The organism is Bradyrhizobium sp. JR4.1 (assembly GCF_040548605.1).
GTDB classification, from domain to species: Bacteria; Pseudomonadota; Alphaproteobacteria; order Rhizobiales; family Xanthobacteraceae; genus Bradyrhizobium; species Bradyrhizobium canariense.
In genome coordinates this window covers 1-42,280 of sequence record NZ_JBEPRY010000041.1, presented here as the reverse complement: position 1 = coordinate 42,280, position 42,280 = coordinate 1, and the positions used below count along the sequence as shown (strand labels likewise).

Below are 42,280 nucleotides of genomic sequence, written 5' to 3'. Positions count from 1 at the left end.
GCGACGAAGATTATGCCGAATGGGATTGGCGGGATCATGCCGCCAACCGGGCCCAGCCGAGCAGATGCGGCATAATCTGGATCGCGGCATTATGCACGTTATGCCGATATCGGCATAAGGCGCATGCCACTGGCCATCCATCGCGTCTCAACCGTGACCTGTCAGGCAGCTACGGTTCCAGGAAGTATGCCTTTGAGGAGCTGGTTGCGGAAATCTCGTCTGCCTTCAGTTGCGCCTCGCTCGGCATCGTGCCGACGGTGCGGCATGCCGATTATATCGGCTCATGGCTTGAAGTCTTGCGCGAGGACAATCGTGCGATTATCCGGGCCGCGTCCCAGGCCAGCAAGGTCGCGGACTATATCCTTGGATTCCTGCCGGAAGTCACTGCCGACACGACGACCGAGAGAGCGGAGCAGGAGGTGGCGTGAGTTTCTCCCCTGTTGCCCCGAACAAGAGAGTGAGAGCGGCGGTTTTTCGCGACGGGTTTGAGGCCGAGAGAGAGAGAGAGAGAGAGAGAGAGAGAGAGAGAGAGAGAGTCTCCCGGCTGCCCGTCGTGGAGAATCGACATGACGAAGGCTGTTCAGAAGATCACGCTCTCCCCCTCGCGTGACATTCCGTTCAACAAGCTAGTGCTGAGCCAATCCAACGTTCGACATGTGAAAGCGGGCATTTTCGTCAGCATCGATTCCGAAGGGCGCCTCTCGGTCGATCGAGGTTACGTCCAGCCGGAGGATGATGTCTCGGCAGACGATCCTGAAGTCGGACAGTCCGCCGACACACAATCGGTCGAGGGGAAGGCGGCTGGTCCTTCCGTCCAACGCACGGTCATCGCCGCGGCTAGCGGCGCGACTGACGCGGAAGAAGATGATGAGGACGCGACAAAACCTCTGCCGGATCGGCTGATCACCGAGCTGACGGCGCATCGCACGCTGGCATTGCGGGATGCGCTGGCAGAAAATCCTGCGATTGCGTTCCAGGCGGTGCTGCACAACTTCGTGCTGACGGCCTTTTACCGGTTCGCATCGTGCGGGAGCTGCCTCGAGATCGGGCTCCGCACGCCGACCTTTCCGGCTCAAGCGCCTGGCTTGAGGGAAAGCGCGTCGGCGAAGGCCGTCGAGGCGCGGCATGAGTCCTGGAGAGCACGGTTGCCGAAGGGCGAGAACGATCTTTGGGACGCGCTGACGGCTCTCGATGGTGGTGCACAGGCATCGCTGTTCGCTCACTGTGCGTCGTTTGCGGTCAACGCTCTCTACGAGCCGGCCAACCGCTACAATCAGGGCCGCGTCTCCGCCCACGGCGTCCGCACCCGGCTCGACCAAGCCGATGTGCTGGCACGTGCCGTCGGCCTCGACATGGTTCAAGCGGGGTGGAAGCCCTCCGTCAACAACTATCTCGGGCGGGTCACTAAGCCTCGCATTCTGGAGGCAGTGCGGGAAGCCAGAGGCGAGTCTTCCGCGCAATTGATCGACCACCTCAAGAAAGGCCGACATGGCCAAGGAGGCCGAGCGTCTTCTCGACGGCTCGGGCTGGTCGCCGGAACCACTGCGTCTCGTCGATCCCGATGCGGCGTCAGGGCATTCCTCGGCGAGGACGAGGATCGGGACAACGCCGGCGAGGATGATCCGCAAGAGCTCGACGCAGCTGAGTGACATCTAGAACGGGATGGCTTCCGCCGTCACACAGTTGCTTGGGGACCGGTGTGTCGCGCCGGTCCCCATTCTTATGGGCGACGCTTGAGAGGGAGAGCCGGGCCGGGAAGGGTTTGAGCCGTCGGGGTCAAAGGAGAGCGCCTGATGGTTCGACCCATTCCCGCTCTCCGAAAGAACCCTGTCATGACCGAATCTCTCGCCGGCGGCGCTGCCGCCGCGCCGCTCTCGATGCGTGCCGCTGCAACTATCACCTCCGCCGCCGCCAGGGCCGCGCGACAGCTCGCGATTGATCTCGAGCGCGGCCGTCGCGTCGATGCCGCTGTCCTGCGCGGCGCCATGGAAGCTGCCTTCGGCACTTCCGACGCCACTGGCGACTGGAACTGGAAGACCGCCTATGATGTCTGCGAGGCGGCGACCGTTCTGTTCCTGCGCAAGTTTGGCCCGGCCATCCGGACCAAGGCTGGCTCGACGGCGGCGATGCTGCCGATACTCGCGAAAATCGCCGCTCTCCTGCCGACCCACACGCGGCGCTCCGAGGACAGCCAGGCCCTTCAACAATTCTCAACGCCGATCCCGCTTGGGCTTGCCGCGTGCACCGCAGCCGGCATCACGCCGTCCGACAGGGTTTTGGAGCCATCCGCGGGGACCGGCTTGCTCGCCATCTTTGCCCAGCTCGTTGAAGGCACTTTGATATTGAACGAGCTGGCCGAGACCCGCGCGGCCTTGCTCGTGAAGGTCACCCGGTTCGACGCTGCCCAGATCGACGATCATCTCGATACGGGTGTCGTGCCGAGCGTCGTCCTGATGAACCCGCCGTTTTCGGCATTGGCGAACATCGATCGGCGGATGGCGAATGCGGCGCTCCGGCACATCGCTTCTGCCTTGGCGCGTCTTTGCGACGGCGGGCGTCTCGTCGCCATCACCGGCGCGAGTTTTGCGCCGGACAATCCGGCATGGCGAGATAGCTTTGTTCGCCTCCAGCAGCGCGGCAGGGTGGTTTTTTCTGCCGCCATCGATGGCGCGGTCTATGCGAGACACGGAACGCAAACTGACACACGACTGCTCGTGATCGATAAGCTGCCTGCCGTAGATCCGAAAGTCTTTCCGGCCTCGCAGGGCATGGCGAGCGATGTTGCCACGTTGCTCGACTGGGTGATCCAGCATGTGCCCCCGAGGCTGCCTGTTGTCGCGCCGGGCATGGTCGACGTCGTCAGGCGCCCTGCGATACCACGATCCGTCGGCGCTTCTGCGCCACGTCGATCGTCTACTTCGAGCGGTGCAGCGCCGGAAAGCGCCGAACTGACGTATGAGACGCTCGAGTGGACACCTCCGGAAGGCGCTCGACTGACCGACGCGCTTTATGAGGAATACGCGCTGCAGGCGATCCGTATTCCAGGCGCGCATGCGCATCCGACCAAACTCGTGCAGTCCGCCGCCATGGCCTCGATCGCGCCCCCGAGGCCCTCTTACCGGCCGCATCTGCCGGCCAAAATCGTGGCGGACGGCATCCTGTCCGACGCCCAGCTTGAGAGCGTCATTTATGCCGGCGAGGCGCATTCCGAGTTTCTTGCGGGCTCCTGGAGGGTGGATGCGACCTTTGATCTTGTGGCGGCCGCTCGCGACGATGCAGAAAATGCCGTGCGGTTTCGCCGCGGCTCGTTCTTGGGCGACGGCACCGGCGCGGGCAAGGGTCGGCAGGTCGCGGGCATCCTGCTCGACAATTGGCTCAAGGGCCGCCGCCGTGCGGTCTGGATCAGCAAGTCCGACAAGTTGATCGAACATGCGCAGCGCGACTGGTCGGCGCTCGGCATGGAGCGGCTGCTCGTGACGCCGCTGTCACGTTTCCGGCAGGGCACACCGATCCGGCTTTCGGAAGGCGTCCTTTTCACCACCTACGCTACGCTGCGCACCGATGAGCGTGGCGAGAAACTTTCTCGCGTGCGGCAGATCGTCGATTGGTTGGGCTCCGACTTCGACGGAGTGATCGTCTTCGACGAGAGCCACGCGATGCAGAACGCGGCAGGCCAGAAGGGCGAGCGCGGCGACCTCAAGGCGATTGCTTGCAATCGTCCGGGGGCGGCCTCTCAGCAGGGGCGCGCGGGGCTGAGGCTCCAGCACGCCTTGCCGGATGCCCGCGTCGTCTACGTCTCGGCGACCGGTGCCACCACGGTCCACAATCTCGCCTACGCCCAGCGGCTGAGATTGTGGGGTGGCGTCGATTTCCCATTCGCTACCCGGGCCGAGTTCGTCGAGGCGATCGATGAGGGCGGCGTCGCGGCCATGGAGGTGCTCGCGCGCGACCTCAAGGCGCTCGGTCTCTACGCCGCCCGCTCGCTCTCTTACGAGGGCGTCGCGTACGAGCTCGTCGAGCACCAGCTCACGCCGGAGCAGGTTCGCATCTACGACGCCTACGCCGGCGCATTCAGCGTCATCCATAACAATCTCGATGCGGCGATGCGGGCTGCCAACATAACGGGCGAGACCGGCACGCTGAGCGGCCAGGCTAAATCGGCGGCGCGATCTGCCTTCGAGAGTGCCAAGCAGCGCTTTTTTGGCCAGCTCCTGACCTCAATGAAAACGCCGTCGCTGATCCGCTCGATCGAGCGTGATCTCGGCGCCGGCCATGCCGCCGTCATCCAGATCGTCTCGACGGGCGAAGCCCTGATGGAGCGCCGGCTCGCCGAGATTCCGACCGAGGAGTGGGGCGACGTCCGGGTCGATATCACCCCACGCGAGTATGTGCTCGACTATCTCACCCATTCCTTTCCGGTACAGCTTTACGAGCCGTTCACCGACCAGGAAGGCAATCTCTGCTCCCGGCCTGTCTATCGCGGCGGCCAACCAGTCGAGAGCCGGGACGCCGTCGCTCGCCGCGACCGCCTCATCGAGAAGCTCGCCTCGCTGCCGCCGGTGCCTGGGGCGCTGGACCAGGTCGTCCAGCGTTTCGGCACCGACATGGTCGCCGAGGTGACCGGCCGCTCGCGCCGCATCGTTCGCAAGGACGACCGGCTGGTGGTCGAAAACCGGGCCGCTTCGGCCAACCTCGCCGAGACCTCGGCCTTTATGGATGACGTCAAGCGGATCCTCGTGTTCTCCGACGCGGGCGGCACGGGGAGGAGCTACCACGCTGAGCTGTGGGCGCGGAATCGCCGCCTGCGGGTCCACTATTTGCTCGAGCCCGGCTGGAAGGCGGATGCCGCGATCCAGGGGCTCGGCCGCACCAACCGGACCAACCAGGCGCAGCCGCCGCTGTTTCGTCCCATCGCGACTGACGTGAAGGCCGAAAAGCGCTTCCTCAGCACCATTGCCCGCCGGCTCGACACATTGGGAGCCATTACGCGCGGTCAGCGCCAGACCGGGGGGCAGGGCTTGTTCCGCCCCGGGGACAATCTGGAAAGCCAGTACGGGCGTGATGCGTTGCGTCAGCTCTATACGCTACTCGCGCGCGGCAAGGTCGACGGCTGCTCGCTCGAGAGGTTCGAGGATGCGACCGGCCTGAAGCTCACAGATGCCAACGGGCTTAGGGATGACCTGCCGCCGATCACGACATTCCTGAACAGGTTGCTGGCGCTCACGATCGAGCTTCAGAATATCCTGTTCACCGTCTTCGAGCAGCTCTTGAGTGCTCGGATCGACGGCGCGGTCGCATCGGGCACCTATGACGTCGGGCTGGAAACGCTCCGCGCCGAGAGCTTTGTCGTCACTGACCGGCGCACGATTTACGTTCACCCCGGCACTGTTGCCGAAACCCGGCTTCTCACGATCACCCAGCGCCAGCGCAATCATCCTGTGAGCCTGGATGATGCTCTTGGTCGTCTTTCCGATCCTGGCGCCGTGCTGCTGTTCAATGAGCGCTCGGCACGAACCGCCGTGCAGGTCCCAGCTCCGAGCTTCATGCTTGATGACGGCGAGATCGAGCGGCGTGTTCGCCTGATCCGCCCCATGGAGCAGCACAGCGTCTCCTTAAGAATGATGGCGGAAAGCCACTGGGTCGAAGCTGACCGCGAACGCTTCGCCGTAAGCTGGCTGGCGGAGCTAGCCGAGATCCCAGAGTTCACGGAAAGCACAATGCACGTTGTGACCGGCTTGCTGCTGCCCATTTGGAAGCGGCTGCCGAATGAGTCGACCCGCGTCTATCGGCTGCAGACCGACGCGGGCGAGCGGATCATTGGTCGCAAGGTTTCGGCGACCTGGGTCGCGAACGTCCTTGCGGCGGACGCACCGGTGTTGACGCCGGACGTTGCCTTTGCCGCGCTCGTCGAGGGGCGAACCGTTCTTGAGCTTGCGGAGGGGCTCCAGCTTCGCCGAGTCCGGGTGATGGGCGCACACCGTATCGAGCTGTCGGGCTTCAACGACACGATGCGTGATCGCTTGCGAGCCTACGGCCTCTTTGGGGAGATCATCTCCTGGAAGCTGCGCATGTTCGTGCCGACGGACGCAAGCGGCGTCGAGATTCTGGCGAAAGTGCTCGACAGCTATCCGGTCGCGCGTATCAGTGAGCGGGAGGCCGCGTGATGTTCCGCGATGCTTCCGAGCTAGCACGCCGCCTCGCGCGCGAGGCCGAGGCGGTGTGCCGACACTATCTCTCCAATGGCAAGCGGGCGGGGCGGTACTGGGTGGTCGGCGACGTCCACAACACCGCGGGCCGCTCACTATTTGTGCGGCTACAGGACTCGCCGAAGGGGCCGGCGGGCAAGTGGACCGATGCCGCAACCGGCGAACATGGTGATCTCCTCGACATCATCCGCGAAAGTCTGGCCCTGCGCGACTTTCGTGAGGCCGCCGAGGAGGCGAGGCGCTTTCTTAAGCTTTCTCGTTCTGAGCAGCAACCCACTCTGATACCTGTTCGTTCCATAGCGCCGGTCGGATCGCAGCAAGCCGCCGGTCGGCTCTTTGCGATATCGAGTTCGATCGACGGGACGGTGGTTGAAACGTACTTGCAGCGCCGTGGAATAACCCGCATCCATCACGGTGGCAGCCTGCGCTTCCACCCACGTTGCTACTATCGGCCGGACGACCATTTGCCGACCGAGACTTGGCCGGCGATGGTCGCCCGCGTCACGGATCTCGATGGTCGGATCACCGGCGTGCACAGGACCTGGCTCGATCCGGATGGCTTTGATCGTGTTCGGCTGGGCAAAGCTCCGATCGACACGCCCCGACGGGCGATGGGTGACCTGCTCGGCAGCGCCGTTCGGTTCGGCGTGGTGGACGACGTGCTCGCTGCCGGCGAGGGTATTGAGACGATGCTTTCGCTGCGGTACGTGCTGCCGACTATGCCGATGGCGGCGGCCCTATCGGCCAATCACCTTTCGGCAATGTTGCTGCCCTCGAGCCTGCGCCGGCTCTACATCGCCCAGGACGCCGACGCCGCCGGCGATGCGGTGCAGGCTATTCTCAGCCAGCGCGCAGCAGACGCCGGCATTGAAGCGATCGCGCTGTCACCCCGGCTGGGCGACTTCAACGAAGATCTGCATGTCTTCGGTCCCGATGCCCTCCAAGCAGCCTTGCGGTTTCAACTCGTGCCAGAGGATGTGGTTCGCTTCCTGCATTCGTCAACGGTGGCCGCGGAATAGCTCCTGGTCTTCGATAGATACGCGAGGTCGGTCATAGGCGAGGCCAATCCCGGAAGAGGACGCGACCCCGGCCTTCTAGAGGGCGATCGGACGGCAAGCGGCCCGGGCCGGCAATGGCTGCGTCCGGCTATTTTCCGCCGCGCGCGAGCGATGTGAAGAGCATCATTTAGTTGGCCGCGCGCTTTGCATCGCGAAGCAAAATAGCCGGGCTCCGCCATCCTTCGCTGTCGCTACGGCCCTTTCGGGTGCTGGCCCGTTCCGCCCGCCGTCAGAGGATCGCCCACGAGGCCGCGATGGTCGCGGCCGACCGGCAAAGGACCTCTTCTCATGACCGACCATGACGACATCGAACCGGCGCATGCCTCTTCTCCGACTAGCCATGCCCTAACCGAATTACAGCTCTTCGGCTATCGCCCTTTGGACGACCAGCCCGATCCAAGACCGCTCCCGGAGGGCAAGATGATCCTCGGCGCCGTGGTCGATATCTTCGACGCCTTGGTTGCAACCCTGAACGATACGCGGCTCGAGCCGGACCTTGACGATCTGCTCTGGTCGACCGTCAACCTGTTTCATCGCGCCGTCGATCGCATCGAACGCCAGCTCGACGATAACGAGCAAGCGCAGCACAAGAGTCAGCGCGAGCAGAACGGCTCTGAAGTGCGATCGGTCGAACTCGAGCGCCTGACGGCCGAAGGCATTACGCTAATCGAGCGCCGCAATTGCCTGGAGCTCTTCCGGGACCAGGCCATCGAGCAATTTGAGATCCACACCGGCTCGGCCTGGCGTCCTCGGTCGGGATCATTGGTCAATCACGGAACCCTGACCGCAGCAATGATCGACTCCCGCGACTTCATCGCCGCCAAGCGTCGTTCAGAGACTGAGGTCTTGTTCCCCCCAGGACCGAAAATCGCACTCACTGGTGGGCTCGACTTCAACGACCATCAGCTGATCTGGGATCGTCTCGACAAGGTTCATGTCAAGCATCCCGACATGGTCCTGCTCCATGGCGGGTCGCCGAAAGGCGCCGAACTGATCGCCTCGAAATGGGCGGCCAATCGCAAGGTGCCTCAGATCGCCTTCAAGCCCGATTGGGCGAAGCATGCCAGGGCAGCGCCCTTCAAGCGCAACGATGCACTGCTCGAGCTTCTGCCGATCGGCGTCATGCATTTCCCGGGCACGGGAATTCAGGACAATCTCGCCGACAAGGCGAAACGGCTCGGCATTCCGGTCTGCAAGTTCGGCGGCGCATGAGCGCCGTCGCCTCGAAGACGCCAAGGTGGAGTTGCACGCCGCAACTCCGCCTCGTTTCGTTTTTACATCCAAAACTGCGCTGTGGTGGTGGTGGAAGGCGCGATTGATAAATCCATGCACATGGAGCCACCACCATGCTCGCTATTGGGCTTGCTCTCAACACACTCGGTATCGGTTTGTTTTGCTGGGCGATCTTTGCGCTCGCGATGTACGCTTTGCCGTTTTTCGTCGCACTCAGTGTCGGGATACTGGCATTTCGTCATGGCGCGGGCGTCTTCGGCGCACTGCTTATCGGAATTGCTTCTGGCACCCTGACGCTTGCCGCGGGTCAAGTCGCCGTTGCCGCTAGTCGGTCCTTGATCTTCCGCATCGTGATCGGAGCCGCATTCGCCGTCCCTGCGGCAATCGTTGGCTATCATGTGGTGTTTGCGCTGTCGCAAATCGGGGTGCCTTCGCTGGCTTGGCGTGAGGCCTTCGCCTGCGGAGGTGCGGTTTGCATCGGCGGCACAGCGTGGACGCGCTTGACCGTGTTTGCGGAGCTCCGCCCGTTGAAGCCGGTTGGGGTGGTGGAGGACATGGCTCGACCGGTTCTCACAGCCGCCACGCACGAGCGGTGACGCTTCGTCGCCATCATCGGTCGAGCAGAGCCGCAGAGGGCGCCACGTTGAACGAGGGGTCATCGAGCTTGAGCCAAAAGTAACAGCGCTTCTCCTCGGAGCGCTTAAGCGAGCGTTACCATCTCTGCTTGGCCCACATAGCTGCGGTGGAGCGGCGCCCTGCGTTCGACCGTTCGTTCCGGGACGATACCGCCCTTTGCGGCAGATTGTTTCTCCTTCTACGCCGAACCGTACCAACCTCTTGTGCAGCTCAACCGATATTCGCCAAGTCTTCTCCTTAGGATTGCGGTTCAGCACGCGGACGCACGTGGCCTCTTTGATGGCTTGATCTGGCCGAAGATCGGCTGCGCCTCGATCGTCTGAGCCGCAACGCCGTTGCTGCGACTTTCTTCCCCTGGGCTTACGCCCATTCCTCGCGGGACAAGAAAGTCGCCACAACGACGTCCTCCGCTGCGCTTCGGCCCGCGAGCGGGTGCGTCGTCGATCGTCTTCGGCCCTAGATCGCCATCGAGGCCGCGGTGGTCGCGGGCTCGAAACACAACAGGAGAAATGACATGGCTAACATCGGTTCTTTCAAGAAGATCGGCAACGATTTCCAGGGCGAGATCGTCACGCTGAGCCTGCAAGCCAAGGGCGTCCGAATCGTCGCAGAGACCAACCGCTCCAACGACAACGCGCCGAGCCACCGCATCTATGTGGGCCGGGCCGAGATCGGGGCCGCCTGGTCGAAGCGCTCCGAGGAGGGCCGCGACTACCTCTCGCTCAAGCTCGACGACCCCTCCTTCAACGCACCGATCTACGCGAACCTGTTCGACGATGAAGGTGGCGAAGGGTACACCCTCCTCTGGTCGCGGCCGCGCAAGAACGGAGATTGAGGCTCATCATCGCCCCGCCCGACAGCCTCGGGCGGGGTTCACTCTTAGAAAAGCCGATTGACCAAGGTTGCAGCTGCATCGGCTTGGTCGAGTTGATTTTCACTTGTTTAAGACGCGCCCTTCCGTGGCGCTTGTCCGCATGGGCTGAACTCGCCCAATGCTATTGTTTATTGGAACGTAGACGCGCTGACCTGCGGCCTTTAGGCAAGGTCTTGGGTATCGCCGCTCCCATGGCGGGCTGAATAAAAAATTCAGATAAATGAACACCCAGCGTCTCGGCGAGCCGGTCGAGAAGATCAATTGTCGGATTCTCAGATTGCCGCTCAAGGCCGCTCATGTATGAGCGGTCAATCCCGGCGTCGTAGGCCAGTTGCTCTTGCGGAATGCCGCGATCCACGCGGATCCGGCGCACATTCCATGCCACGAGCGCACGAGCTTTCATGCGCCCAAACAGCCATTAGGCAGACCATCAAACCACTGGCTATAACCGAACGATTCCGCTAAGTTTCGCCTACAATGCAGATCAGCGAAGTGCGCGCGTAGGCCTACATGACGAAGCCACCGTTAGATCCGATGTCGCGGATGTCGCGCCGGATCAGCCGGTGCTGACGACCTATGACGAGCAGCATCTGGTGACGTATTGGCGACTTCTTGACGCCGAAGCCGATGGCGCTGAATGGAAAGAGGTGACCCGGATCGCGTCGCATATCGACCCGGATCGCGAGCCGGCTCGCGCCCGCAATGCGTTTGATAGTCATCTGGCGGGCGCAAAATGGATGGCAGACCGTGGCTACCGTGACTTGCTTCGCGGCAGGCGCCGCTAAACAGGAAAATCTGTCATAATGAGTTCCGCCTTGAGAACAGATTTCTCCGCTGACGCGTGATCCCTGCGTGCATCAGGCGATGCACAATTGGTGACTTCCCCAACAATCCTAAGCTTCATAGACATTGCGCCGCAATCGATCTACGGCAGGGAATCATAGCAATGTCTGAGTTCGACTGGCGCTCACCGGAGGCGTATCAACTCGGGCGAGATGGCGGATTTCGCTTGGGAATCACTGCGGCGCAGCCCCAACTATCGAACTTTCTATCGCGAAAATCGATCGCAGATGACTTCCGAATTCCGGAGGAGATGGGGCGTCTGCTTTCGCACATGACCCGCAGGGGTCCTTTTACCAACAGACAATCTTCTGGGCACCTGAGGCGTTGCCGACGGTGGTGCCGGTCGTTCAGAGCGCGTCCGGCTCAAAAGCGGTCGGCGCAGGGCTGCCGCTTGCCGACCTTTCATCGGGCGCCATCAGACAGGCATCCGACGGCTGGCATGCCGTATTGCGCATTCAAGGGGCACAACATCATCTCTGGCTAAAAGAGGCGCCGCAGTTTGGTGTCTGTTATGCGGCTGAACTGCCGCTCGATGCGGACTTTGAGATCCGCACCCACGCCTCACATCGGCTGTGGCGCGCAATCAACGGCCGCCCGCCAGGACCTCCGCTTCATCAGCTTTCGGCGCAGCGGCGCGAACGACTCGTGTTGGTGCTGCGAGCGCTTGATGGGCGCGTGGATGGTGCGTCATATCGCGTCATCGCGGAGGTGCTGTTCGGCCGAAAACGCATCCCTGAGCGCGCTTGGAAAACCCACGAATTGCGCAGCCGGACCATCCGCCTGGTGCAGGCTGGCTTGGCTCTAATGCACGGCGGCTATCGCGCATTGCTACGTCCCTCATCTCGCAAGGAGTAGAGCAGGGGTGCCGAAAATCATCGTTCGATCTTCGGCATCCCCCAAAGCACTCCTACTGCGCCATCGTGACCGTCGACGCGCGGCCCGACCCGGCCGCGCTCGAGACGACCACGGAGCCTTGCAAATGCCCGATCCGAACGCCGGCCTGCCGCCGCGATACCTGCGCACGCCCGAAGCGGCGCGCTTTCTCGGACTCTCCGGCCGAACCCTGGAAAAGCACCGCACCTATGGGACAGGCCCGATCTACCGCAAGCTCGGCGGTCGCGTTGTGTATGCGCTTGAGGACCTGAAGGCGTGGGTTGATCGCGGCGCCAAAACGTCCACCAGCGATCCCGGCACAGGCACGGTCCTGCCCGCGAAACGGCACACACCCGTTCCGTATGCGGGCAAGGAGCGGCGCTGACCCATGCCGGACAGCAACTCCACTGCAAGCCGGAGGCGGCGATCAGAGCGCGATCAACTCGATCTGTTTCGTGCGCTCCCGGGCGATCTGGCGCCACGGGACGCGCAAGACCTGATGGCGTATCCGTTCTTTTCGCTGGCAAAATCGAAGCGCAATGTTCCCATCGATTTCCGCGCAGGCACCATCACCATTCGTGTTGAAGCCGCGCCGGAACATGGCATGGCGACGATCTGGGACGCGGACGTTCTGATCTGGGCTGCCTCGCAGATTGTCGAAGACCGTAATGCCGGCCTGAAAACGTCCCGGCTGATGGCCACGACCCTTTACGAGATCCTGACCTTCGTCGGGCGCGGCACCAGCGTGCGCGACTATGACCGCCTGAAGGCTGCGCTCGACCGGCTGCAATCGACGACTGTGATGACATCGATGCGGCAGCCGAGCGAACGCCGGCGGCATCGCTTCTCCTGGATCAACGAATGGAAAGAGACAGCCGATCTGCACGGGCATCCCCGTGGAATCGAGCTGATCCTGCCCGATTGGTTCTACACGGGCGTTCTCGATGAAGCGCTCGTGCTGACGATTGACCGCGCCTATTTCGATCTGACCGGTGGATTGGAGCGCTGGCTCTATCGCCTCGTCCGCAAGCACGGCGGCCGTCAGAATGGCGGTTGGAGCTTTGATCTCGTGCACTTGCATGCGAAGTCCGGGAGCCTGTCGCCGCTTAAACACTTTGCCTACGACCTGCGTCAGATCGTCCGTCGTCAGACATTGCCGAGCTATCGGCTCATCATCACGCATGATCCGAATGGCGAAGAGCGATTGAATTTCGCAGCAGTCCCAATCGGCCCGTTGAGCAAGCGACTGCGCAAGCGTGGCCTCGTCCTTCCTGCTGGGGATAAGCTGTGAATTCGCTCGTGCTATCAGGGACTGGAAGCCTCGTGCCTTCGGGGACGGCATCCACGTGTTATCGAGGACCGAAATCACACCTAAAGCACTGCGACGCCAATCTTTCCAGCTCTCTTAACTTTACTAACGTACTGACACTAACTTGTTGTTGTAAATCGGTGCGTTGTGAACAAGTCGGTCGCGCGTGCAACAAGGATGCCTCATGCGCCTACTCTGTCACGCGCAAAACCTTCCTGCAATGCGAATCTGTTCTCCAATATGCGCATGCAAGCGCGATCGCGCGCAAAAATACGCGATCACCAGTATCGGCATCATCGCATCACGCTCGTCGCTTTTCTTTGCGGCAGCTCGCTCGTCGAGGAGAACTCGCTAACGTTCATGGTTGGCACGACCGCCACCACATGCCGGAACCTGGAGAATGGGCGGTCAGGCTAACCCGCGTCGTGCATGATGGCCTCACAGCTCAGCATGAGGCCGCCGACAACAAAAGTTGCGATCTCACCCAAATCCCCGTCCCCTCGAGAGACGCCGCTCCGCCGTGGCGGAACGAGAAGGCGCGCGTGGAAGCGGTCGGATCGCGGCGGCCCTCAAGCTGCCGCAGCGACCCGGCCGCGCTTGCCGCCGGCGCCAAACCGGAACGTGGTGCCATCGATCCAGATCTTGTGCAGCAGCACGGCAAGCGCGCGCGCCACCGCGGTCGCCGCGCGCTTCAGGCCCTTCTTCCTGGCCAGCCGCAGGCCCCAGAGCCGCAGCTTGAAGTGCTTCGGAATGCGCGTCAGGATCGCGATCGCCGCCTCGTACAGCATCGCCCGCGTCAGCTCGTCGCCGCATTTGGAGATGCTGCCGATCCGATCGGTCTGGCCGGATTGATCGCGCCGCGGCGTCAAGCCGAAATGGGCGCCGACATTGGTCGACTTCCTGAATTGCGCCGGATCATCGACCGTGGCGCGGAATGTCAACGCCACCAGCGCGCCGACACCGGGCACGGTCATCATCCGTCGCACCGCGCTGTCGCTGCGCGCCGCCGCCAGCGCCAGGCGGTGCAGTTTTGTGAGCTGCAGCCGCATGGCGTTGCGGGCGTCCAGCAGCGGCGCGACAATCGATTCCAATTCCTTCTTCGCGGCCAAGAGACCGCGCACCGCTGCGTCAAAACGGCCGACCGAGATCTCGCCGGCCTTGAGGCCGAACGGGCGCAACAGGCCGTGGATCATATTCTCCATGTCCGGCACCTCGCCGAGCGTCGCCTTGCGCCCGACCTGCAACGCCCGCTGCGTTTGCGCGCTTTCCTATTCGACCGCACGGGAACAACCGGTCCGCACCATCTGCGCAATGCCCTTGGCGTCATTGCGGTCGGTCTTGTTCAGCATCGCGTTTGGCGCCGGCTTGGCGCGCCCAGTCTCGATGCAGGTCACGGGCAGGCCTTTTTCGCTCAAAGCCGTGAACAGCCACGCAGACTAGGGGAACCCGTCCAGCTCGAGATGCTTCCGCCGGACTCTCCACTCCGCGAGACTCAGCCCGGTCGCGTCGGGATCGGTCTCGAGTGTCGCTTCCTGGACGAGGTTGCCGTCGCCGTCCACCACGTAAAACATTCATCGTCTGCAGCGACACCTCGATCCCCGCATAAAATGCCGTCGTTCGTCTCTACCATTCTCCGCCGGAACGCGCCGGCCGTTCCGTTCCCCGACTGTCGCGAAGCATCATCTCCACAATCCGGCCGGCGAGGGGACACAAGTCTCGGCAACCTGCAACGCTTTCGCCTCTTCCAACGAAATTGGAGCCTCGCCGATATGGTCCTTTGCAGCAGGATTGCTGCAAGCGTTCGGCGACCACGATTCCATCGAAGCGTCATTACAGCAGTTCTGCCGACGCCAAGGCTCTTCGTGCGATGCGCCAGCGAAGCGCATCGTTGGCACGTCAAAAATTCCTCTCAACAATATGGAGCAGTCAGGTGAGCGACGTCACAACTGTTGAGCTTTTTTGGCTCGAGAAGCGCATCGAAAATCGAATCCGATTTGGCAAACCTGCATCAGAGAGGATCGTTGACCATCACCGGCGCATTCTCTCGTTTGTGCCCGGTAGCATCTTCGCGCTCGTGCGCTGGACGTCCAACGACTTCGGAACCATCCTGTCTCGGATCGACATTTTGCGCGCAGTCGCGCCAGGGCAGCGATACTCAACTGTGCCTTGGGTCAGCCCCGGCGGCGAAAGCCTGCTGCGATTGTCTGGGTGGCCAAAGGTCGAGCGCGTTCTCCAGTTGATCGACGCCGTGGAGTCAGTTGGCATCGATCCTGCCGATGCAGCCCCTGACTATTGGCATCACGCCCACAACCGTCTTTCCGTCAACGAAACGCCACGACCTTATACGCGTGCGCGCCACCAGGCGTGGCTCCGCCGCTGCAGGATAGTATTCTGATGGGACGGCTAAGGATCATTCTTGCGATGTGTGGGGCCACAACGCTCGCGCTTTGGCCGGTCAACGACACCTCGCTATCGTACATCTGGAACGCTTCTGAAAGTGTGCCGATCGGCCTCTACCGTTTGCAAGAGACCGCTCGCTTGCACATCACTGAGCTCGTGGCCGTTCGGGCACCAGAGCCGCTTGCGAGCTTCCTCGACTTCAACGGCTATTTGCCGAGCGGTCTTCCGATGCTCAAGCGCGTGCTGGCGTTGCCCGGGCAAACCGTCTGCAGAACGGGACTCACAATCGTCGTCGACAGCATCGAAATGGGCCAGGGCCGCGAGCGCGACCGCCGTGGCAGGCCATTGCCGGCCTGGCAGGGTTGCCGGGTCCTCGCCGAAGACGAGGTCTTTCTCATGAACTGGCAGTCGGCCGAGTCCTTTGACGGCAGATATTTCGGACCACTCCCGAGATCGGCCGTCATAGGGCAAGCGGTACCGGTGTGGACCAGGGAGGACTGACAAAATGGCGGCATTGCTCCAACGGCTTGCGGTTTCTCTAGTCGTCCGATCGCACCGTCATTCCTCCATCCCGGCCGAATTGTCGGCAATCGGCGCGCGTCGCGGCCGTCTCGCGCCGGCTCAGTGCCGGCCGGGAAGAACCTTGTCCTTGACGGCTGTCCGCACATTGCTATCTCGAGCCGCCGCTTGCTTTTTGGGAATTCTGCTGACGTTCGCAGCGCCATCGGCCGGCAGAGCAGAGGCTGAATCGCGCGCACAAGCTGCGCGCTCCCCAAACCTGCTGCCACGCGTTGCATACGCCGCGTTCGTGACCGAGGCCTCGCATCGGTTCGCGATCCCGGAGCGTTGGATCCGTGCTGTCATGCAGGCCGAAAGCGGCGGCAATGCGCACTCCAGATCACCACAGGGAGCGATCGGGCTGATGCAAATCATGCCCGCGACCTGGGTCGACCTTAGCGTTCGTTACGATCTCGGTATCGATCCGTTTGATCCTCACGACAACATTATAGCTGGGGCAGCGTACCTTCGCGAGATGCTCGATCGTTTCGGATCGGAAGGGTTTCTGGCAGCCTACAATGCGGGACCAAAACGGTACGAGGAGCACCTGGCCACCGGTCGACCGCTTCCGGATGAAACACAAATCTATATCGCTAGACTCGCACCAGTGATCGGTATTGAGCAGCGCAACAGCGGTGGTTCGGCTGCCAGACGCTTCGCCGCGTGGCAGCAAGCGCCAGTCCTTGTTGAGCGGTCCGAGAGCTTATCCGCTGACGGCAACTCGGCATCTGGCGTTCGCACAATGAATTCGTCGAAAGCAGCGCCTAAGGCGGGTACGACTGCACTCGTACCTCGTGCGACGGGGCTGTTTGTGCGGCGATCAGACGAGGTGCGGTCCCGATGATCGCAATCGCATTTCCTCGCATGATGTCGAAGCTAGTCGCAACGTTGAGAGTGGTCGGCAGAGAGCCGGGAGTGAGCGACCGGGGAGGGCAGGATAAAAGCCGCAAGGTGCGGCCGGTCGGTTGTGCGAGAAAGTGTATCGATTTCAATGATCGAGTAAACATTACGGGGACTCAGAGCAAGGTTCATCTTTCCCCAAGGCGCTGTTCTTACACGGCATTCGGTACCTTGCGGCAGCCGGAATGACGCGTGACGATGATCTTCGGATCCGTCCCGGCCGTATCCGTTCCACGCGCGCGCCCCGGACAAAGCCCTTTTTGGCGCAGGCACTCACAGCCGCTCAGAAGGCCGGCGGCCTCTCGCGCGGCAAGCATGGTCGTGGCCGTAAATTTGGACGCGGCCGCGCCGCGAGCATCGCTGCGGCGCGGCTTCTCAACGCCCGCGCCCGGGGCGCAATGGTCAAGGCGCGGGTGGTGCGGCGGACGCGTTCGCCGGGCGCGTTGCGCGCCCATATCGGTTACCTGCGGCGCGATGGGGTCACGCGCGACGGCGCTCCGGGCAAACTATTCGACGCTGCGGGGGACGATGCGGACAGTCGCGCCTTCGTCACGCGTTGCGAGGGTGACCGCCATCATTTTAGGTTCATCGTCTCGCCTGATGATGCTGGTGAACTTGCCAGCCTGCGTAGCTTCACTCGGGAGCTGATGGACCAGGCCTCACGCGACCTTGGCACACGGCTTGACTGGGTCGCGGTCGACCATTGGAATACCGAGCATCCGCACATTCACATCCTCGTGCGGGGCCGTACGGATGACGGTGCCGACCTCGTCATCAGTCGTGATTATATCGCTATGGGCCTACGCGCCCGCGCCAGCGACCTTGTCACGCGCGAACTTGGCCCTCGCTCGGAGCTCGAGATCCGCCAGAGCCTTGAGGCGGACATGACAGCCGAACGCTGGACCAGGCTCGACCGGGCGCTTGCCCGGGAAGCGGGGACGGCGGACGGCCTCATCGATTTGAGGTTAGAGCGGGATGCCGGGCGCGATCCATTCCGGGAAATTCGGATCGGGCGGATGAGGACGCTCGAGCGGCTCGGCTTTGCGGAACCTGCGGGGTCCGCGGTCTGGGTCCTGGCCGCCGATGCGGAGGCGAGGTTGCGCGCGCTTGGCGAGCGCGGTGACATCATCAAGCGGCTGCACAAAAGCCTCACGCGGGACGGCGCCAGCCGTGCCCTCGCATCCTGGGAACTCGAGGGCGAAAGTCATGGCGAACCGATCGTCGGCCGACTCATCGCGCGCGGGCTTGATGACGAGCTCAAGGGCACCGCCTTTGCCATTGTCGATGGGATTGACGGGCGCGTGCATCACGTGAAGCTTCCTGACCTCGAGGCGGCCGGTGATGGGCCGATCGGCGGGATTGTGGAACTGCGCCGGTTTGCGGACGCCCGTGGTCGGACACGGATTGCGCTCGCGGTCCGCTCGGAACTCGTTCTGGACCAGCAGGTCGCGGCGGACGGAGCCACGTGGCTAGACCGGCAGCTCGTCGCGCGAGATCCTGCCGAACTCTCCCGCAATGCGTTTGGCGCCGACGTTCGTGCGGCACTCGAACAGCGCATCGATGTGTTGGCCGACCAAGGGCTCGCCCAGCGCGACGGCAACAAGGTTCGGCTAAGCCGCAATCTGGTCGACACCCTCCGGGATCGCGAACTCGACGTCGTCACACGTCGCCTCACGGAGGAAACGGGCCTTCCGCACTTGCCATCTGATGCAGGCGAGCAGATTTCGGGGATATATCGTCGGCGCCTGTCCTTGGCCTCGGGGCGCTTCGCGATGATCGACAACGGCCTCGGCTTTCAGCTTGTGCCCTGGTCGCCTTCGCTCGAGCGGGAATTGGGCAAACAGGTCAGCGGCATCGCCGGTCCAGGCAGCGTCAACTGGGACTTCGGGCGCAAGCGTGGCCTATCGCTCTGACCTGAGGTCCTGGCGCTGCACTGGCGCTGCACTGCGCCCGATTGCAGGGCGGGCGAAACTTGGTTGCCACCGTGTGGACTGGTCAATACGGAAAAATGGCAGTGGGAGCGACAGTGAGCAGCGAATCGCAGATGGAGGATCTACCGTTCTGGACCTATCTCTTTATCGCCTCCGGGTTCCCTCGACCTTGGTGGCGCTCGATCATCGACTGGACGCAGCTGTGTGGAAAAATGCGCCGTTCATCGCAAGCTTGCTAAGACTCGTCAGCCTCTCATCGGCCAAATCGGCTAGCCGGACCCTTCGAATCTACATGGCCATCCCGTGTTGCGGAAACGGCATGGGACCTTTGATCTTGAAGTGATCGGAAGGTGTCTGGCCGTGGCGTGATCGCGGTGACGGTACTTCCGTGCGCGCTGGTCCCGCATGCCGATGGTCAGATGCTGTGCAGAAGACTCAGCCGCTTCGCTCACCGCCTTTCCGTCGACCAGAGTCTAGTTTGTTGGACCCAGTTGTGCGGGTGTCATCGAGTGGGCGAATAACGATTTTAATCTGCTCGACTGTGGGGCATTCGCGCGAGGTTATCCGCGGCGAGCAATCGGACAACTCCGGGCCGGCAAGCCAGCTTGAGTGGATAGGCAAACTGCAACCGATTCGCGCAATAATGATGTGGCAAACGCTATTCGCCTGTCCCAATCTCCAGAGAGACCGCAACAGCTGATGTGCAACTTCCTAGCATCTAGCGGGCCAAAACAATAGGGCCCAATAGGCGACCGCCTGGAGGAGGGACTCGCTCGATACGGATCTGTGGGAGTATCTCGATGACCGTCGGCCCGGCAGTGTCGTCCCGCGGGAATAAGCTCTGCCGGGACGCTCCCGCATGAGCCTTATACTCCAACCCTCCGGGAACCCCGCCTCCTGCCGATTTAATCCGCCAACCTCCGCCTCATCAACAAGGAGTTGTGGCACTCCGCATGCTCTCTGGATCGCGCGCGCTTGACGGAGAGCTTAGGGGAAGACGCGAGTTAGCCTTCGCAGGAATCTATAACCCGGAGCGTCGCTTCGCGAAGCCGGCCGGTTCGCCTCGAGCGGCACCACGGTACGAGTTGATTCTGTCATCATCTGAGCGCGATCACGCGAAGCTGGTAGGGACAGTTCCTTGAGGAAGCCTGTTCTAGGCCGAGCGAACCTTTTCGGCCCAAACGCCGCTGCCCGATCTGATCCGCCGATCCCTTCGCTAGGGCGCGCGCGACTACGAGAAGCGTAAGCCCCTGATTGTAGCCAACAGGTCAGTGGTGTCGATATCCGCAAGCCATGTCTGCGACAAAAATCATCTGGCACCAGGTGATCCTGGTTTGCCTAATCGCGTTCACCTTCGTGTGGGCAGCGACCGAATGGACCGCCTATCAGCTTGCGTTCCAGCCGCAGCTTGGACCGGCCTGGTTCAGGTTGGGGAACTGGCCCATATACCAGCCGTTTGCCTTCTTCATCTGGTGGTTCGAATTCGACGCTTACGCCCCCACGCTATTCCTCCAGGGTGGCGCCATCGCCGGAAGTGGTGGGATCGCGGCAGTCGCCGCAGCAATGGTGCTTTCGGTCTTGCGCGCGCATGAGGCTCGCGATGTCACGACTTACGGATCAGCGCGTTGGGCCGATACGCGCGAGGTCAAACGGGCGGGGCTGCTAGGCGGCGATGGCCTCGTGCTCGGGCGTTTTGATGGTCGATATCTTCGCCATGATGGGCCTGAGCACGTGCTCTGCTTTGCGCCTACCCGTTCGGGCAAGGGGGTCGGCCTGGTTGTTCCAACTCTTTTGACTTGGCCGCGCTCGGTGATCGTCCACGATATCAAGGGCGAGAATTTCCAGTTGACCTCGGGATGGCGCGCACGCCTTGGAGATGTACTCTTGTTCGACCCGACAAACGCGGCAAGCGCGGCTTACAATCCCCTTCTTGAGATTCGGCGTGGTGATTGCGAAGTCCGAGACGCCCAAAACGTGGCGGATATCCTGGTCGATCCCGAAGGAGCGCTCGAGCGCCGCAATCATTGGGAAAAAACCAGCCATTCTCTGCTCGTCGGCGCTATCCTGCATGTCCTCTACGCTGAGGCTGACAAGACACTTGCCGGCGTTGCCAGATTCCTGTCGGACCCGTGCCGCCCGATCGAGACCACGCTGAATGCCATGCTTGCGACCCCTCATCTTGGCGATCGCGTTCATCCCGTCGTCGCTTCAGCTGCGCGAGAGTTGCTCAACAAGAGCGAGAACGAGCGGTCGGGCGTGCTGTCGACCACAATGAGTTTCCTGGGCCTTTATCGCGATCCGGTCGTCGCCAAGGTCACTGCGCGGAGCGACTGGCGGATTCGCGATCTCGTCGACCGACCGCAGCCCGTTTCGCTCTATCTCGTCGTACCGCCATCCGACATCGTCCGCACAAAACCGCTGATGCGGCTCATCCTCAATCAGATCGGACGGCGCCTGACCGAGAGCCTTGATCCCGATCATCACCGCCAAAAGCTCCTCCTGATGCTCGACGAGTTTGCAGCCCTTGGCCGGCTCGACTTCTTCGAGAGCCAGCTTGCCTTCATGGCGGGCTATGGCATTCGGAGTTTCCTGATCACTCAGAGCTTGAATCAATTAGAACGCGCCTATGGGCCGAACCACGCGATCCTCGACAATTGCCACATCCGGATCGCCTTCTCCACGAATGACGAGCGCACCGCTAAGCGCGTCTCGGACGCGCTGGGGACCGCGACCGAACTGCGCGCCATGAAAAACTATGCCGGGCACCGCTTAAGCCCCTGGCTTGGACACTTGATGGTGAGCCGTCAAGAGACGTCCCGTCCGCTCCTGACGCCCGGCGAAGTCATGCAGCTCTCATCGAAGGAGGCGATTGTGATGGTGTCGGGCCTCCATCCCCTGCGGGCCACTAAGGTTCGCTACTATGAGGACCCGCAATTTCAGAAGCGAATCTTTAAGCCCGCTAACACAGGGACGATTCTCTTGTCTACGCGCCAGGATGAGGACTGGTCAGGGCACCCGACCGCTGCACCCTCGATCGAATTGGTTGCGCCTCGGCAGCGAAAGCGTAGCGATCCGAACGGGGGGCTGCGGCGCGAGCCAGAATTGCCGCAGCACGAGGAGATCGAAATCAAGGCGCCGCTCGCGGAACATGAGTTCGATACTGGTCCCGATGAGCCGGACGCAGATACGGTCCAGGCACAAGCCCTAAGCCGCGCAATGCAGGGAGTAGCGCGCGCGACCAGCCTCGATTCTGACGATGGCATGGATCTGTGAGCGAGCCGAAATTGGTGAAAAAGATTCAGCTCAGCATCTACCTTGATCCGCAGACATTCAGAACGCTTGATGTCTTCGCAGAGCGTCGCGGCCAACCAAAGTCGCTGGTCGCAGAGGCCGCGATCGCGTCATTTCTCTCGCCCGACGATTCCGACCGACGCGAGGCGGTTGTTGCCAAGCGGCTGGATCGGATCGCGCGGCTGCTCGAACGTCTCGAACGCAATGACACCATCATGCTGGAGACGCTCGCCCTGTTCATCCGCTTCTGGTTGACGTCGGTGCCAGCGTTACCAGAACAGTCTAGTCCAGCCGCCCGAGCCAAAGGCGCCGAACGCTACGATCGGTTCATTGAAGCACTTGGCCGAAGGCTTTCTAGCGGATCAACCGTTCTGAAAGAGGTGAGCTTCGATTTGAACGCCGGAACTCCAGAGTGATTCGATGGCCGGCGGGCGGACGATGCAGAAGGGAATTTACGAGGGTGCTTGCGCCGAGTACATTTCCGCCACAACAACGATAGGACCGAATCGAACAGAGCGAGCGCGTTAGATCAGGGCCGGGGTAGATTTCTGAGCGGGCAGCATGACATGAATGCTGAATCTGAAGCGAGTTAAGAAAAGACTCGGCCTCGATTCGAGCTGCCGCTCAACCGAGTGAGGCCGCTTGCTTGAGCAAGCGCAAGCCTTTCCAGTCTTCGCAAGGTCTTCTCAATGGTTGCCGCTACCAGTCTTTGCGGATTGCACGGCAGGTCCTCTGTGTTAGCAATCCACATTGTCCGGCCTGACTTCGCGAACACCATATCGAAAAATGCGAAAACATACACTGCCCCAAAGCTCAGCGAATCGGTGCGACGGATCCGTTTACGTCGGATAGCAATCAGGCGGTGCCTGAGACCGCCTGCAATAAGTTTCCGGATTCAAAAGGCACGCGAACTAAATCACCCTGTTTCGATGAAAGGGACAACTGGGCCCAAGAGAAGCACATCAGTTTGGAGCCGCTCAATGAGGCCCAATTCCCCCGGGTGGGACGATGGCCAAGCATCCTCGCACCAAGATCAATCTGATCAGCTCTTTCGCCTCGCGGCCAGACGGCCTGCCCAAGCAGAGTGCGCAAGGCCACGGGATGGAAGCTTGTCCCGATGCCGCTGATCGCCAAGCGGTGCAAGATGCAGCTGATTGCCAAGTTGAGAAGGGCAACGTCACTCGCAAGAATGGCAAGATCGCCAGCAAGAGCGGCCACTTCACCACGTACTGCATGACGGCGCATCATTCGACTACGGCAGTAGCCGACGCGACTACCCACACGGCGGGCAGAAACTCTTATCCCTCAATGCATAAGCCAAACGATGCGGAAAACACGTCATGAGCCATACTCCTGCAGGGCGTTGCGCAGCTATGCGGGACAGGGAAGTTTAGCTATTGCCGCTTTTCGCGCCGGCTATCCCGCTTCGAAGGGAATGCGCGAAACTATCATAGCCCATTTCGATGCCAATGCGGAAATCGCGAAACTCGGCTCGCTCGCGGAAGCAACGCAGCAGAGCTTTGACGTCTTGAACGTCAATTTCCGCAGATCCTAGTCAACGTTCAAAAGGCATTGCGTCTGATGCGCAACGGCAGCGCGATCGTTTTCACGGCTTCTTTGTCCGATCCCGCGCCCGAAATCGCGGCCACATCCACCGTGTCGGCAACGAAGGGTGTACGGCGCAACTTCACCCGAAGGCTTGGCGTCGAGCCGATCCGCCGAAGCGTCCGGGTAAACGCCGAGAGCTCGGGCGTCACCGAAGGCCCACTGTTTAGGAGGCTCAGCATTGCCGAAGTCAGCGTGCAAGAACACGGAAAGGCCCTGCTGGAGCAGATATCCGCGAAACGTTTCGGAAAGCCGCGGAAGATCGCGGCGGGTGACTGTTCTCGCTTCCGACGACGCATCCTACATCACCGGCATCGACGTGGCTGTCAATGGCGGACGCAGCTCATAGCCCTGAGTCCAACAAGCCCTGCCGGTGTGCTCGAACCAGCCACACGAGACGCCATCAAGATTCACTACTGTCGCCGCACGTTACTCCGGCAGGTGCGGGCGCGCCCTCAGTAAACAACCGCAGTCTCAGGGCGCAGTATCCACGCCTATGCTGGCCGGATGGAGCAATCAGTACCTTTTCACGTGCCGCGTACCGGCATGAACGGCAGCACCTGCTGATAGGAGTGGAGCAGATCGGTCCCGACACTCATCTGCCGGTCGTTTGTCCGGCATGCTCGTTGGTCCATTTGGCGAATGCCTCCATCGGCAAGCTGCTCGGCGACCGCAGTGCTTCCGAAGTGCGGTGAGGCGGTCGACCGGTGACATCCGGCATGCTCACTCCGGTTTGGGTGCGCATCCTTTCCCGATGTAAGTCGTGTATCGTCATCCCCGGAAAAATCCGGCGCCTTGGAGCCACATGCGAGGGTCGATGCTTGCTGCCGCTGCAGACGTCGCAGCCGACCTCGCTGCCGGCGCTCTTCGTCAAGCCTCGCCAGCATCGGAGACGGAGCTCACGGCTGGCACGGCGCGGGGAAGCGGCAGCGTGCGTTGAAGGTTGCGGCTGGCCGGCGAAGGCTTGCCGACGTTGGCATCGTATCCCTCGGCCAGCACCAGAAGCCGCTTTCGCGTGAACGGGTCGGCCTTATCGGCCAGATCGCGGGCCCGCTGTGCTAAGCCCCTGTAGAACTCGACATCCATGATGTGCCCCACTCAACGCTACCAAGGTCGCACTTAAGTACATCGACGGCTCCGACGTCAAGGCGGGCGAGCAGGGTGGGCGCGTCGCGGAATATTCTGCGACGAGCCTGTAGCAGCCGATCTGGCGCAACGAAGCTCGCCGTCGGCAGTGGGCAATTCAAATCGCAGTCCTGCATCGGATCCGGAAGGTGCCCGGAGTGCGGGGGACCGACGAATCTCCTGCCTTGTGAAGATGGGAACGAGGAGCGCTACGTCTGCAGCCACGCCGAGGGGGACCCGCTGCGCGATCCAGCCGTCCGCGAATGGGGCCGACAGTCCCCCTGACGCCTCCCGACAAGTGAGTGGTCGCACTGGAGTCAGCGGATACATTTTGATGATCCTGAGGGGGCTCGGCGCGCGGCGCGCGAACGGTTGTGCATACCGGAAATCGACAAGGCGGGTGTATTCCGTCGCGCGCGCATGAGCTGGTGCGCTTGGTATTGAGGCGCATTGGGTGGAAAGGGATGATGCCGGCGCATTTTCCGCGGTCGTTCCTTCTTTGTCCGATCGGTAGCTTTTTCGATCTCAAGCAAGGGTGCAGGTACCGTCCGCGAAATCGCTTGTCTGTGGGCGACCTCACTGTCTAGAGGGACAAGAGGCTACGAGACGTCTGGTCTTTCGGAGTCCGCCGTTTCTTTCTTTCGGTACACCAGACTGCGACCAGGATGTTCCCGCGGTTGAAGCGGCATGCGGTCTCGGCCCTTTTGTCGTGCGTCATCGCAGGGATATTCGTTTCGACCGAACATCCAGAGCACGCGCGTGCAAGCGCGGGCGGTGTGCAGTCGCAGAGAGAAGGAAGCCGGAGTATGCAGATTAGCGGTGAGCGCCGGCAAGAACCGAGCTCAAGTCGGAATGAAGCTGAGGTGGACGCGCAGCCGAGCCCAAGCGAAGCTCAGCGCACCAGAAAGATAACGATTCAAGTTTCGGAGAGCATCTTCCAGCGACTTGAAGCCGCGACTGACCGCCCGGGGATGGGCAAGAGCGTCGTCGTAGAGGCGGCTCTTGATCGCTTCCTAGATCCGGCGCCGCCTATAGAGGGTCTTGTTTACGAGGCCATCGATCGAACGAATGAGCAGGTGCTCGGTCTACGTACGGACATCGCGAAGATCGCGGAAATAGTGGCCCTCCATGCGCGATACCATCTCACGCTGACGCCGCCGATGCCGCCATCAAAGCAGGACGAGGCGTGCGTACTCGGGCTTGAGCGCTTTAAGGCCTTTGCCGAGCAGGTCGATCGTCGGGTACGGCTTGGCCGGCCCTTGCTGCAGGAGACAATTGATCGCGTTGGAAATTCCAGGCGATCCGGGTCTGAAACGGGCGGCGGGGCGTCACGCGCCGCTGCACGGGCGCCAGTTGAAGAAGAACGCCACTGTGTGGCCGCCGTAGGTGAAAAATCGGAAGCGTGTGCTGTCGCCGAGGAGGGCGGCAGCAAGATCAACTTTCGACAGTTGCCAAACGCCTTCTGCTAGCGCCAAAAGCCGCGCTCGGAGATGCACGCGCAGCGATGCCGCCGGGCGGATATCACGCGAAAAGCTGGTCATCCGGCCTTGGAGCTGGCGGATCATCTCTTACGTGTTCCTTCCCTTTGCCGCGGGATATTATCTTTCCTACCTGTTTCGGATGATCAATACGCTCATTTGTGGCCGCCTCGCCTCTGAATTCGAGCTTGGTACAGCCGATTTGGGTCTGCTGGCCTCGATCTACTTTCTGATCGTTACCGGCAGCCAGATCCCGCTCGGCATACTCTTGGATCGCTTTGGTCCGCGCCGGGTCCAAAGTGCGCTCTTGCTGCTGGCCGCCGCAGGCGCTGCACTTTTCGGATTATCGAGCGGATTCCTGTCGCTTCTGCTTGGTCGCGCGATGATAGCGTTTGGCACCGCAGCTTCCCTCATGTCTGGCCTGAAAACAATTGTCCTCTGGTTTCCGAGAGAGCGCGTGGCGCTCGTCAATGGCTATATGATCATGCTGGGTGCACTGGGCGCGGTGACGGCAACCGCACCAGCCGAGGCATTGCTTAACTGGATAGGCTGGCGCGGTCTATTTGAGGTGCTTGCCGCATCCAGTACCACCGCAGCCGCTGTGATCTATTTTTTAGTTCCAGAGCAAGACGTAGCTACGACGAGTCCTCGAGGGATAGTCAGTCTGAAGACCGTCTATACGGATGGGCGGTTCTGGAGAATTGCGCCGATTTCTTCAACATGTATCGGATCCGCATGGGCCCTGCAGTCCTTGTGGGCAGCGTCTTGGCTGAGCGATGTGGAAGGGTTGGATCGAGCAAGCCTTGTCACACAATTGCTCATCATGGCGATAGCCCTAAGCATTGGCGCATTGCTGCTCGGTGCAATCGCCGATTCGCTGCGCCGGCATGGCAAGAACATTGAAACGTTGCTTGCGATCATAGCTGCTGTGTTCATTGCAGCCGAGCTCGCGCTGATCTTGCATCCACCTTTCCTGTCGCTTCCGTCATGGATCATTGTGGCGGTGGTGGGATCAGCAATCGCCCTCAGCTACGCGATCATCGGAGATTACTTTCCGGCCGAATTGATCGCCCGCGCAAACGGCGTGCTCAACGTTCTGCATTTCGGATGGGCTTTCCTGGTCCAGTACGGGACGGGGTTAATTCTCGAGCAATGGCCGGCAAAGGACGGACACTACCCCTCAATCGCGTATCAGACGGCGTTCAGTATCAATGTGCTGCTGCAGCTGGCCGCGCTGGTCTGGTTCATCGCCCCTTGGCTCAAAAAGTTGAACTGGAAATCTCAAATCGCCCTCAAGCGCAAGTCGACGGACCAAAGCAGGTCAGTTCACGTCGTGATCCCCAGCGCTGAAATGGTCATCCTGGAAACCGATCAGGATGGGGAGTGGTGAACTCGGCCTTGCTGCCTGTCTTCCCGCCTCGTCGGTCTACAGGTGCGTCAAGAACGTTCGGCCGACTGATTGCCTGAGATGCCCCAAACAGCTGGTCGGATATGCGACATGCGTCGCAAGGTCGACAGGAATGATACGAAAAATGTGTAATATCAATGAGCGCTGACTGGCATGCGACTTGCTATTTTTCTCGGCAGAGCCAGGTAAAGCGAGTTTGAGCAATGACCAGTCTGACCTTGAGCGCAAGTCAAGTCGGTGCGGCGAATGTGCTGAGTGTCGGTTCGCGGGCCCCCTTGATCAAAGTTGAGGACTGGCTACGTGGCCAGCCGGTTACAAAGTTCGAGCCTGGGAAAGTATACATCGTCGAATTTTGGGCGACGTGGTCCGGAATATGTATCGCCTCAATGGCCAATTTGGTGATCCTGCAAGACAAATACAGGAACAATGGAGTTGAGGCGGTGGGCATCGCGGCTCACGAACAAGCTTTGACGGCAGATGAAGCGCGAGCCAGCCTGGACGCCTGGTTGACGAAGAACATGCCGAATCTGAACTACGCGATCGCATTCGACTACGCGGACGAAATGAACAAGCTTTGGATGGATCCCAGCTTTTCTGTCGGGATTCCCACGTCATTCGTGGTCGACCGTGACGGCCGCTTGGCCTTTATCGGCCATCCGACGCAACTCGATAACGCGTTGCCCAAAATTATGAACGGCTCCTGGGTAGTGAGCGATGAAGCCAAAGCGCTGGATGCGGAGAGGATAAACACGGGCCGACGCAGAAAGCGCGAACTATCGCAGAAGCGAGCGCTGGTGGAGCCGATCTTTGCCAGACTTGAACCCGCCGTGAAAAGTAAGGATTGGGCGGCAGCCCTTTCGGCGGTTGAGGAGGCACTCGCTGCGATGCCGGACGAGGTCACCTTCCGCGGGCTTCATGCGGAATTGTTGCTTCACAAGATGCGCGACATGGGGGCCGGCCTGCCGGTATTGCGCCAATTGGTTCGCGACGCGATCGACAAGAAATCGTTGGTTTGGATGAGCGTGGCCATCCGCCAACTGTTCGACCCAGCGAAAGACTACTCCGGTTTCCCACATGCAGAGCGCTTCGCCATGGGCAAGGACCTCTCCGAACACATCCTGGCGGCGAATCCGCCTCAAGGCAGCGAGAGCGCGAAGTTCCTGTCGTACGGGGCGGTCGCTCAGTACTATTACGAGGCCGGTAAGAGGGATCGCGCGATCGAATTGGCCGAGGTGGCGCTGCAGTGGCTGGATGCAGCGCCTGCCTCGGATCGTGCGAAACGTGACGTCGTGCACGGCTCTCTCCAGGCCTTGGCGAGCTACAGGAGTGAGAAGCTCTCACACGAGGAGTGCTGTTCAGCGCCGCAAAACACGGCTCCCGAAAAACCGGAATCGAGATCGCCAAGGGAAGCAGCGTGAGCAATGCTGCTTGGCATGTCTTTTCGGCCTCGTGGTTTTGCGATCGAAATCGATGCCGATTGGGAATGTCGGGACATTCACCTTGAGGTGAGGACAAGACGAGTGAGCGGTTGAACGCGGGCGAGCCGACCACCACAAGATATTTACGGCGAATGTTTCTTCAAGATGCGCCACGCTTGGGTGTGATAGGCGAGAGTGCCTGTCCAGGTGAAGAGTGGTCGCCGGCTGCTAAGGCTGGCGTCTTAGAAGATGCTGGATGGCATCTTCGAACAACAAAAAAATAGAAATGGGTGGTGACGCTGATGCTTTCCAGCTCTCAAGGAAGCTTTCTCAAGATTCCATCGCTGCTCTCAGAAGCGCTTCAGAACCTCGTTTCGCTTAGACGGCAAGCCGATTCGGGAGAGGTGCCAATCCGTGGCTCTGGACTGTGCTGTTCGGAGCCGTCAGATTCCCCTGCGCCCCGCACTGAAGGAACACTGAGCGAAGCTGTACCTTCATTGACACCCCTCTTTGCTACCACGGCCCCGGGGGGAGCGTGATGTACAATCGCCGCCAGCGCCGCTCTGTCGAAGCCGCCGCCCTGTTCCAGCCATCTGGCCCCTGGTACAAAGTTCTTTACGTCCAGGTACTCATAGCGATCCTGATTGGCATTCTCGTTGGCTGGTTGTGGCCTGCTGTGGGGACGAGCAGCTGGGTCAAAGCACTTGGTGATGGCTTCATCAAGCTGATCAAGATGGTGATCGCGCCGATCATCTTCTGCACTGTTGTGTCCGGAATTGCGCATGTTCAGGATGCACGAAAGGTCGGCCGAGTCGGGGTCAAGGCGCTGCTTTACTTCGAGATCGTATCAACCTTCGCGCTTGTCCTGGGTCTCGTGATGGGCAATCTCGTTCAGGTAGGTCATGGGCTCGCTCCCAGGGCTGATGCCGCGGCGGTAGCCAACTACGTCAAGTCGGCGGAGGGGCAGAAGGCGGTCGATTTCCTCCTCAATATCATTCCTGATAGCGTGGTTGGCGCCCTGGCGCGAGGCGACGTGTTACAGGTGCTGCTGTTTGCCATCCTATTCGGGTTCTCGTTGATGGCGCTTGGCGAGCGAGGTGAGCGGATGCGCGGTCTGGTTGACGATGCTGCGCACGCGGTGTTTGGTGTCATTAGGATCGTGATGAAGGCCGCGCCGATCGGAGCGTTCGGCGCGATGGCCTACACCATCGGCGAATTCGGCCCCTCCGCGCTCGGTAAACTCATCGGATTGGTTGCGCTGTTCTATGTGACAGCCGGGCTCTTCGTGCTCATTGTGCTTGGCCTGATCGCGCGCTTGGTCGGCTTTTCTATCCTAAAGTTCATCGTCTACATCAAGGATGAGCTGCTGATCGTGCTCGGAACGTCGTCGTCCGAAAGCGCGCTGCCGCAGTTGATGGAAAAGCTCGAACGGCTGGGCTGTTCCAAGCCGGTCGTTGGCCTAGTGGTGCCGACAGGATACTCTTTCAATTTGGATGGGACCAACATTTACATGACGTTGGCGACCTTGTTCATCGCACAGGCGCTCGGGGTCGATCTCAACTTTGGCCAGCAGCTCACGATACTGGTTGTGGCGATGCTCACCTCGAAGGGCGCAAGCGGTGTTACTGGTGCCGGCTTCGTCACCCTGGCCGCAACGTTGACGGTGGTCAGTCCTGAGCTTGTGCCGGGCATTGCGATCGTATTCTCGATCGACAAGTTCATGAGCGAGGTGCGCGCGCTTACGAACATCATCGGGAACGGTGTTGCCGCGGTATTCGTGTCCTGGTGGGAAGGCGAACTCGACCATGTCTCGCTACACGCGCAGCTCAAGTAGATGTGCGAGCTCAGCTCGGCCCGGCGACGGCCAATACCGTCGCCAACAGAATGCCGCGGGCCAGCAAAAGTCGCGGTTCAATCCTGTTCGGGAGCGCCAGCTAAAGGCGGCAAGATTTCCAGAACTTGCTGCAATTGCGGACTAGAAATCACTCTTTGAACTCCTGCATTTTGCGTTGGCAATTCTCGTGCAGTAGTCGGCCGGCCTGATTTGGAAGAAATGGTCCTGCAGGGGGCGCGACACTCGGGGTGGTGTACCAGACCAGCCTTTCGGATTGGTGTTTGCGGCAGCCCGCCGGCTGGTGTGGTTCATTATCCCCGGGTTGAGCTTTCCCAAAAATGCGGGATCTCAATCGTGCCCACGTGGGCGAACGACAGTGGTTCAGGAGAAGCAACGGAGCCTGAGCAAACATCGCTACCGCGAGAGGCGTAGAAATAGTCAACGCTGGTCATTGCTGATTTCTCGCCTCGCCGTCGGCGCGTCAAGCCAGCTCTTTTCAAATGCTTCTTCTTCTACGCTAGGCTACGAACGGCATATCCCCTTTGTTGCGGTAATACAGGACCTGCCTTTTATTGCCTCCAGATGAGGCGCCGAAGCGGCCTCAGCAGCTTGGGGCAAATCGTGGCGATCCATTCTTTTGATTCAGAAGCGAACTTGCGCGGAGCGCGTATGCTGCGTACCGCGCTGGGGCCTGCGATCGCAGGATATTTGGAAGATCCGGCAATCGTCGAGGTGATGCTCAATCCCGATGGCCGATTGTGGATCGACCGACTGTCGAGCGGCCTTACGGATACTGGCGAGAATATATCCCCCTCTGATGGAGAGCGAATTATTCGCGTGGTGGCTCACTACGTGGGTGCCGAGGTTCATCCGGGGAGCCCAAGGATCTCTGCCGAGCTGCCCGAGACGGGGGAGCGGTTCGAGGGGCTGCTGCCGCCGGTCGTTGCCGCGCCAACATTCGCGATCCGAAAGCCGGCGGTTGCCGTGTTCAGCCTCGAGGATTATGTCGCGGTTGGCATCATGACGCCGGATCAGGCCGGCGCATTGAGGGATGCAGTTCGCGCGCGCAAGAACATTCTGGTCGCCGGCGGCACCTCCACCGGCAAGACGACACTGACCAATGCCCTTCTCGCCGAGGTCGCTAAAACGACTGATCGGGTCGTTCTCATCGAAGATACGCGCGAGCTTCAGTGCTTGGCGCCAAACCTCGTGGCGCTTCGCACGAAGGACGGCTTGATCTCGCTCTCCGACCTGGTCCGTTCGTCGCTTCGCCTGCGCCCCGATCGTATTCCCATTGGTGAGGTGCGCGGAGCCGAAGCGCTCGATTTGCTCAAGGCTTGGGGCACAGGACATCCGGGCGGAATCGGCACGATCCATGCCGGAACGGCGCTCGGGGCGCTACGCCGGCTCGAGCAACTGGTCCAGGAAGCTGTCGTCACAGTCCCGCGGCCGCTTATCGCCGAAACAATCAACGTGATCGCGGTGCTCAGCGGCCGCGGCGCCGAACGCCGCTTGAGCGAGCTCGCCCGCGTCACCGGCTTAGGAGCATCAGGTGATTACAGCCTATCTGCAATTGGAGACCGGTCATGACGATGCCTTCATCTCTTCGCCGCGCCAGCATTCCGGCCACGGCCATTGTGACCCTTTGGCTGAGCAGTGTCCCGGCTTGGGCCGCTGGCTCAAACATGCCGTGGGAGCAGCCGCTCAATCAGATTTTGCAATCGGTCGAGGGTCCCGTCGCCAAGATTATCGCCGTCATCATTATCATCGTGACCGGGCTATCGCTCGCATTTGGCGACACGTCTGGTGGCTTTCGTCGCCTGGTTCAGATCGTGTTCGGTCTGTCCATTGCCTTTGCGGCATCAAGCTTCTTTCTGTCTTTCTTCTCCTTCGGCGGCGGCGTGGTGATCTGATGGAGGCGCCTGTCGCAGGCTTTATCGCGCCCGTGCATCGTGCGCTCACCGAGCCGATCCTGATGGGCGGTGCGCCGCGCGCCGTGGCGATCGCCAACGGCACGTTAGCGGCTGCACTCGTTCTTGGGCTGCGCCTGTGGGTTGCCGGCCTTCTTTTCTGGTTCGTCGGCCACATGGCCGCCGTCTGGGCCGCAAAACGCGATCCCGATTTCGTGGAAGTCGTGCGCCGGCACGTCCGCATTCCAAGCCACCTCAGCTCCTAGAGTTGCATATGATGAATCTTGCCGAATACCGCCGCTCGAATACGCGCCTTGCCGACTTCCTCCCCTGGGCCGCGCTCGTCGACGAGGGAATTGTATTGAACAAGGATGGCTCGTTTCAGCGGACGGCGCGGTTCAGGGGACCGGACCTCGACAGTTCTGTGCCGGCTGAGCTTGTTGGGGTCGCAAGCCGGCTGAACAACGCGCTCCGGCGTCTCGGATCGGGGTGGGCGGTTTTCGTCGAGGCGCAACGGCATTCGGCAGGGCGCTATCCGCCCGACACGTTCCCGGATGTCGCATCCGCCTTGGTCGACGCGGAGCGGAAAGCGCAATTTGAAGAGACAGGCGCTCATTTTGAATCAAGCTATTACCTGACGTTCCTTTATTTGCCGCCAGCGGAGGGGGCCGCCATGGCTGAGCGGCTCCTGTACGAGGGCAGTCATCGCACGGGCGTGGTAGATGCACGAGAGGTGCTGGGCGGCTTCATCGACCGGACCAACCGCGTCTTGCAGCTTGTGGAAGGCTTTATGCCGGAGTGCAGGTGGCTCGATGATGAGGCAACACTGACCTACCTGCACTCGACGATCTCGACCAGGCGGCATCGGGTTCGCGTCCCTGAAATCCCCATGTATCTCGACGCGCTACTTGCCGATCAGCCGCTCACGGGTGGACTCGAGCCGATGCTGGGCGAGGCGCATTTGCGCGTTCTGACGGTGGTGGGCTTTCCGACCGCGACCACCCCCGGGATTCTCGATGACCTCAATCGGTTGCCCTTTCCATATCGCTGGTCGACCCGGGCCATCATGCTCGATAAGGCGGATGCTTTAAGGCTCCTGACCCGGATCCGACGGCAATGGTTCGCCAAGCGGAAGTCGATCGCCGCGATTCTGAAGGAGGTGATGACGAACGAGGCTTCAAGTCTTCTCGATAGTGATGCTCACAACAAGGCGATTGATGCAGATAGCGCGCTTCAGGAACTGGGCTCGGATCAGATCGGTGAGGCCCTTGTAACAGCGACGGTCACGGTCTGGGACAGGGATGGCGGCGCCGCCGACGAAAAACTGCGGCTCGTCGAGAAAGCGATCCAGGGGCGGGACTTCACCTGCATGGTGGAGACAGTCAATGCAGTGGAAGCCTGGCTCGGCAGTCTGCCGGGACAAACTTACGCCAACGTCCGTCAGCCGCCGCTTTCCACCTTGAATCTTGCCCATATGATCCCGCTTTCGGCCGTATGGGCCGGTGAGGTGAGGGACCACCACTTCAAAGCGCCGCCGCTTTTCTTCGGCAAGACCGAGGGATCGACCCCGTTCCGGTTTTCACTGCATGTTGGAGATGTCGGGCACACGCTGGTTGTCGGGCCGACGGGAGCCGGAAAGTCGGTTCTGCTCGCGCTCATGGCGCTGCAGTTCCGCCGCTATGACGATGCGCAGATCTTTGCCTTCGATTTTGGCGGGTCGATCCGGGCAGCTAGCATCGCCATGGGAGGAGACTGGCACGATCTCGGCGGCGCGATTGGGAGCGAAACCAGTGAGTTTGTCGCTCTCCAGCCTCTTGCGCGCATCGATGATATCGCAGAGCGCGCCTGGGCATCCGAATGGATTGCCTCGATTCTAGCCCGTGAACGGATCGATGTCGGCCCCGAAACCAAGGATCACGTTTGGTCGGCCCTGACGTCACTCGCCTCGGCTCCCCTTGAAGAGCGTACGCTCACGGGCCTTTCCGTTCTTCTCCAATCCAATGCCTTAAAGCGCGCACTACACCCTTTTTGCTTGGGTGGGCCGTATGAGCGGCTCTTGGATGGCGAAGGCGAGCGGCTTGGGGATTCATCCGTGCAGGTCTTCGAGACCGACGGATTGATCGGGACGCCCGTCGCGTCGGCAGTGCTCGCCTATCTGTTCCACAGGATTGAGGATCGTTTCGATGGCCGTCCAACGCTCCTTATCATCGATGAGGGCTGGCTCGCGCTCGATGATGCCGGGTTTGCGGGCAAGCTTCGCGAATGGCTCAAGACTCTGCGCAAGAAGAACGCCTCAGTCATTTTCGCAACCCAGTCGCTTGCCGACATCGATGGCTCGGAAATCGCGCCCGCCGTCATCGAGAGCTGTCCAACCCGAATTCTGCTCCCGAACGACCGCGCTATCGAGCCACAAATCACCGCGATTTATCGGCGCTTTGGACTGAACGACCGCCAGATCGAGATCCTCGCCCGCGCGACCCCCAAGCGTGATTACTACTGCCAGTCGCGCTGCGGCAATCGACTGTTCGAGCTCGGTCTTGGCGAGATCGCGCTCGCCTTTACGGCCGCCTCTTCCAAGACCGACCAGGCGCTCATCGAGCGGGTGCTGGCCGAGAAGGGAAGGGAGGAATTCGTCATGGGTTGGCTACAGGCGCGCGATCTTGGTTGGGCCTGCGACCTTATTCCGCAGCTAGCCAGGCATGGAGGAAGCTCATGAGTCGGTTCGGTCTCCTCCTGGCGGCGAGCTTGATCGCCATTGCTGTTTCGGAGGCGCCTCGGCAAGCCAGCGCGCAGTGGATCGTGTTCGATCCGAATAATTATGCACAGAACTTGCTGACGGCTGCGCGCGAATTGCAGCAGATCAACAACCAGATCACTTCGCTCCAGAACGAGGCGCAGATGCTGGTCAATCAGGCCAAGAATCTCGCAAATCTGCCATACTCGTCCTTGCAGCAGCTCGAGCAATCGATTCAGCGCACCCAGCAGCTTCTCGCTCAGGCGCAGAGAATTGGCTACCAGGTCCAACAAATCGACAGCGCATTCTCAACCACCTACGCCCCCTCATCTGCGAGCATGTCCGACCAGATGCTGATCGGTAACGCCCAAGCGCGCTGGCAAAATTCGGTGGCCGGTTTCCAAGACGCCATGCGGGTTCAGGCCACCGTTGTCGGCAATCTCGACACCAACCGCACGCAATTATCGGCGCTCGTGACCGCCAGCCAGGGAGCGACAGGCGCGTTGCAGGCAAGCCAGGCCGGCAATCAGCTGATCGCACTTCAGGCGCAGCAGCTTGCCGATCTGACGGCCGCCGTCGCAGCCCAAGGGCGCTCGCAAACTCTTGAGTCGGCCCAACGCGCTGCGGCCCAGGATCAGGGCAGGGAGCAGCTCCGGCGCTTCCTTCACCAAGGCCAAGCCTATCAACCCACAACCGTGCAGATGTTCCACTAATGACCAGTAGATTTGAACGGATGTCTACCGCGATCGCCTTGGCGCTCGCTGCCCTCGTCGTTGCCGCCTGCGCAATCCAGCTCCGTGGCAACGAAACCGAAACAGCTCAGTCGAATGCCTCGCTAGATCACGTTGCAAATCCTGTGGCGGCGAAGCTCGAGCGTTGCCGCGCCGTCACCTACGAGCAGCGGGACGCTCTTCTTGAATGCCAGAAGATCTGGGCCGAGCAGCGCCGGCAATTCCTCAGCCAAAAGGACAGGTTTTCGCCGCGTTCAGACAGCGAGGCGGCAAGCGCTGGGCCAGCATCACCTGTGCCGCCAAAGGACAACAGCCGCTTGCCTTCGGGCTACCCCATCGTTCCCGCCCGAAGTGAGTGACCGATGGGCAGCACCGGTGTCATCGACCAGTTCCTCGAGACGTTTACCCGATATATCGACTCCGGGTTTGGTCTCTTGGGCGGGGAAGTCGGGTATCTCGCGACCACGCTTGCCGCCATCGACCTGACGCTTGCGGGCCTGTTCTGGTCGTTGGGGACCGAAGAGGACATTATTGCCCGTCTGGTCAAGAAAACCCTGTTTGTCGGTGTGTTTGCATATTTGATCGGCAATTGGAACAGCCTCGCGCGCATCGTCTTCGAAAGCTTTGCCTCTTTAGGCCTTAAGGCCTCAGGCACGAGTCTTTCATCAGCAGATTTTTTAAGGCCAGGTCGCATTGCGCAAGTTGGGCTGGATGCCGGGCGGCCGATCCTGGACTCGATCTCCTCCTTGATGGGTTACGTCAGCTTCTTCGAAAACTTTGTCCAGATCGCGGTTCTGCTGTTCGCATGGATTGTCGTGCTGCTCGCCTTCTTCATTCTGGCAATCCAGCTCTTCGTTACTCTGATCGAGTTCAAGCTGACGACACTTGCAGGGTTTGTGCTGATCCCCTTCGGCCTGTTCGGAAAGACAGCCTTTGCGGCGGAGCGGGTCTTGGGAAACGTCATCTCCTCCGGCGTGAAGGTCTTGGTTCTGGCCATGATCGCCGGCATTGGCTCGACCTTGTTCTCGCAGTTCACGGCCGGCTTTGGCGGCAACCAGCCCACAATCGAGAATGCGATGGCTTTGGTGTTGGGCGCTCTTTCCTTGTTGGGGCTCGGCATCTTCGGACCCGGTATCGCCAACGGCATCGTCTCCGGAGGGCCTCAGCTTGCTGCGGGCTCAGCCATTGGTGCGGGCCTTGCGGCCGGTGGTGTCGTGGCGGCCGGAGCCGGTCTTGCCTCCGCCGGCGCTGCGTTGACCGGAACTGCGGCGGCTGGTGCCGCCACCGGGGCGAGAGCTTTTACGAGCGGCGCGTTTGGCGGAGGTGGACTGTCGCGTGCGACGGAGGCCTCGCCTGCGGCAAGCCCATTGCGCTCCCTCGCAGCTCGTTTTGCCGGAGCTGATGGTACCAGCGGTGGTGCCGCTAATAGCTCGTCAGCCGCTTCATCTGAAAGCCCACCTTCATGGGTTCGCCGCATGAAGCGCGCCCAGACGATCAGTCATGGAGCATCAGCTGCGACGCAGGCGGTTCGCTCAGGCGAGCACGGTGGCAGCGGTGGGTCGGTCGATCTCTCGCAAGAGGACCGCTGACGCGTCGTTCTGAAATCCCAATCTCCTTTACGTGTTGAGGTTACAGCATGTTCAAACGATCGGACGTCCACTATGGCCGCACGCCCGAGCCGGTCACGCCCTATCAGCGCGCCGCGCAAGTCTGGGATGACCGCATTGGCTCAGCGCGTGTCCAGGCCAAGAACTGGCGCCTGATGGCCTTTGCCTGTCTGCTTCTCTCCGGGGGCTTTGCCGGCGCCCTGGTCTGGCAGTCGGCCCAGGGAACCGTCACGCCATGGGTCGTGGAAGTTGACCAGCTGGGTGAAGCGAAAACTGTTGCGCCCGCGAACGCTACCTATCAACCGAGCGATCCGCAAATCGCGTTTCACCTGGCCCGGTTCATCGAGCATGTACGCGGGTTGCCGCTGGACGCAATTGTGCTGCGACAGGACTGGCTGCGTGCCTACGATTTTGTCACCGATCGCGGTGCTGCCGCGCTCAATGACTATGCCCGCACCAACAATCCCTTCGACAAGCTCGGAAAAACGCAAGTTGCCGTCGAGGTCTCAAGCGTCATCAGGGCCTCACCCGAGAGTTTTCGCTTAGCCTGGATCGAGCGCCGCTATGACAACGGTCAGCTTGCCACGACCGAGCGGTGGAGCGCGATCCTCACCATCATTGTGGACGTGCCGCGCGATCTCGATCGCCTGCGGAAGAACCCCCTGGGCATTTATGTCAACGCAATCAATTGGTCGAAGGAGCTCGGCTAGTCATGCTGTCAGGTCTTGTATTTGTAATAGAGAAAGTCCGGCCAACCCTGCGGCTCGCTCTTCTGGTCTCTGTGTCTGCCCTCGGCGGCTGCACCGTCTTCAAGCCTCCACAGATCAGCTATGATAGCGAGGTCCCGCCGCTGCCAGACCTGCCGGCGCTTGCCGAGGATCGTCCGCGACCGCTGCATGTTCCGCCCGCTTGGCGGCCCGCGCGCGGCGGAAAAAATGCCGAGGCCAAAGAGCCCATCGAGCGCATCGAAACGGCAAACGATGCGGCACGGGTGCAGCCCCGAAAGGCCGGCTACTTCAATGCTGTGCAAGTGTTTTCCTTCAGTGCCGGCGCGCTTTACCAGATCTACGCCGCGCCCGGGCAGATCACTGATATTGCGCTGCAGCCCGGCGAGCAACTGATCGGCTCAGGGCCGGTCGCCGCCGGAGATACAGTGCGCTGGGTCGTTGGCGACACCGAGAGCGGCAGCGGCGATACGCGCCGTGTGCATATCATGGTGAAACCGACCCGCCCTGCGATCGAGACCAACCTCGTGGTCAACACTGACAGGCGCACCTACCTGATCGAGCTTCGCTCCCGCGAGAAGCCCTACATGCCATCGGTCGCGTGGTTTTATCCCGAGGACAGAGCTTCGCGTAGCAAAACTCTGCCGCCCACCCCCATGATTCCGGATCTGACACAGCGCCGCTATCGTTACAGCATCGAAGGAGACAGTCCGCCGTGGCGTCCTGTCAATGCCTATGATGACGGCCGCAAGGTCTATATCGAATTCTCAGGCGGTATCGGTCAGGGCGAAATGCCGCCACTCTTTGTGATCGGGCCTGACGGCGACACCGAACTCGTAAATTATCGCGCTTATGGAAACCTGCTGATCGTCGACCGTCTCTTCGCAGCCGCCGAATTGAAACTGGGCGGGGAGCACCAGCAGAAGGTCCGGATCGTGCGAACCGACGGGAGATCCTCGTGACCGATACTGATCAGGGGAATGCAAGAGGCGAAGATGCTCCTCGGCCCGCGACGTCGGAAGAGGTGGGTGAACGCTTGCGGCTCCGCGCCGCGCCGCCGCAGGTTGCGCGCCTATCCCGCAAAGTGCTTGCAGGGGCCAGTGCTTTGGCGCTCGTTCTGATCTGCGGCGCCGCGTTCTGGGCCCTGCAGGGCAAGAGATCACAAGTGCCTGCTCCGGATGAGCTTTACTCGACCGATCACCACAACGTCGCCGATGAGGTCACGACACTGCCCAAGGACTATGCCGCGCTGCCCAAGGACGTGCCACGACTTGGACCGCCTTTGCCGGGCGATCTTGGCCGGCCAATCGTTGCGGCCCAAGGCTCGTCCTCATCGAGTGCCCTTGGGATTGATGCCGAACAGCAGCGGGTCAATCAGGAATCGGAGGCGGCCCGCATCAGCAAGGTCTTTGTCAGCAGCAATGTCCGGCCCCCGGCAGCCGTGACATCGCCGGGAGAGGCGCCTTCAACGGCGTCGAGCTCCTCCAATGAGGTCTTCGCCCAGAACGCGCAGGAACGAAAACTCGCCTTCGTCAATGCACCGGTCGATAAGCGCACAACGAGCTTCGACCGTTTGGCAAATCCGGCCTCCCCTTTTATGGTTCAAGCTGGCACCGTTATTCCAGCTGCCCTCATCACGGGAATCCGCTCCGATCTGCCAGGCCAGATCACGGCGCAGGTCACGGAAGCGGTGTATGATAGTCCCACGGGGCGGGCTCGCCTTATCCCGCAGGGAGCAAGGCTCATCGGTACTTACGACAGCCAAGTCGCGTTCGGACAGTCGCGGGTGCTCCTGGTGTGGACGCGGCTCATCATGCCGAATGGACGATCGATCGTGCTGGAGCGCCAGCCCGGTGCCGATGCGGCGGGCTACTCCGGCCTTGAGGACCAAGTCGACACTCATTGGAGGGAGCTGTTGGGAGCGGCTGCGCTCTCGACCCTTCTTGCTGTGGGCACCGAGGTGAATTCCGGCGCGAATAGCGGTAACAGCAACAGCGACCTCATCGCCGCGCTCCGTCGCGGGGCAGGCGATTCGATAAATCAGACGGGCCAGCAGGTGGTCCGTCGCAATCTCAACATCCAGCCGACGTTGACGATCCGTCCGGGATTTCCGGTGCGCGTGATTGTAAACCGCGACTTGGTGCTTGAGCCATACAGAGGGTGAAGAACTTTGCCGAAGCTTAAACTCGGAGCAATCGAAGACGACAAGCCGGTTAAGGTCACGCACGAACTGCCGGCGAGCATCCACCGGGATCTCGTGGCCTACGCCGATATCCTCGCGAAAGAGACGGGACAACCGGTCGGAGATCCTGCCAAGCTTATCGCACCCATGTTGGAGCGGTTCATGGCGGCCGACAGGAGCTTCCGGAAGGCTCGCCGGCAGCGTCAGTGTCCGAGCGGAGGTGAGGGATAGCGCTCGGAGAGCAACTTAAGGAAGGCGGCCCGGGCGGGATTTTCATTGTCGGCTCGCCAGTATGCCGAAAACGCGAAATGGCTCGGACCGGCATCGTCGCGCAGCTCGCGGTAGACGAGGTCTGCATCGTTGATGATCGTGTCGGATTCTAGCACGAGGCTGATTCCTGTGTTCGTGCTGATCAGACCCTTGATCATTCCGCGACTGACGTCATGCCGCTCGATTCTGGGACGATCCTCGCGTGAGGCGAGCTTGGAAATCAACAAGTCTTCCAATTCGTTTCCGGCGTCGTCATGGCTCAGCAGCACCGTCTCTCCGCGTAGGTCGGTCCAGTAGACAATGTCGCGCGCGGCGAGGTTATGATCATGAGGTAAGGCGACCAGAACACGCTCGCTCCATAAGGACATCGCTTTATTGTCGAGTAACGGCAGGTTCCCTGTGACGATCAGGACGTCGAGAACGCCGTTGCGAAGTGCCGCTGCCAGACGGGTCCGCGATCGTTCGACTGTCACCACTTCGATCTGCGGGACGGCCTGTTTGAACTCGAGCAGTGAGGCTTGCAGACTGCCCGGCGAAAGCGCAGTGCAGAAGCCGACACTCAGCCGGCCGGTTTGTTGTTTTGAACGGATCTCGCGGTTGCGATGAGTGCGTCAAATTCCTCCAGAATACTCCTAGCGAGCCGAAGAACGTCACAGCCGGCGCGGGTTGGACGCACACCTCCGCTATGCCGCTCAAAAAGGGCAACACCCAAGTGGTGTTCTATCTCGGCGATTCTCCGGCTAACATTCGACTGTTGCGACCTGAGTAACTCCGCGGCTCCACGAAAGCCGCCGCAATCGGCCGCAGTAACGGCCGATCTCAGATGTTTCAGTTCAAGCGCTTTGCCGGCATGAAGAGAAGGTCTTGATCGAAAGAAATTGTGCATTTTTAATGCTCAACCGGAGATCCCGATAGGGAGCGATGCCGCAACTGATCGTACTTCGAAAGGCCTACGCGGCCGCTCGGATCACCGGCGCCCAAAGCACCGGACCCGCGATGCGCCCCATCTTGCGGATACGCTCCAAAGCATCGTTCGATACCTCCAAGGGCGGATTCAAACGGTCGTCGCAACACCAGGAGTTTGGAGGTTGCGATGAACGTTGTAAGGCGCAGATCGGCGCGGTCAGGACGAGCCCCATTG

Annotated in this window: 40 protein-coding genes and 3 pseudogenes; 35 read left to right on the top strand and 8 right to left on the bottom strand. The window is 61.1% G+C overall.

Annotation, left to right across the window (positions count from 1 at the left end; all coding sequences use genetic code 11):
* The 7 genes and pseudogenes from ABIB90_RS39120 to ABIB90_RS39090 all read left to right on the top strand — a co-directional run.
* Positions 1-428 (top strand): zincin-like metallopeptidase domain-containing protein (locus tag ABIB90_RS39120; protein ID WP_354202708.1); only part of this gene is annotated, 428 nt, incomplete at its 5' end.
* A 231-nt stretch (positions 429-659) separates the two neighbouring features.
* Positions 660-1,649, top strand: a pseudogene (locus tag ABIB90_RS39115) (DNA-binding protein); the annotation flags it as partial.
* 183 nt (positions 1,650-1,832) lie between these two features.
* Positions 1,833-6,164 (top strand): strawberry notch-like NTP hydrolase domain-containing protein, encoded by a 4,332-nt coding sequence (locus ABIB90_RS39110; RefSeq protein WP_354202707.1) that lies wholly within the window; start codon positions 1,833-1,835, stop codon positions 6,162-6,164.
* Entirely contained in the window at positions 6,164-7,225 is a 1,062-nt protein-coding gene (locus tag ABIB90_RS39105) for a DUF7146 domain-containing protein (protein WP_354101610.1), read from the top strand. The genes ABIB90_RS39110 and ABIB90_RS39105 overlap by 1 nt, the downstream gene beginning before the upstream one ends.
* Positions 7,226-7,552: 327 nt before the next feature.
* On the top strand, positions 7,553-8,476 hold the full coding sequence (locus ABIB90_RS39100; protein ID WP_354202706.1) for a DUF2493 domain-containing protein: 924 nt from the start codon (positions 7,553-7,555) through the stop codon (positions 8,474-8,476).
* A gap of 134 nt (positions 8,477-8,610) precedes the next feature.
* Positions 8,611-9,093: a hypothetical protein gene (locus tag ABIB90_RS39095; protein WP_354101612.1), complete on the top strand. Its 483-nt coding sequence runs from the start codon at positions 8,611-8,613 to the stop codon at positions 9,091-9,093.
* 554 nt (positions 9,094-9,647) lie between these two features.
* Positions 9,648-9,968, top strand: a complete 321-nt coding sequence (locus ABIB90_RS39090) for a DUF736 domain-containing protein (RefSeq protein ID WP_279668996.1) — start codon at positions 9,648-9,650, stop codon at positions 9,966-9,968.
* 160 nt (positions 9,969-10,128) lie between these two features.
* On the opposite strand, the gene ABIB90_RS39085 is transcribed toward ABIB90_RS39090, so the two are convergent.
* On the bottom strand, positions 10,129-10,410 hold the full coding sequence (locus ABIB90_RS39085) for a helix-turn-helix domain-containing protein (protein ID WP_279668995.1): 282 nt from the start codon (positions 10,408-10,410) through the stop codon (positions 10,129-10,131).
* 107 nt (positions 10,411-10,517) lie between these two features.
* Here ABIB90_RS39085 and ABIB90_RS39080 point away from each other — a divergent pair.
* The 5 genes and pseudogenes from ABIB90_RS39080 to ABIB90_RS39060 all read left to right on the top strand — a co-directional run bounded on the left by ABIB90_RS39080 (position 10,518) and on the right by ABIB90_RS39060 (position 13,014).
* Positions 10,518-10,792 (top strand): annotated as a pseudogene (locus ABIB90_RS39080) (DNA -binding domain-containing protein).
* Between the two features lie 210 nt (positions 10,793-11,002).
* On the top strand, positions 11,003-11,125 hold the full coding sequence (locus ABIB90_RS39075) for a transcriptional regulator domain-containing protein (RefSeq protein WP_354202705.1): 123 nt from the start codon (positions 11,003-11,005) through the stop codon (positions 11,123-11,125).
* 49 nt (positions 11,126-11,174) lie between these two features.
* Positions 11,175-11,705 (top strand): DUF2285 domain-containing protein, encoded by a 531-nt coding sequence (locus tag ABIB90_RS39070; protein WP_354202704.1) that lies wholly within the window; start codon positions 11,175-11,177, stop codon positions 11,703-11,705.
* A 124-nt stretch (positions 11,706-11,829) separates the two neighbouring features.
* Positions 11,830-12,108 carry a helix-turn-helix transcriptional regulator gene (locus ABIB90_RS39065; protein WP_354202703.1) on the top strand — a complete coding sequence of 93 codons (279 nt, stop codon included), beginning with the start codon at positions 11,830-11,832 and terminating at the stop codon, positions 12,106-12,108.
* Positions 12,109-12,111: 3 nt separating this feature from the next.
* Entirely contained in the window at positions 12,112-13,014 is a 903-nt protein-coding gene (locus tag ABIB90_RS39060) for a replication initiator protein A (protein WP_354202702.1), read from the top strand.
* Between the two features lie 587 nt (positions 13,015-13,601).
* Here ABIB90_RS39060 and ABIB90_RS39055 read toward each other — a convergent pair.
* Genes ABIB90_RS39055 through ABIB90_RS39045 form a run of 3 tightly spaced genes read right to left on the bottom strand, consistent with a single transcriptional unit; the run spans position 13,602 to position 14,603 of the window.
* Complete coding sequence (locus ABIB90_RS39055; RefSeq protein ID WP_354202701.1) at positions 13,602-14,276, bottom strand: transposase; 675 nt, start codon at positions 14,274-14,276, stop codon at positions 13,602-13,604.
* A gap of 24 nt (positions 14,277-14,300) precedes the next feature.
* Positions 14,301-14,447 (bottom strand): hypothetical protein, encoded by a 147-nt coding sequence (locus ABIB90_RS39050; RefSeq protein ID WP_354202700.1) that lies wholly within the window; start codon positions 14,445-14,447, stop codon positions 14,301-14,303.
* 21 nt (positions 14,448-14,468) lie between these two features.
* Positions 14,469-14,603, bottom strand: coding sequence for a hypothetical protein (locus ABIB90_RS39045; protein ID WP_279668990.1), 135 nt, complete (start codon positions 14,601-14,603; stop codon positions 14,469-14,471).
* 359 nt (positions 14,604-14,962) lie between these two features.
* Between ABIB90_RS39045 and ABIB90_RS39040 the strand changes: the two genes are divergently transcribed.
* The 8 genes from ABIB90_RS39040 to ABIB90_RS39005 all read left to right on the top strand — a co-directional run bounded on the left by ABIB90_RS39040 (position 14,963) and on the right by ABIB90_RS39005 (position 24,179).
* Entirely contained in the window at positions 14,963-15,427 is a 465-nt protein-coding gene (locus tag ABIB90_RS39040) for a DUF2840 domain-containing protein (RefSeq protein ID WP_354202699.1), read from the top strand.
* Positions 15,427-15,933 carry a S26 family signal peptidase gene (locus ABIB90_RS39035; protein WP_354101630.1) on the top strand — a complete coding sequence of 169 codons (507 nt, stop codon included), beginning with the start codon at positions 15,427-15,429 and terminating at the stop codon, positions 15,931-15,933. The genes ABIB90_RS39040 and ABIB90_RS39035 overlap by 1 nt, the downstream gene beginning before the upstream one ends.
* Before the next feature lie 4 nt (positions 15,934-15,937).
* Positions 15,938-16,834 (top strand): lytic transglycosylase domain-containing protein, encoded by an 897-nt coding sequence (locus ABIB90_RS39030; protein WP_354202698.1) that lies wholly within the window; start codon positions 15,938-15,940, stop codon positions 16,832-16,834.
* A 241-nt stretch (positions 16,835-17,075) separates the two neighbouring features.
* Positions 17,076-18,803, top strand: coding sequence for a relaxase/mobilization nuclease domain-containing protein (locus ABIB90_RS39025; RefSeq protein ID WP_354202697.1), 1,728 nt, complete (start codon positions 17,076-17,078; stop codon positions 18,801-18,803).
* A 1,311-nt stretch (positions 18,804-20,114) separates the two neighbouring features.
* Complete coding sequence (locus ABIB90_RS39020; RefSeq protein ID WP_354202696.1) at positions 20,115-22,094, top strand: conjugal transfer protein TraG; 1,980 nt, start codon at positions 20,115-20,117, stop codon at positions 22,092-22,094.
* Positions 22,095-22,108: 14 nt separating this feature from the next.
* Positions 22,109-22,528, top strand: coding sequence for a CopG family transcriptional regulator (locus tag ABIB90_RS39015; RefSeq protein ID WP_027515717.1), 420 nt, complete (start codon positions 22,109-22,111; stop codon positions 22,526-22,528).
* A gap of 592 nt (positions 22,529-23,120) precedes the next feature.
* Entirely contained in the window at positions 23,121-23,456 is a 336-nt protein-coding gene (locus tag ABIB90_RS39010; protein ID WP_354202695.1) for a hypothetical protein, read from the top strand.
* A 237-nt stretch (positions 23,457-23,693) separates the two neighbouring features.
* A complete protein-coding gene (locus ABIB90_RS39005) occupies positions 23,694-24,179 on the top strand; it encodes an SDR family oxidoreductase (RefSeq protein ID WP_354202694.1) in 486 nt (161 codons plus the stop codon).
* Positions 24,180-24,587: 408 nt separating this feature from the next.
* On the opposite strand, the gene ABIB90_RS39000 is transcribed toward ABIB90_RS39005, so the two are convergent.
* Complete coding sequence (locus tag ABIB90_RS39000; protein ID WP_279668490.1) at positions 24,588-24,803, bottom strand: hypothetical protein; 216 nt, start codon at positions 24,801-24,803, stop codon at positions 24,588-24,590.
* 845 nt (positions 24,804-25,648) lie between these two features.
* On the opposite strand from ABIB90_RS39000, the gene ABIB90_RS38995 reads away from it, so the two are divergent.
* The 15 genes from ABIB90_RS38995 (at position 25,649) to ABIB90_RS38925 (ending at position 41,100) form a co-directional block, all read left to right on the top strand.
* Positions 25,649-26,311, top strand: coding sequence for a hypothetical protein (locus ABIB90_RS38995; protein WP_354202693.1), 663 nt, complete (start codon positions 25,649-25,651; stop codon positions 26,309-26,311).
* A gap of 103 nt (positions 26,312-26,414) precedes the next feature.
* A complete protein-coding gene (locus ABIB90_RS38990; RefSeq protein ID WP_354202691.1) occupies positions 26,415-27,710 on the top strand; it encodes an MFS transporter in 1,296 nt (431 codons plus the stop codon).
* 221 nt (positions 27,711-27,931) lie between these two features.
* Entirely contained in the window at positions 27,932-29,146 is a 1,215-nt protein-coding gene (locus ABIB90_RS38985; protein WP_354202690.1) for a TlpA disulfide reductase family protein, read from the top strand.
* A 538-nt stretch (positions 29,147-29,684) separates the two neighbouring features.
* Positions 29,685-30,980 carry a C4-dicarboxylate transporter DctA gene (gene dctA, locus ABIB90_RS38980; protein WP_279668486.1) on the top strand — a complete coding sequence of 432 codons (1,296 nt, stop codon included), beginning with the start codon at positions 29,685-29,687 and terminating at the stop codon, positions 30,978-30,980.
* 621 nt (positions 30,981-31,601) lie between these two features.
* Complete coding sequence (gene trbB / locus ABIB90_RS38975; protein WP_502918259.1) at positions 31,602-32,570, top strand: P-type conjugative transfer ATPase TrbB; 969 nt, start codon at positions 31,602-31,604, stop codon at positions 32,568-32,570.
* Positions 32,567-32,893: a TrbC/VirB2 family type IV secretion system protein gene (locus ABIB90_RS38970; protein ID WP_430640214.1), complete on the top strand. Its 327-nt coding sequence runs from the start codon at positions 32,567-32,569 to the stop codon at positions 32,891-32,893. The genes trbB and ABIB90_RS38970 overlap by 4 nt, the downstream gene beginning before the upstream one ends.
* Entirely contained in the window at positions 32,893-33,156 is a 264-nt protein-coding gene (locus tag ABIB90_RS38965; RefSeq protein WP_354202689.1) for a VirB3 family type IV secretion system protein, read from the top strand. The genes ABIB90_RS38970 and ABIB90_RS38965 overlap by 1 nt, the downstream gene beginning before the upstream one ends.
* Positions 33,157-33,164: 8 nt before the next feature.
* A complete protein-coding gene (trbE, locus tag ABIB90_RS38960) occupies positions 33,165-35,606 on the top strand; it encodes a conjugal transfer protein TrbE (RefSeq protein ID WP_354202688.1) in 2,442 nt (813 codons plus the stop codon).
* A complete protein-coding gene (trbJ, locus tag ABIB90_RS38955; protein ID WP_279668482.1) occupies positions 35,603-36,337 on the top strand; it encodes a P-type conjugative transfer protein TrbJ in 735 nt (244 codons plus the stop codon). Before trbE ends, trbJ begins: the two co-directional genes overlap by 4 nt.
* 20 nt (positions 36,338-36,357) lie before the next feature.
* Complete coding sequence (trbK-alt, locus tag ABIB90_RS38950) at positions 36,358-36,714, top strand: putative entry exclusion protein TrbK-alt (protein WP_354202686.1); 357 nt, start codon at positions 36,358-36,360, stop codon at positions 36,712-36,714.
* Positions 36,715-36,717: 3 nt separating this feature from the next.
* Positions 36,718-37,944: a P-type conjugative transfer protein TrbL gene (gene trbL, locus ABIB90_RS38945; RefSeq protein ID WP_354202685.1), complete on the top strand. Its 1,227-nt coding sequence runs from the start codon at positions 36,718-36,720 to the stop codon at positions 37,942-37,944.
* A 47-nt stretch (positions 37,945-37,991) separates the two neighbouring features.
* Positions 37,992-38,672 carry a conjugal transfer protein TrbF gene (trbF, locus tag ABIB90_RS38940; RefSeq protein WP_279668479.1) on the top strand — a complete coding sequence of 227 codons (681 nt, stop codon included), beginning with the start codon at positions 37,992-37,994 and terminating at the stop codon, positions 38,670-38,672.
* A 2-nt stretch (positions 38,673-38,674) separates the two neighbouring features.
* Entirely contained in the window at positions 38,675-39,649 is a 975-nt protein-coding gene (gene trbG, locus ABIB90_RS38935; protein ID WP_354202683.1) for a P-type conjugative transfer protein TrbG, read from the top strand.
* The gene (locus ABIB90_RS38930) at positions 39,646-40,851 is read left to right on the top strand and encodes a TraB/TrbI/VirB10 family type IV secretion system protein (protein ID WP_354202682.1); all 1,206 of its coding nucleotides are present in this window, start codon (positions 39,646-39,648) and stop codon (positions 40,849-40,851) included. The genes trbG and ABIB90_RS38930 overlap by 4 nt, the downstream gene beginning before the upstream one ends.
* A gap of 6 nt (positions 40,852-40,857) precedes the next feature.
* On the top strand, positions 40,858-41,100 hold the full coding sequence (locus ABIB90_RS38925) for a DUF2274 domain-containing protein (protein ID WP_354202680.1): 243 nt from the start codon (positions 40,858-40,860) through the stop codon (positions 41,098-41,100).
* Here the strand turns inward: ABIB90_RS38925 and ABIB90_RS38920 are convergent.
* From ABIB90_RS38920 to ABIB90_RS38910, 3 genes and pseudogenes are all read right to left on the bottom strand, one after another.
* Positions 41,073-41,663 (bottom strand): LysR family substrate-binding domain-containing protein, encoded by a 591-nt coding sequence (locus ABIB90_RS38920; protein WP_354202709.1) that lies wholly within the window; start codon positions 41,661-41,663, stop codon positions 41,073-41,075. The genes ABIB90_RS38925 and ABIB90_RS38920 overlap by 28 nt on opposite strands.
* 35 nt (positions 41,664-41,698) lie before the next feature.
* Positions 41,699-42,025 carry a LysR family transcriptional regulator gene (locus ABIB90_RS38915; protein WP_354202679.1) on the bottom strand — a complete coding sequence of 109 codons (327 nt, stop codon included), beginning with the start codon at positions 42,023-42,025 and terminating at the stop codon, positions 41,699-41,701.
* A 64-nt stretch (positions 42,026-42,089) separates the two neighbouring features.
* A pseudogene (locus ABIB90_RS38910) lies at positions 42,090-42,280 on the bottom strand (hypothetical protein); the annotation flags it as partial.

Coding starts and splice junctions, on each gene's coding strand:
- ABIB90_RS39110 (WP_354202707.1), top strand. CDS start 1,833: ATGACCGAATCTCTCGCCGGCGGCGCTGCCGCCGCGCCGCTCTCGATG.
- ABIB90_RS39105 (WP_354101610.1), top strand. CDS start 6,164: ATGTTCCGCGATGCTTCCGAGCTAGCACGCCGCCTCGCGCGCGAGGCC.
- ABIB90_RS39100 (WP_354202706.1), top strand. CDS start 7,553: ATGACCGACCATGACGACATCGAACCGGCGCATGCCTCTTCTCCGACT.
- ABIB90_RS39095 (WP_354101612.1), top strand. CDS start 8,611: ATGCTCGCTATTGGGCTTGCTCTCAACACACTCGGTATCGGTTTGTTT.
- ABIB90_RS39090 (WP_279668996.1), top strand. CDS start 9,648: ATGGCTAACATCGGTTCTTTCAAGAAGATCGGCAACGATTTCCAGGGC.
- ABIB90_RS39085 (WP_279668995.1), bottom strand. CDS start 10,410: ATGAAAGCTCGTGCGCTCGTGGCATGGAATGTGCGCCGGATCCGCGTG.
- ABIB90_RS39075 (WP_354202705.1), top strand. CDS start 11,003: ATGGCGGATTTCGCTTGGGAATCACTGCGGCGCAGCCCCAACTATCGA.
- ABIB90_RS39065 (WP_354202703.1), top strand. CDS start 11,830: ATGCCCGATCCGAACGCCGGCCTGCCGCCGCGATACCTGCGCACGCCC.
- ABIB90_RS39060 (WP_354202702.1), top strand. CDS start 12,112: ATGCCGGACAGCAACTCCACTGCAAGCCGGAGGCGGCGATCAGAGCGC.
- ABIB90_RS39045 (WP_279668990.1), bottom strand. CDS start 14,603: ATGTTTTACGTGGTGGACGGCGACGGCAACCTCGTCCAGGAAGCGACA.
- ABIB90_RS39035 (WP_354101630.1), top strand. CDS start 15,427: ATGGGACGGCTAAGGATCATTCTTGCGATGTGTGGGGCCACAACGCTC.
- ABIB90_RS39030 (WP_354202698.1), top strand. CDS start 15,938: ATGGCGGCATTGCTCCAACGGCTTGCGGTTTCTCTAGTCGTCCGATCG.
- ABIB90_RS39025 (WP_354202697.1), top strand. CDS start 17,076: ATGACGCGTGACGATGATCTTCGGATCCGTCCCGGCCGTATCCGTTCC.
- ABIB90_RS39020 (WP_354202696.1), top strand. CDS start 20,115: ATGTCTGCGACAAAAATCATCTGGCACCAGGTGATCCTGGTTTGCCTA.
- ABIB90_RS39010 (WP_354202695.1), top strand. CDS start 23,121: ATGGCCAAGCATCCTCGCACCAAGATCAATCTGATCAGCTCTTTCGCC.
- ABIB90_RS39005 (WP_354202694.1), top strand. CDS start 23,694: ATGCGCAACGGCAGCGCGATCGTTTTCACGGCTTCTTTGTCCGATCCC.
- ABIB90_RS39000 (WP_279668490.1), bottom strand. CDS start 24,803: ATGGATGTCGAGTTCTACAGGGGCTTAGCACAGCGGGCCCGCGATCTG.
- ABIB90_RS38995 (WP_354202693.1), top strand. CDS start 25,649: ATGCAGATTAGCGGTGAGCGCCGGCAAGAACCGAGCTCAAGTCGGAAT.
- ABIB90_RS38985 (WP_354202690.1), top strand. CDS start 27,932: ATGACCAGTCTGACCTTGAGCGCAAGTCAAGTCGGTGCGGCGAATGTG.
- dctA (WP_279668486.1), top strand. CDS start 29,685: ATGTACAATCGCCGCCAGCGCCGCTCTGTCGAAGCCGCCGCCCTGTTC.
- ABIB90_RS38970 (WP_430640214.1), top strand. CDS start 32,567: ATGACGATGCCTTCATCTCTTCGCCGCGCCAGCATTCCGGCCACGGCC.
- ABIB90_RS38965 (WP_354202689.1), top strand. CDS start 32,893: ATGGAGGCGCCTGTCGCAGGCTTTATCGCGCCCGTGCATCGTGCGCTC.
- trbE (WP_354202688.1), top strand. CDS start 33,165: ATGATGAATCTTGCCGAATACCGCCGCTCGAATACGCGCCTTGCCGAC.
- trbJ (WP_279668482.1), top strand. CDS start 35,603: ATGAGTCGGTTCGGTCTCCTCCTGGCGGCGAGCTTGATCGCCATTGCT.
- trbK-alt (WP_354202686.1), top strand. CDS start 36,358: ATGTCTACCGCGATCGCCTTGGCGCTCGCTGCCCTCGTCGTTGCCGCC.
- trbL (WP_354202685.1), top strand. CDS start 36,718: ATGGGCAGCACCGGTGTCATCGACCAGTTCCTCGAGACGTTTACCCGA.
- trbF (WP_279668479.1), top strand. CDS start 37,992: ATGTTCAAACGATCGGACGTCCACTATGGCCGCACGCCCGAGCCGGTC.
- trbG (WP_354202683.1), top strand. CDS start 38,675: ATGCTGTCAGGTCTTGTATTTGTAATAGAGAAAGTCCGGCCAACCCTG.
- ABIB90_RS38915 (WP_354202679.1), bottom strand. CDS start 42,025: ATGCACAATTTCTTTCGATCAAGACCTTCTCTTCATGCCGGCAAAGCG.